This window comes from Sphingopyxis flava (assembly GCF_900168005.1).
GTDB classification, from domain to species: Bacteria; Pseudomonadota; Alphaproteobacteria; order Sphingomonadales; family Sphingomonadaceae; genus Sphingopyxis; species Sphingopyxis flava.
In genome coordinates this window covers 1-55,154 of sequence record NZ_FUYP01000011.1, presented here as the reverse complement: position 1 = coordinate 55,154, position 55,154 = coordinate 1, and the positions used below count along the sequence as shown (strand labels likewise).

The window sequence follows — 55,154 nt, the reverse complement described above, 5'->3', positions numbered from 1 at the left end:
CGACATCACTTGGCACAAGTGTGGAGTTCGGCCCGCCACGCCTGCCGAGATCCGTGACCAGACCGTGCTCGCTCCGATGGAAGCGACCGTCTCGACGCAAGCCTCGACGCTGGCGACGCACACGACGCAGCTCGCGAGCCTCGACACCACCGTCTCAGCGCAGGGCGCGACGATCAGCACCCAGCAGACCGCGCTCAACGGTCTCGCGACCCGCTACAGCGTCACGCTCAGCGTGAACAACCACATCACTGGTTTCAGCCAGAACAATGATGGGACTAGCGGCGATTTCATCGTGCAGGCCGACAAGTTCCTGGTCGCGATGCCGGGTGTCACCCCGCGCGTGGTCTTCGGCGTCAGCGCTGCCGGTGCACTCGTTAACGGCGACCTCTATGTCAATAACGGCAAGATCATCGCCGACACCGGCACCTACATGAAGGTGATCGGCAAGGGCTTCGGCACGAGCAACCAGTTCATCGAATGGTTCGGCCCCAAGATGGCACTCAACCTCTGCTCCGAGGCGAACGCCATCACCTATACCAAGACTAACGGCGATTCCTACTTCGGTGGCACACTACATGCCGGCACGCTCAAGAACGACGGTAGCACTTCGGGCCTCGGGACTACCGAAGTCGCAACCTGCGGCCCCTTCGGCACCAACGGCAATCCCATCGTGGTGGCTGTGAGCTGGACCTACCAAAAGACCGAGGTGAAGAATTATACGGCCGATATCTCTGGCCGTAATGCTTTCGATGCTGACGCCGCCTCCTACAACGCATCAGATACGGGCGGAAATAACTGGTCTGGAACCAAGGCGCTAACCGTCGCGAGCAGCACAGTCACTCTCGCCCGTAAGATCGGAGGTGGGTCATTCTCCGATGTCCAAAGCGCCTCAACGACGAGCGGGATCGGCACATTTACAGGCGTTCGCCCTGTGGTTGGATCTTCAGTGGGAACGGCCACGCTCGTCAGGTCCTACACCATCAACTTTACCTACACCGACAATGCCGGAGGCACGGGAGATCGCACCTTCACTGCCACCTTGGCCCGAGGCTTCACCGATACCTTGGGGTCGTCAACCCAGCGTGTCTCAATTGTCACCACAGAGGAGTAATATTGTGTCCGACTATCCCCCACTCACCCCTGAGGAAGAGGAAACGCTCACCGCCCTGCAATATCAGCAGGCGATGGCCGAATGGAGCGCAGCTGAGACCGCGCGTCTGGCCGAACTCGCCCTTTTCGAACCGCTGAACGACTGCGGCGACCTGCCCACCGTGCTCGCGGCGCTCACGGCCATTGAGGAGAGCGACGTTTCAGAGGACGTCAAGGCTCGCATCGATCGCATCAAGATCGTGCTCAATGTCGACCTGCAGTCGCTGATCAATCGACGCGATATGCTCTCGGTGCCCAACCCTGAGCCGGTCAATCCGCTCGCGGAAGAAGAAGCGTGAGGAGCCTCGCGCTCCTCGCCGCCGTGCTCCTTGCCGGATGCGGCCCTGCAGATGGCTACCAGTTCGAGCGGAAAGAATTCGAGCGCGCCGCGCCGAACATCACGGTCGTGACGCACCCATCGCTCAAGGCCCTGCGCGATGCCGCGCCTGCGTCTGCGAAGGAAGGCGCGGCAGAACTGCAAGCCTGGTCTGCGATTACGTCACGCGGATGCGAAATGCACATTGTCGATCCGACGCAGAGCTACCAGCCCGAGTGGATCGGACACGAAGCGGCCCATTGCGTCTACGGACGCTGGCACAAATAAGAAACCGGCCAGACCCCGAGGGATCTGGCCGGTTGTTTAGGCCGCCAACTTCTTCGTTGTGCGGTATGTCTCGATGAGCTCTCCGGTTCGCCCGGGCACCTTTGGTCGGTTGTCGAGGAGTGTCCCGGCGTGCCAAGCGTCGAGGACGATCGCGCAACAGGCCATGACATGTCCGAGATGGTGGACCGGCTCCTCCGCCTCAACCGTGTCGGCCGAATAGTCCTCCCCGTCGAGATACGACGCAAGATGACGCATGGCTGCGGCCACATAGACGCGGGTGCTAACCGGGTCGTCGCGCCAGTTGTACGGGCCGTATTTCCTCGCGCCGTTCATCATGGCAGTTGCCAAGTGCAGCAGGGCGGAGGGGGGCACAACGCTCAGGTCGGGCTTCTGCGCGCCCATTGCGGTCTTCGGGTTTCCGTCCACGCTCAAACTCCAAGTCGAAAATAATGGGGGCGAGGCTGCGGACGCTTCCGCGGGATCGCGTAGAGAATTTCCCAGAGACCGTCGCGGCCAGTGGCCAATTCGACCGTACCTTCCTCGTACAGTCGCCGAGCTTGGCGCAGTTCGGGGGAGGCGTTATTCCAGCCGCTGCCCGCTTTTCTCCGTGCCACAGTGAAGCGGACGAGCTCGGGGCGACCGAAGCCCCCGAACCGCTCCTGCCGCGAGTGCAGGAGCTCCACGCTATCGTTGATCAGTTCCCACACTTCGCTCAGCTCAAAGCCGAGCGCCTGGGCCGTTTTGAAGGGACTCCGACTGCGCCGGTAGTGCTCCAGAATCGCTGTTTTGTCTTTGGTTGTTAAACTCACTGTAATCTCCGGGTTTGATACCCGAGGATTTAGTAAAGCGTTGAGATTCTGGCACTCGTAGACCAAGAAGTCGCTATGCGAGTGGGTGGATTACCACCCGATCTGCATGCTCGAACTGCTTGTGCGTGATGATCAAGATCTGCTGCAGCTGATCCGTCAGCGACGCGAGCGCCTCGGCAGTCGCCTCGGCCCGCTCGGCGTCCATGTCGCTGTCGATCTCATCGCCAATGAAGACAGGGAATACCCGGCTGACCAACACCCGGCCAAGTCCGATCCGCACGGCCAGGTTAGCTACTGTGGCTCCTGCGCCCGAGAGCGTAGAAATATCCTGACCGTCGACGGTGATGTTCATATCCTCATCGACTTCGACCGTCGTCAGAACGCCATTGGTCATCTGGTGGATCAGGCTCGTCGCAACCCGAGAGAGCGACGGTGCGAGATGGGCCTTCACCATAAGGCGTGCTTCGGCCAGTGCCTCGGCGCCGGCAGTGTAATCCTTGGCCTTCTGCTTCGCGTCGTCGATCCGCTCCTGCGCCTTGCGCCATGCCTCGTGCTGGATCTCGTAATCGGCGAGGAGCTTCTCGTAGACGCGCGCCTCGACGAGCGCCTGTGACAATTCCTCGGACGATCCTGCGGGGGGCGTGAGGTTTTGTAACATTTCCCGCGCCTCGGCAGTAGCTTCCCAACGCTCGCGCGTGGCGACCTGCGCCCGGTAGTCGGCCACTGCAGCACGCGCGGCTGCCAACTCCTCGCTGACGTCCTCGGGCTCGACATAGTCGGCGACCAGCGCCTCGAGCTCGCGGCGGCGCTCAGCCTGCGAGTGGGCAAGCTGCTGCTGTTTGATCTCCTCGGCCGTCAGCACGACAGCTGGCTCCGCTACCTCGTCGAGCGGCTCTTCCCACAGGGCGTTGGCCCGCTTCTCGGCCTTGAGCTGCTCGAGCGAGAGGGCGGGCTCCACGACGTCGTCGGGGCGACCCGGCACAAATTGGTGTTCACATTTGGGGCAGGTAACCTCATCGCCCGGCTTCATCAGCAGGTGCCACGCGTGCTGCATGTCGTCGATCTGCTCCGGTGTCACCGTCGGCTTCGGGCCGCGGCGCTCCAGCTCTGTCCGAAATATGCTGTATTTTTCGGACAACTCGATCTGCTCGAGGGTGTAGGCGGGGAGGGGAATGCGCTCAAGTTCTGCCACTCGGGAGGCGTGCGCCTGTTTGTCCGAGCGCGCGGCTTCGGCCCGTGCCTCTAGCTCCGCCACGTCTACGGCGGGGGCGACGGGAACGGGCGGTTCCTCGCCAGCCTGGGCGACGATCGCCTCGAGCCGCGCCTTCTCCTTTTCGTAGGCCTGGACCGCACTCAGGGCGGCCTCGATCTCGGCGACGGGGCGATACCCCTCGGGCTTCTTCGGCTCTTCGGGCTTAACCAGCCCCTCGGCGAGCGCCTCTGCGAGCTTGCGGTGACCCTTCGCCTCGTCCTTGCAGTCCTTCTCGGCCTTCTCCTGCGCGGTGAGGCCGAGGATGCGGTCGATCAGGCGCTTGCGCTCAGGCGCCTTCATCTGGCTCAGCCGCTCGCTGTCCTTCTGGCGCGCCGCGCACACGACGTCGAACACGTCGAGGCCGAAGCCGAGGATCTCGAGCAGCTTCTGGTTCACTGCCTCGGTGTTGACGGCGAGCACCTCTCCATCCGGCCCCCATAGGGATTCCTTACGAGGCGTCCGTTCAACGCGGTATTCCTTGCCGGCGATCTCGAAGACGCCTTCGGCGGTCAGCTTCTTGTAGTCGGATGCCGGACCGCGGAGCGCGCGCTTTCCGAACAGCAGATAGCGGATGACCTCGATCGAGCCGAACGTCTTGCCGGACCCGTTCGGGCCAATGAAGGCGGTTGAGCCCGGTTGAAGGTTTAGGTCGCCGGACAGCGAAATTCCGTTGGTAGGAAAGGTAACCGAATAGCTGAGTTTTTTGATCATGTGGGCTCCGTCATGCTTCGTGCATCGAGGATCAATTCAAGATTGGAAACTCGCACAGCGAGAAGGTTGAAAAGCAATGGCCCGGGTCGTGGGACTACTGCTTTTGACTTTGATGATGTTCTACGTGCGGGAGGCACTCATTCCCTTCCTCCTGCTCGCGTACTTGGCCGGAGCAGCAAGGTGATCTCAGAATACGCTTCCGCAGCTACTAAATCTGCACTTCCTGTGGGGGTAAGTGGCGCCGCCGCGTTGGGGTTTTCTCTTCAGGACTGGGTGTTCATCGTCACCATTATCTACACCGTTCTTCAAATCGGTGTGCTGATCTACAAGTTTTTCAAGAAGAAGAGCGATGACTGATCCCGCGGAGGAAACTGCCCGCAAGGGTGTCCTCGCAGGGCTCGGCACTCTCGGCGTCATTATCACAGGCATCCTTGCCGCTGTCGGTCTGAACGAAGGGGGATATGTTCACCACAGTTCTGATCCGGGCGGCGCTACCAATCACGGCATCACCGAGAAGGTCGCGCGCGAGGACGGTTATACCGGCCACATGAAAGACTTCCCCAAGGAGTGGGCCAACGACATCATCTTCAAGGGCTACATCAAGGAGCCCGGCTTCCTGCCGATCATCGAGATCAGCCCCGCCGTCGGCGAGGAGATCGTCGACAGCGCAGTGAACTTTGGCCCCCATCGGCCGTCCTGCTGGTTCCAGCAGAGCCTCAATGAACTCGGCGCCTCACCGCGGCTCAAGGTCGACTGCAAGATCGGACCGAAGTCGGTCGCGGCCTTTGCCCGGTTTAAGAACCCTCGTCTTTGTGTGCTCATGCTTGACAAAATGGACGCAAAGCAAACCGCCGAGTACCAGCGGCTCGTGCGGGTGAACCCGAAGCTCAAGGTATTCTATCGCGGCTGGATCAACAAGCGCGTCGGCAACGTGGATCGGAAGAAATGTTCAGCGTACTGACCAGCAAGATTTTCGGGGCGACGACACTCGCCCTGCTCATGCTTCTCACCCTGCAGACCTGTCGGGCGGATCGGCTCGCCGACGAGCTCGAGGATCAAAAGGTCCTGACCAAGAGCTGGAAGGACGCTCAGAAAACGACGAAGCAGTCGCTCGACGACGTGATCGCCGCCCTTGCTGAGAAGAATGCGGAGAGCCGCGAACGCGCAAAGAAGCTCGACGCTGCCAAGCTCAAGGCAGAGGCCGATGCCAAGCGAAACGCCGAGGCGTATCGCAGCACCCAGCAGAAGATCGACGCTCTGCTCCGCACGCGGGGCACGAGCACCTGCGTAACCCCGGGAGACGTCCGTGAAGCTCTGGCCGGCATTTAGTCTGCTCCTCCTCGCAGGATGCGCCCACACCCCCGGTGGCGTCGAGGTGAAGACCGTCGAGGTCGTCAAGGAAGTGATGGTGCCGTGCCCGGCTCAGGCACCCGCGCGGCCGACGCCGCTCGGGGCTCTGCCGGATCTGGCGGAGGATGCTCTGCGCATCGTCAGCGCCAAGCTGCTCGAGTATGCGGGGAAGGGTGGCTATGCCGACAAGGCCGAGGACGCCATCAAGCTGTGCGCGTCTGCGGAGGCGGCAACCCTTTCGAAATAAGGGTCGACCACTCGTTGGCGATCGACACGCGGCGGCTCCAGTGCTGCGAGCGGTTGTAGGCCGCTTCCACCTCGTTCTCACGAACGTGCGCCAGCATCAGGTCGATGACCTCGCGGTCGCGAGGGCGCCGCTCGTTCATGATCGTGGAGAAGGACGAACGCCAGCCGTGCGGGACGTGGCGGCCCTTATATCCGAGGCGCTGGTAGAGAACGCCGAGCGCGTTGTCGGAGAGCGGCTTGTCAAAAGCACGTTGGCCAGGAAAAACCAGCTTCAGATGACCGGTGAGCGGCCGCACCGCTTCGAGCACCTCGCGCATTTGTCGCGTGATGGGAATGGAGAAGTCCCGCTCGCTGTCGTGCTTGTGCTCTTTCAGCAGCTTCATGCGGGCCGCGGGGATGGTCCAGACATCGCCATGATCCTCCGACCACTCCATGCCCCGGACCATACCGGGGCGTGCTGCGGAGAGCGCCAGCAGTCGGGAGGCGAGGATGGTGACCGGATAGGAGCCGCTGTTCTCAATCGCGAGCATCAGCTCTTTGATCTCGTCGAGGTCGACGAGCGCGGGACGGCGCCCCTTTGGCTTCGGCGGTGCCAAGGCGCCGGACACGATGGCAGCTGGATCGTTCTTCGCCCGGCCGCTGGAGATGCCGTAGACGAAGATGGCCGATATGCGCTGGCGGACGCGGGCGCCGCCCTCGAGCGCGCCTCGCTTCTCCATACGGCGGACGACGTCCAGCACGGTGGGCGGGTCGATGTCGTCGACGGACATGTTGCCGATGAGGGGGAATACTTCGTGCTCGAGGCTCTGCAGCACCTTCTTGGCGTGGCGATCCGCCCACCGAGGTTTCTGCAGGGCATGCCACTCGCGGGCGAGTGTCTCGAAGGTCAGCCCGGTAGGCTGGCGGCGCTGGGGGTCCTCACCGGCGCGGAGCTTCTTGCGGGCGTCAGCCAGCGTCTCCCGGGCGTCCGCGAGGGACACCTCGGGGTAGGGGCCGAGCGACAGCAGCCGCTCCTTGCCGTCGAACCGATACTTGATGCGCCAGAGCTTGCTGCCGTTGGCGCGCACGAGGACGTACAGGCCGTGCGCGTCGGCGAGCTTGTAGTCCTTGTCGCGAATCGTCGCTTTTCTGATTTTTGCGTCTGTGAGCACGATACCCCCACCAGTGTCCCCAATGTGTCCCCAGAAGCGGGGCATTAGGTGGCCTCAGGTGGCACAACCTGACATTACCAATCAACGGATTTCTGCGGGCTTGGCGGGGCCTGTCACATGCTGTCACAGGAAAATGGCTCCCCGGGCAGGATTCGAACCTGCGACCAATCGATTAACAGTCGATTGCTCTACCGCTGAGCTACCGAGGAGCAGCCCGCCTAGGCGGGCAAGGCGGCCCCTTTGCCTTCAACTGCAGAAATTATCAAGGGCGATTTCGGAATATTTCATCCAAAGCGCCGTTGACGCTCAAGCGATGAACTGTTCCATCGCGATGCGCTCGTCGAGGCCCTGGTCGGGGTCGAACATTAGTGTCAGCGGCCGACTGCGGTCGGTGGTGACGAGAACGGTCTTTACGTCGCGGATTTCGCGCTGGTCGGCGACGGCGCTGACCGGGCGCTTCGCAGCTTCGCGGACGTTGAAACGGATACTCGTCGATTCCGGCACCAGGGCGCCGCGCCAGCGCCGCGGGCGGAAAGGACTGATCGGGGTCAGCGCCAGCATCTCCGATTCGAGCGGAAGAATGGGGCCGTTGGCGGAAAGGTTATAGGCGGTCGAGCCCGCGGGAGTCGCGACAAGGACGCCGTCGCACGCGAGCTCCTCGAGCATCGTCTTCTCGTTGATCATCACTTCGAGCTTTGCTGCCTGGCGCGTCTCACGCAGCAGCGAAATCTCGTTGATCGCGGGAAGGATGTGGCGCTCGCCGCTGATCGTGGTGATGTCACCGGAAAGAGGGTGAATGAGGAACGGACGGGCTCCCGCGATGCGTTCGAGCAGCCCCTCGACACGAAACTCGTTCATCAAGAAGCCGATCGTGCCGCGGTTCATCCCGAAGACCGGCAGGCTTCGGCGCTGGTCGAGCAATTGATGCAGCATGTGGAGCAGAAAGCCGTCGCCGCCGAGCGCGATCAGCAGGTCCGCCTCGGCGATGTCGACGAAATCATACAGCGGCCGCAGTTCGGCCTCGGCCTCTTCACCCGCGGGCGTGTTCGATGCGACGAGCGCGATCTTGCGATGCATGTTGGTCCGGTCCCCCTTGGACGGCGTGTCAACCGCCTGTTGCACTCATGTGACGCGCGACCGCCGGTTTGGACTTTCGTTCAATATGAAAGTCATGCGCGCGGGGTTTGCCAGCCAAGGCCAAATCAATCAAGCCGTCGACCGCGCCGACGCCGCCCTCGCGCAGCGCTGCGCGCAGATCGATGTGATCCTCCTGGCCAAGACACATGTAGATCCGCCCCTCGACCGTCAGCCGGATGCGATTGCATGTCGTGCAGAAATTGTCGCTAAGCGGCGTGATGAGGCCAAGCGTCACCGGGCTGTCCTCGACACCGAAATAGCGCGCGGGCCCGCCTGTTCGCTTGTCGAGCGGATAAAGAGCGCGCTCCGCGCGCAGCGGCGTGATGAAGCGGTGGAGCGGAATATAATGATCGCTTCGGTCGCCCTCGACCTCGCCGAGCGGCATGGTTTCAATAAGCGTCAGATCACAGCCTGCCCCCGCGCAATAATCGAGCATGGGCAAAAGCTGGTCTTCGTTGAGTCCGGCAAGCGCCACCATGTTGATCTTGACCGAAAGACCCGCCGCGCGCGCGGCATCGATTCCGCGCAGCGCGACCCCCACATCGCCGACGCGCGTGATGTGCCGGAAGGCCTCAGGGTCGAGCGTGTCGAGGCTGACGTTGACGCGCCGTACCCCCGCATCGGCAAGCATCGGCGCATAGTCGGCAAGCCGCATGCCATTGGTGGTGAGCGTGAGTTCGTCGAGCCCCCGACCGATCAGCGCGCCGAGCCGGCCCGCAAGCATGTCGATGCCGCGGCGCACCAGGGGTTCGCCGCCCGTGAGCCGGATGCGCCGAATGCCGCGCGCCACGAACCGCTCGGCGAGCGCGCCCATCTCCTCGATGCTGAGAACAGCAGAGCGCGGAAGAAAGCTCATATGCTCAGCCATGCAATAGCGGCAGCGCAGGTCGCAGCGGTCGGTCACCGACAGGCGCAAATAGCTGATCCGGCGGCCGTGGCCGTCAGTAAGCAAAGCATCTGGAGGCGATTGAACAGCCATCGCGCCGATTGTGATGCAAAAGGCAAGGGCTTGGCAAGCAAAGCCTGATATGGGAGCGCGATGAATCGCTCGATCGACCCCAATAGCGCCAGCATTCGCCATCTTGCTGCGCTGCATGCACGCTACGATGCCGATGCCGGTGTGATCCTGGTCCAGGTCGATCAGCTCGCGCGAATCAACCACAGCGCAGGCACGGAGACGGGCAATGCGCTGCTCGAAGAGGTCGGCAGGCGCCTCGAAAATTTTGCAGGCGACGAATTTGGCCCCGGGGCGGTGGTCGGGCGTTTGACCGGGCCGCGCTTCGTGATTGTCCCCGCGCTCCCCTTGTCGCTCGCAGCGCTCCACGCCCAGGAGCGCGCGCTGCACGTCGCGCTCGCTGAACCGCTCGTCGGCGATCCCAGCGGCCGCGTCGCGATCCGCATCGCCGCCGCGCTGATAACCCGCGACGAGCCGATCGCCGATCAGCTTCGCATCGCGAGCGACCAGCTTGCGCGCCCGGCCTCGGCGCGCGACGGCGCAATGGTCAAGGCGGCGCTCGCGCATGGAGAGGTCGCGATATTCTATCAGCCGCAATATGACGTCGCGAGCGGCGCGATGGTGGGGGTGGAGGCTCTGCTGCGCTGGCGGCATCCCGAACTTGGGCTGCTCGGCGCGGGGCCGCTTGTTACCGCCGCGCGCGCTGCGCGAATGGAGCGCGAGCTCACCGAACATGCCCACCGCCTTGCGCTCACCGAGATCGCCGGCTGGCCGAAAGCGCTCGCGGGCCTACGCATATCGCTGAATATCACCGCGGCCGATCTTGGCGATCCTGACTTTGCCGACCGCTTCGCCGCGATGGCGAGGCAGGCAAAGGTCGATCCCGACCGGTTGACGCTCGAGCTGACCGAACAGGCGATGCTGAGCGATCCTGCGAGCGCGGCGGCACAGCTTTCGCAGATCCGCGCGCTCGGCTCGGCGATCGCGATCGACGATTTCGGGACGGGCTATTCGAGCTTGTCGCTGCTCGCCAGGCTGCCGATCGACTATCTGAAAATCGACAGCGGCTTCACCCGCTCGATCGATGGCAGCGACCGCGATCGGATCGTCGTACGCGCGATCGTCGATCTTGCGCGCGCGCTGGGGTTGCTCGTGGTGGCCGAAGGCGTCGAGAATGAGGGGCAGCTCGCGCGACTCGGCGAGATCGGGGTCGCGATGTGGCAAGGCTTCCTGAAGTCGGGGCCTGTACCGGGTGAAGAGCTTGTCGACCTTTTAGGCGCTTGAGCGCCCTTCAATCCGGCTCGCCGGAAGACCGGCTATCATTGTCCATGCCGCCGAAGGAGCGCGGATCGGTGCACTCCGCGCGCGGAAAGACGCTTGTCTTATGACATTGCGGTCCGTTTGGGCCATGCTGGATTGCCCGGGCCGGGGTGGCCACCCCGGCCCGGGCGGAAGGGGACGGATCGTGAAAACGCCGGTCGTTGTGGGACCGGGTTAGAGTAGGATCGCCCCTTTCTTTTCCATCAGGCCCGAACGGATACCGGGGTTTTGGACCCGGATGACAAGCATGGGATAGCGGAAAAGATGAGCGACAATCTACCACAGACGATCGGCATCGACATCTCCAAAGCGAGCCTCGACTGCCATGTCCACCCTGCCGGCGCCGAGCGCCAGTTCTCCAACACCGCCAAGGGCCACAAGGCGCTGATCGCCTGGCTGCGACAATGGCCGGTCGAGCGGATCGCCTATGAGGCAACCGCAACCTACCATCGAGCGCTGGAGGCGGCTCTGGCCGACTGGCCCTGCGTTAAGCTCAATCCAGAGCGCGCCCGGCGCTTCGCCCAGGCGACTGGCACTCTGGCCAAGACCGATCGCATCGATGCCATGTTGCTGGCCCGTATGGCGGCCACCTTGCAGCCGCCGGTCAGACCCGCTCGAAGCGCACAGCAGGCGCAGATGGCGGAGCTCATCAATGCCCGAGACGGCCTCGTGCGCGATCGCACCGCGCTCAAGAATCGCGAGAAGAACCTCACCATCGCCTTCCTCAAGCGCCAGTGCCGGCAGCGGCTCGAGCAGATCGATCGGCATATCGAGGCGCTCGATACCGAGATCGCCAACCTGATCGCCGCCGATGCTGCGCTCGCCCGCCGGCATGAGATCCTCACCAGCATCGCCGGCGTCGGAACGCTGACCGCCAACCAGCTCATCGCCACCATGCCCGAACTCGGCAGCCTCGAGAACAAGCAGGCCGCATCCCTCGCCGGTCTCGCCCCCGTCGCTCGACAGTCCGGACAATGGAAAGGCAAGAGCTTCATCCGTGGCGGACGCGCCAACGTGCGGCAGGCTCTCTATATGCCGGCCCTCGTCGCCGCCCGGTACAATCCCGATCTCAAGGCAAAATATCAGCAGCTCGTTACTGCCGGGAAGCCCGCCAAGATCGCCATCACCGCCGTCATGCGAAAGCTCGTCGTCACCGCGAACGCCCTGCTCAAAGCCGATCGATGCTGGACGCAATCTCCAGCTTGATCATCACGGATACTCAAAGCGTCTATGACGCCTGCCGCGCAAGCTTCGCGAGCCCCTTCGACAATTGCAGCGCGCCGTTGAGGCGTGCGCCCACGCTTGCCCATTCGCCGCTCACCGACAAATTATTGTCGGGCCGAAGCCGCGCGCGGCCCTTCAGCCGTTCGACATAGGCGATGAGCCCGGGTACATTTGCAAAGGCGTCGCCGTGGAAGCTTACGAGCGCACCCTTGGTGCCGACGTCGAGCTTGGCAATGCCAGCGGCTTTCGCATTCGCCTTGATCTCCATCAGCTGAATGAGGTTTGCGGTCTCGGGCGGGAGCGGGCCGAAGCGGTCGATCATTTCGGCGGCAAACCCGTCGAGCCCCGCGCGATCCTCGGCCTCGTTGAGGCGGCGATAGAGCGCCATGCGAAGCGGCAGGTCGGGGACATAATCTTCCGGAATGAGGATCGGCGCGTCGACGGTAATGACGGGCGAGAGGGCCTCGCGCGGCGGCGCAGCGCCCATGCCCTCGGCCTTGGCGACGAGAATCGCCTCTTCGAGCATCGACTGATAGAGTTCAAAGCCAACCTCGCGGATATGCCCCGACTGCTCGTCGCCCACGAGATTGCCAGCCCCGCGGATGTCGAGATCGTGGCTTGCAAGCTGGAAACCCGCACCCAGCGTGTCGAGGTCGCCGAGGAGTTTCAGACGCTTTTCTGCGGTATCGGTGATCGCGCCGACCTCGGGCGTGGTCAGATAGGCGTATGCGCGCGTCTTCGAACGCCCGACACGGCCGCGCAGCTGGTAGAGCTGCGCAAGCCCGAACCGGTCGGCACGGTGCACGATCAGCGTGTTCGCACTCGGGATGTCGAGTCCGCTCTCGACGATCGTCGTCGATACGAGCACATCATATTTGCGGTCGTAAAAAGCGCTCATCCGCTCCTCGACCTCGCCCGGCGCCATCTGACCGTGGGCCACCACATATTTGATCTCGGGCACGCGGGTGCGCAGGAATTCCTCGATGTCGGGCAAGTCCTTGATGCGCGGGGTCACAAAGAAGCTTTGCCCGCCGCGGTCATGTTCGCGCAGCAATGCCTCGCGAATGACCACGGGATCCCAGGGCGCGACGTAGGTGCGTACGGCCAGGCGGTCGACCGGCGGCGTCTGGATGACGCTGAGTTCGCGCAGGCCCGACATCGCCATCTGCAAGGTGCGCGGAATGGGGGTTGCGGTAAGCGTGAGAACATGGACGTCGGCCTTGAGCTGCTTCAGCCTTTCCTTGTGGACGACGCCGAACCGCTGCTCCTCGTCGACGATGACGAGCCCGAGATTCTTGAACGCGACCGATTTTGCGATGACCGCATGGGTGCCGACGACGATGTCGACCTGGCCGCTCGCAAGCGCCTCGCGCGTCTTTTGCGCCTCGCTCGCCGGGACGAGCCGCGACAGGCGCCCGATATTGACCGGGAAGCCTTTGAAGCGCTCGACGAAATTGCTGTAATGCTGGCGCGCGAGCAGCGTGGTGGGGACAACGACCGCCACCTGGACCCCCGCCATGGCCGCGACGAAGGCGGCGCGCAGCGCCACCTCGGTCTTGCCGAAGCCGACATCGCCGCAAACGAGGCGGTCCATCGGACGTCCAGAGGCGAGGTCGGCAAGAACGTCGCCGATCGCGCGGTCCTGATCGTCGGTTTCCTGATAGGGAAAGCGGTCGGCAAACGCAGGATAGGCGCTGTCCTGCGCGAGAACGTCGCCGGGACGAAGCGCGCGCTGGGCAGCGGTCGCGAGCAGTTCGCCCGCGATTTCGCGGATGCGCTCCTTCATCCGCGCCTTGCGGCGCTGCCAGGCCTCCCCGCCGAGCCTGTCGAGCGCGACGCCCTCGCTCTCGCCCCCATAGCGCGAGAGGACATCGAGATTTTCGACAGGAACGTAGAGCTTGTCGCCGCCCGCGTAGCTTAGCGCGACGCAATCGTGCGGGCTGTTGCCGACCGGAATCGAGGTCAGCCCCTCGTACCGGCCGATCCCGTGATCGAGGTGAACGACGAGGTCGCCGACGCTTAAGGTTGCAAGCTCAGCGAGAAAGGCGTCGGCACTCTTGCGGCGCTTCTGGCGGCGGACGAGGCGCTCGCCCAGGATATCCTGCTCGGTAAGCAGGCTGACCCCGGCCGCCGCGAAGCCATGGTCGAGCGGCAGGACGACCATCGCGGTCGCGCCGCCGCTGTCCGACGAGGCGACGCCGAGCGCCTCCTGCCAGCTGCCCGCTGCAGCGAGCGAGGTGACCCCATGGTCGCGCAGCAGGCCCGAGAGCCGGTCGCGCGCGCCGCCCGAGTAGCTCGCGATGATCGTCTTGCGTCCCTTGCGGCGCTCGTCCGACAGATGGTCGGCGACCTTGTCATAGACGTTGAGGTCAGCGGTGCGCTCGGGTGTGAAATCGCGCGCGGCAAAGCTCTCAAGATCGATCACCGACGCCGCGGGGGGCACGTCGAACGGCGAGACAATATGGACGGGGCGGGCGCTCTCGACCGCGGCCCATTCGTCGCTGGTCAGATAGAGGGTCTCCGGCGCCAGGGGGCGATAGCTGCCCGCCTGCTCGCGCTCGGCGGCGACGCGGTTCGCATGATAGTCGGTGATCGCATCGAAGCGCGTCTCGGCGGTCGCATCGGTGCGGTGCCCGCGCAGCACGGGCACCGCGGGATCGAGATGGTCGAACAATGTCGCGAGCCGCTCCTCGAACAGCGGCAGCCAATGGTCCATGCCCGCCTGGCGCCGCCCTTCGCTGACCGCCTGGTAGAGCGGATCGCCGGTGGCCTGCGCGCCGAAGATTTCGCGGTACCGCGAGCGGAAGCGTTTGATCGTTGCCTCATCGAGCAGCGTTTCGGCGGCAGGAAGCAATTGGAGCGCCTTGGCGGGGCCAAGGCTGCGCTGGTCGGCGGGGTCGAAGCGCCGGATGCTCTCGATCTCGTCGCCGAAGAAATCGACGCGAAGACCATTTTCCTCCCCCGCGGGGAAGAGGTCGAGGAGGCTGCCGCGCACCGCGAACTCGCCCTGGTCGGCGACGGTGTCGACGCGGTTGAAGCCGTTCGCGACGAGCAGTTCGGCAAGCGCATCGCGGTCGATCCGCTGCCCGGGCTCGAGGCGCGTCGCGAGCTGGCGAATCCTGAAAGGGGTGAGCGTGCGCTGGGTGATGGCGGCGACCGTGGTAAGAACAAGTTCGCCGCGCCTCGGCGGGGCTTGCAGCGCCGAAAGTGTCGCGAGCCGGTCGGCGCTGACGCGCATCGAGGGCCCCGCCCGGTCGTAGGGCAAGCAATCCCATGCCGGAAATCGGTGGATGACTAGGTCGGGGGCAAAGAAAGGGGCGGCGTCCGCCACCGCCTGCATCGCGGCATCGTCGGTCGCCACATATAGCAGCCGCTTGTCGCTGGCGCGCGCGAGATCGGCGAGCAGGAGGGGCAGGAAGCCGTCCGCCGCGCGGGCGAGCGTGAGCGGCGCCGAGGCCGACGCGATGGCGGCGAATATATCGGCGGCGGGGTGCGTCATGGCAGCGGGATATAGTCCAGTCGGCGCATCGCGGCGATCAGCGGCGGATTGTCGAGGTGCGCCGGGGGGTGGCCGGTGCCGAGCGCCCAGGCCATGATGTCGACGTCATCTTCTTCGCAAACGGCCTCGAACCAGGCGAGTTCGTCCTCGCCCCATTGGGAGGCATAGCGGTCGAAGAAGCCGCCGATCATATAGTCAGCCTCGCGCGTGCCGCGGTGCCAGGCACGAAATTTCAGGCGTTTCAGGCGGTCTTGCATGGCGGTTCTTCTTGAGCGGACGTGAACAACGCCCCGTCTCGTTCGGCGCGAGCGAGATCGGGGCACCTATCGGCCCTGCGCTGCACCGGTGGGCGCCTCGACTGCACAGAATGCGGAAGCAGAGGAGGGGCTGGGCAAGACCAAGGGTTAAAGGTTAGACACGCCCTAGCCATGCGTCCCGAAATCCTCAACCCGCTCTTTGCCGCGCTGACCGACCTGAAGGGCGTCGGGCCGCAGCTCGCCAAACCGCTGACCCGGCTCGGGCTCGAGCGCGTCATCGATGTGCTGTTCCATCTGCCGACCGGCCTGATCTCGCGTGTGCCCGTCGAAAGGCTCCGCGACGCGCAGGCGGGACAGACGATCATCGTCGAGGTGACGGCAAAGGATTATCGTCCCGGTCGCTCGCCGCGCGCGCCCTTCGGCGTCGAGGCGTTCGACAGCGCGGGCGACCATGTTCGGCTCGTTTATTTCGGACGCACCTCGGGCCTTGCGCGCAAGCTCTTTCCCCTGGGCGAGAAGCGGCGGGTCTCGGGGCGGCTCGATCTTTACGGCGACATGCGGCAGATCGTGCATCCGGATCAGGTCGCCGAGCCCGGCGACGAAAGTGCGATCTCGGTTCACGAGCCCGTCTATCGGCTGACAGAAGGGCTGAGCAATGCGCGGCTGTCGCAGCTTGCCGCCGTCGCGATCGAGAGGAGGCCCGACCTTGCCGAATGGATCGACGCGCCGCTGCTCGCCGCGCGGGGCTGGCCAGGGTGGCGCGAGGCTGTCGCGCGGGCGCACGCAAGCCCGCGCGACGAGGCTGCGCGCGACCGGCTCGCTTATGACGAGATCTTTGCAAACCAGGTTGCGCTGATGCTGATCCGGGAGGGGCTGCGCAATCGCAAGGGCCGCGCCATTGTCGGCGACGGACGCCTGGCAAGCAGACTGCGGCTGCCCTTCGGGTTGACCGGCGCGCAGGAGCGCGTCGGGCGCGAAATCGCGGGCGATATGGCGCAGGATCGGCCGATGCTGCGGATGCTGCAGGGCGACGTCGGCTCGGGAAAGACGCTTGTCGCGCTCCGCGCGATGCTGGCGGCGGTCGAGGCAAAGACGCAGGCGGCGCTTCTTGCCCCCACCGAAATCCTGGCGCGCCAGCATTTTGCCACCTTGCAGCGCATGCTCTCCGGCCTGCCCGTCAATGTCGCGATCCTGACGGGACGCGACAAGGGAAAAGCGCGCGAATCGACCCTGATGGGGCTCGCCGACGGCAGCATCGACATTCTCGTCGGCACGCACGCGATCTTCCAGGAGGCGGTCGCCTACAAGGATCTGGCGCTTGTCGTGGTCGACGAGCAGCACCGCTTCGGGGTCGCGCAGCGGCTGATGCTGACCGCCAAGGGGCAGCGGCCGCCCCATTTGCTTGTCATGACGGCGACCCCGATTCCGCGCACGTTGCTCCTTGCCAACCATGGCGAGATGGACGTGTCGCAGATCGACGAGATGCCGCCAGGGCGCACCCCGGTCGATACGCGCGTCGTCTCGGCCGACCGGCTCGAGGAGGTGGTGAGCGGGCTCGAACGCCATCTGGCGGGCGGCTCGCAGGCCTATTGGGTGTGTCCGCTCGTTGCCGAAAGCGAGACGAGCGAACTCGCGGCCGCCGAGGCGCGTGCAGCGCTGCTGCGCGAGCGCTTCGGTGAGACCCGCGTCGGGCTCGTTCACGGCCGGATGAAAGGTCCTGACAAGGATGCGGTGATGGCGCGCTTTCAAGCGGGCGAGATCGGCGTCCTCGTTGCAACGACGGTGATCGAGGTGGGGGTCGATGTGCCGTCGGCGAGCCTGATGATCGTCGAGCATGCCGAGAATTTCGGCCTCGCGCAGCTTCACCAGCTTCGCGGGCGCGTCGGGCGCGGCGCGGCGAAGTCGGTCTGCCTGCTGCTTCGCTCGCAGAACCTCTCCGAAACCGCGCGCGAACGGCTCGCGCTGATGCGCGGCACGAGCGACGGCTTTGTGATCGCGGAGAAGGATCTTGAACTGAGAGGCGGGGGCGAACTGCTCGGTCTCAAGCAATCCGGCGAGGCCGATTACCGGCTCGCGGCGGCGGAGCAGCTTGTGCGCCTGCTTCCGCTTGCCCACGATGATGCTCGCCTCTTCGTCGAGCGCGACGGCGGCATGGATGGCCCGCGCGGCGAGGCGGTGCGAACGTGCCTTTATCTCTTTGAGCGCGATGCGGCGGTGCCGCTCCTGCGAAGCGGCTAGTTGAGATCCGCGCGCGCGCCCATCGCGCGCAGCATCGGGAGATAATCCTCAACCGCGATCATCTTGTCGAACTGGACTCCGGTCTTGCCCCCGAGCGACCAGATCACCTTGGCTGCGGTGCGCCCGATGATCGGCATACGAAAAACCACCATATCGCCGGGCTCGAGGCTGCGCTCGAAGCGCATCAGGAGCCCGTCGGCGCTGATGTTCACGCAGGTGCACATTTCCTGCCGGCCGTCAGGCATGACGAAGGGCAGGCGGCAATAGACGTCGCTGCGCGGCGAGAGCCGCTGGTCGAGCCCGACATAATGGGCCTTGTTGGTGTCGATCTTGCGCATAGCATACCCTTGCTGGTCTTCGCGCCAAGATCGACTCCAATCCGCTAAGAATCGGTAAATATCACCCCTCGGATCATCGCGTCACAAGGCCGTGCTTCTTGGCGCCGAGGCTGACCGGGACGGGCTCGTCCGCAGGCTGGATGAGGTGGTGGGGATCGCGGATCACCGCGCCGCCGGCTTTTACCGCGCCCTCCTCAAGCTTGCGCCGCGCCTCCTTGTTCGAGGCGGCAAAGCCAAGTTCGCGCAGCGCATCGAGGATGCGCAGTCCCTCGGCAGGCGCGGTGACCTGCGGCAAATCCCCGCCGATGCGCCCCTTTTCAAAGGTTTGCGCCGCGGTCTCGGCGGCCGCCTGCGCGGCCTCGGCGCCGCGGCACAGTGCGGTCGCGGCATTGGCGAGGATCTTTTTCGCCTCGTTGATTTCCGCGCCTTCGAGCGTCTCGAGCCTCGCAATCTCGTCGAGCGGGAGGTCGGTAAAGAGCTTGAGGAAACGTCCGACGTCGCGGTCGTCGCAGTTGCGCCAATATTGCCAATAGTCAAAATGGGACAATTGATCGGCATTTAACCAGACGGCGCCGGCCGCCGTCTTGCCCATTTTGGCGCCCGCGGCCGTGGTCAAAAGCGGGGTGGTGAGGCCATAAAGCTCCGCGCCATCCATTCGGCGGCCAAGTTCGACGCCGTTGACGATATTGCCCCACTGGTCCGATCCGCCCATCTGCAGGCGCACGCCCATTTCCTTCGCCAGATGGCGGAAATCATAGCCTTGGAGGATCATGTAGTTGAATTCGAGAAAGGTCATCGGCTGCTCGCGATCGAGCCGCAGCCTGACCGAGTCGAAGGTGAGCATGCGGTTGATCGTGAAATGGGTTCCAACCTCCTGCAGCAGCTCGATGTAGCCGAGCTTGCCGAGCCAGTCGTGGTTGTTGACCATCACTGCATCGGTGGGCCCATCGCCAAAGGTCAAAAAGGGTTCAAAGATCGTGCGGATCGAGGCAATATTGTCCTCGATCGTCTGATCCGACAGCATTTTGCGGCTTTCGTCGCGTCCCGTAGGGTCGCCAATGCGTGTCGTTCCGCCGCCCATCAGTACCACCGGCTTGTGACCCGTCTGCTGAAGGCGGCGCAGCATCATGATCTGAACGAGACTTCCGACGTGGAGGCTGGGCGCGGTGGCGTCAAAGCCGATATAGGCGGGGACGACCTGCTTTTGGGCAAGCGCATCGAGCCCTTCCGCATCGGTCATCTGGTGGATATAGCCTCGCTCATCGAGCAGGCGCAGCAGGTCGGATTTGTAAGTCGTCATAGCGCGCGGGCGCTTAGCATGGGGTTTGCGATTTGGATAGCATGCGCGCGGAACTGCAATGCCACCCGGAAACCCCGGCAATCGCGGTGGGGACGGTGCGAGCCGAGATCGGCCTTTCTTTCGACGAGGGCTTCGTGCTCTGCTTCATCGTCGAAGGCGAGATCGACCGCATCGTGCTCCCCGCGGGCGAGGGACAGCTCGTGATTGCCGATGGTCCGACCGATGGCCTGTGGCAAGGCACCTGTTTCGAGGCTTTCCTCACGGAGGATGATACCCCAGACTATACCGAGTTCAACTATTCGCCCGATGGCCGCTGGGCCTGCTACCAGTTCGACGATTATCGATCGCTGCTCGGCCCGGACGATCTTGCGCCCTGGGACATGGCGGCCGAGCGCGCGCCTGCCTCGTACCGGCTGCGCATTGAACCTGGCATCTTTCCCGATCGCGGCAGCAGGCTTGCGCTTTCTGCCGTGATCGAGGAGATCGATGGCACCAAGAGCTATTGGGCGCTCGCACACCCGCCGGGGAAACCCGATTTCCATCATCCCGATTGCTTTACGCTGACGCTTGGGGCACCCGACCAGGCATGACGATCCTGTTCGGCATCGACCGCCTGCTCGCCGATCGAGCCCTTCGCAAGCCGCTGGAGGGGCGCCGGGTTGCGCTGCTCGCGCATCCCGCCTCGCTCACCGCAGACTTGACGCATAGTCTTGATGCGCTCGTGGCCGCGGGCGTCAATGTAACCGCGGTGTTCGGCCCGCAGCACGGCGTGCGGGGCGACCTTCAGGACAATATGATGGAGTCGCCCGACTTTACCGATCCGGTGTACGGGGTTCCATGTTTTAGCCTATATGGAGAAGTGAGACGGCCGTCGGATCAGGCGATGCAGAGCTTCGATGTGATGCTTGTCGATCTTCAGGATCTAGGCTGCCGCATCTACACCTTCATCACGACCCTGCTCTATGTGCTCGAGGCCGCAGCCGAGCATGGCAAGGCGGTGTGGGTGCTCGACCGGCCCAATCCCGCCGGGCGCCCGGTCGAAGGCACGCTGCTGCGTCCCGGTTGGGAAAGCTTCGTGGGCGCGGGGCCGATGGCGATGCGTCACGGGCTCACGATGGGCGAAATGGGGCATTGGTTCATCCGTCATTTCGGGCTCGAGGTCGATTATCGCGTGATCGAAATGGAAGGCTGGGCCCCCGACGCCGCGCCCGGTTTCGGCTGGCCGCAGGAGCGTGCGTGGATCAATCCGAGCCCCAACGCGCCCAACGTCAACATGGCGCGCGCCTATGCGGGAACGGTGATGGTCGAGGGGGCGACGCTGAGCGAAGGGCGGGGGACGACGCGGCCGCTTGAGCTCTTCGGGGCGCCCGATATCGATGCGCGCGCGCTGATCGTCGAAATGCAGCGGCTCGCGCCCGCCTGGCTCTCCGGCTGCAAGCTGCGCGACATCTGGTTCCAGCCGACGTTCCACAAGCATGTCGGCGTGCTCAACAGCGGCGTCCACATTCATGCCGAGGGACCCTGGTATGACCATGCGGCGTTTCGGCCGTGGCGCGTGCAGGCGCTCGCCTTCAAGGCGATCCGCAGGCTCTACCCCGAATACCCGATCTGGCGCGGCACCGATTTCCTGTATGAATATACCGAAGGCGTGCTCGCGATCGACGTGATCAACGGCTCGCCGCTGCTGCGCGAATGGGTCGACGATGCTGGCGCCGAGGCGGGCGATCTCGACGCCCTAGCCCTACCGGACGAGGCGGCCTGGCGCGCGGCGACCGAAGATCTGCTGCTTTATCGCGGCGAGTGAGGACAGGAATATGACCATGCATCGGCGGCGGTTCATGGGCGTGGCAGCCATCGGAGGACTTGCAGCGAGCCTTCCTGCGACCTGCTGGGCGGCGGACGATTTTGCAGGCCTTTCAAGCATGGCAAAGGATACGCAGCCGATCGGCGCCGACGAACTTCAGGCGCGGCTCGCCAAGGCTGCAGGGCTGTTGCGCGCCCACGACATGGACGCGCTGCTCATCGAGCCCGGCGCGAGCCTTATCTATTTTACCGGCATTCACTGGTGGCGCAGCGAGCGGCTCACCGCGGCCGTGCTGACGCGCGAGGGGGAAGTTGCGATCGTCACGCCCTTCTTCGAGGAGCCTTCGGTTCGCGAGAGCCTCAGCGTCGAAGCCGAGCTGCTCACCTGGGACGAGGATGAAAATCCGCTTGGGGCGGTTTCGGCATGGCTTTCCAGGCGCGGGTTCGCCAAGGGCCGGATCGGCGTTGAAGAAACGGTGCGCTATTTTGCGGTCGATGGGCTTCAAAAGGCGATGCCCGGTGCCACGCTGGTCAATGGCGCTCCGGTCGTGCGCGGATGCCGGATGATCAAGTCGGCGACCGAGATCGCGCTGATGCAGCTTGCAACCGATATCACCATCAAGGCCTATCGCTATACTGCGCCGCGCGTCGAGGCAGGGATGACCCCCGCCGACATCGGCGCGATCATGAACGGCGCCACGAGGGCGCTTGGCGGCTCACCCGAATTCGCGCTCGTTCTGCTCGGCGAGGCGAGCGCCTATCCGCACGGAAGCGGCCAGCCGCAGCGGGTGCGGGAGGGCGAGGTGGTGCTGATGGACTGCGGCTGCAACGTCCACGGCTATCAGTCCGATGTGTCGCGAAGCTGGGTCCATGGGACCGCGACGGCGCGCCAGCGCCAGGTCTGGGAGCAAATGCGCAAGGGCCAGCTCGTCGCTTTCAAGGCCGCGAAGATCGGCGTTCCAGCCGGGTCGGTCGATGACGCGGTTCGCACCTATTATGAAGGCCTGGGCTACGGCCCCGGCTACAAGCTTCCCGGCACCTCGCACCGCACCGGGCACGGCATCGGGCTCGATGGCCACGAACCCGTCAACCTGGTGCGCGGCGAGACGACGAAGCTTGCACCTGGCATGTGCTTCTCGAACGAGCCTGGCATCTATATTCCTGGCGAATTCGGCATTCGCCTCGAGGATTGTTTTTACATGACTGCGAGCGGACCCAAATGGTTCAGCGAGCCGCCGGTGTCGATCGACAATCCGATTGGTTAGGATCCTCCCGCGCGCCCGGTTCCGCTTCCTTGGTGCGCGTCCGGGTGACGGGATCCTTTGGCGGGAACGGCCTCGGCGGGCGGGGAGCCAGGCAGGGTCCGCGGCCGCTGGACGATGCTCACCAGAACGAACGAGATGATCATCAACAAATACCAGCTGCCGAGCTTCGCGATCCCGACCATCTGCCAGCCACTCTCTTGATTGGGATAGGTCCAGGCACGGGCAAAGGTACCGATATTCTCGGCGAACCAGATAAAGAGTGCGACGAGCGCCCAGCCGACGAGAAGCGGCATCCGGCGGTGGATATGGAGCGGACGGAACCAGACCTGGCAGCGCCGGAAAAGCAGCGCAGTCGCGGCAAACAGGAGCCAGCGGATGTCGGGCAGCCAGTGGTGCGCAAAGAAATTTACGTAAATCGCCGCGGCGAGGGCGTAGCTCGTCCAGGCGGGCGGATAGCGCGTGTAGCGAAAATCGAAGATCCGCCAGACACGCGCGATATAACTGCCGACCGCGGCGTACATGAAGCCTGAGAAGAGCGGCACGGCGCCGATGTGCAGGAGGCTCGCTTCGGGATATTGCCACGACCCGGCGGCGGTCTTGAAGAGCTCCATCACCGTCCCGACGATGTGGAAAATGAGGATGACGATGGCCTCCTTTAGCGTCTCGAGCCGGAAGGCGAGCATCGAGAGCTGGATCAGGATCGCGCCGATCGTAATCGCATCGTAGCGGTGAAGCGGCGCATTATCGGGCCAGAGAAAATGGGTCGCGAGCAGAAGCGTCAGCATCAGCGCGCCGAAGAGGCAGGCCCAGCCCTGCTTGAAGCCGAAGACGAGAAATTCGAGAAACCAGCCGCGCGGCCCGGGCTCGACGGCCATCGCCTCGAGCCGGGCGCGGACGCGGTAGAAGCGCGAATGGGCGCGGCGCGGCTCAGACATGGACGGCGACCAGCGCGATCAATGAGGCGGCGGGGAGGAGGAGGAGTTGCGCGAGGATTGTGCCGGCGAGCCGGCTCAGCGAAATGAAGGTGATCGCGCGGCGAAAATCACCCTCATCGACTTTCCCCTCGACCGCATCGTCGGCCATCACCGACAGCCCGTCAATGCTTTCGCGTCAGCTCGCGCATTGCATCGTCGAGCCCCGCAAGAGTGAGGGGAAACATGCGGTCGTTCATCAGCTGTTTGATCATCTTGACCGACTGGGTGTAGCCCCAATGCGCCTCGGGCACCGGGTTGAGCCAGACGGCGGCGGGATAGACATTGGTCATGCGCTGCAGCCACACCGCGCCCGCTTCTTCGTTGAAATGCTCGACGCTGCCGCCGGGATGGCTGATCTCATAGGCGCTCATCGACGCATCGCCGACGAATACCAGTTTGTAGTCATGGCCATATTTGTGGAGGATGTCCCACATCGGCGTGCGCTCGGACCAGCGGCGCTTATTGTCCTTCCACACGCCCTCATAGGGGCAATTGTGGAAATAGAAGAATTCGAGATTCTTGAATTCGCTGGTCGCGGCGCTGAACAATTCCTCGCACAGCTTGATGAAGGGGTCCATCGAGCCGCCGACGTCGAGGAAGAGAAGGAGCTTCACCGCGTTGCGCCGTTCAGGACGCATGCGGATATCGAGCCAGCCCTGCCTCGCGGTACCGTCGATCGTGCCCGGAATGTCGAGCTCGTCGGCGGCGCCCTCGCGCGCGAACTTGCGCAGACGGCGCAGCGCGATCTTGATGTTGCGGGTGCCGAGCTCCTTGGTGTTGTCGAGATTCTGGAACTCGCGCTTTTCCCAGACCTTGAGCGCTCTTTTGTGCTTGCTCTCGCCGCCGATCCGCACGCCTTCAGGGTTGTAGCCCGCGTTGCCGAAGGGGGAGGTGCCCCCGGTGCCGATCCACTTGTTGCCGCCCTGGTGGCGCTTTTGCTGTTCCTCGAGCCGCTTCTTGAGCGTCTCCATGATCTCGTCCCACGAGCCGAGCGACTTGATCGCGTCCATTTCTTCCGGGGTGAGATATTTCTCGGCGACGGCTTTGAGCCACTCCTCGGGCACGTCGACCGGGTTCTGGCCATAGTCGGTGAGAAGGCCCTTGAAGACCTTGTTGAACACCTGGTCGAAGCGGTCGAGCAGCCCCTCGTCCTTCACGTAGATGGCGCGCGAGAGATAATAAAATTGCTCGGGGCTGCGGTCGATCACCTCGCGGTCGAGCGCCTCCAGCAGCATCAGATGCTCCTTGAGGCTGGCCGGAATGCCTGCAGCCCGCAGCTCGTCGAGAAAGCCGAAAAACATGGATGACGGCGTAACCCGTCCCGCGGGCCGGCGCAACTGCTTTACGTAAACGGAAACTGTGCTTGAGAAGGGGAGGTGTATAGTATAGGGGGGTAGGGTATGAGTCACCTTGCCACCCGCCCCGAACTCCTCGCCCGCGTGCGCCGCATTGCAGGCCAGGTCGCCGCCATCGAAAAAGCGCTCGCAGCGGATGAAAGCTGCGCAACCGTGCTTCACCGCGTCGCCGCGGTGAGGGGGGCCGTCAATGGACTGCTTGACGAAGTGATCGCCGAGCATCTGACCGAACATGTTGCGCTTCCCGGCCTAAGCGACGCCGAGCGCGCCGCGGGCGCCGACGAACTTCTGGCGGTCATCCGACGCTACGCGAAATAGGGGCGGGCCATGTCTGAGAGCGAATCCGCCGCGGTCCAGCCGCTTCACGATTTTCTGGGCGCGTCGCATGACGACAATGCCAGGCGCACGCTTTGGGTCGTCGCGCTCACCGCCGTGATGATGGTGGCAGAAATTGCCGCGGGCTATTGGACGGGGTCGATGGCGCTTCTCGCCGACGGCTTCCACATGGCGACCCACGCCGGCGCCCTCGGGCTTGCGGCGCTTGCCTATCGTTATGCGAAGAAGCACCGCCACGACCCGCGGTTCAGCTTCGGAACCGGCAAGGTCGGCGACCTCACGGGCTTCGCGTCCGCGCTGATCCTCGGCATCTTCTCGATCGGGATCGCTGCCGAATCGGTCGTTCGCCTCTTCGATCCGGTGCGCGTCGATTTCACGAGCGCAGCGCTGGTCGCGGTGCTGGGACTTGCCGTCAATATTGTGAGCGCTCTCATGCTGATGGGCGGGCACCATCGCGGGCATGATCATGATCATGGGGCCGGGGGGCATCACCATGGACATGACAACAATCTGCGCTCGGCCTATTTCCACGTCCTCGCCGACGCACTGACGTCGGTGCTCGCGATCGCCGCCTTGCTCGCGGGGCGCTACCTCGGGCTATGGTGGATGGACCCTGCGATGGGCATCGCAGGCGCGCTCGTCATCGCGCGCTGGTCATGGAGCCTGATGCGCGACACCTCCGCCATTCTCCTCGATGAAACCGATGCGGAGCTCGCCGAGGCGCTGCGCGAGCGGATCGGCGCGATCGGCGACCTGCGCCTCATCGACCTTCACGTCTGGCGGGTGGGTCCGCAGGCGCGCGCGGCGATCGTCGAGGTTGAGGGAGAGCGCGCGCCTTCGCAGCTGCGCAGCTGCCTTGCGGACCTTCACCTCGCGCATCTCACGATCGCGGTTCGCTGACCGCGCCCAATTTTTCCGCCCCCGCATTGCTGGCGATCCGGTACAATACGCCTTGCCTTAACCCGCTATAAGCCTGCATCTTTCATAAGGGGAGGCAGGGGGTGAGGCGATGACGGCACCGTTCAATTTCGGGCAGCTCAAATTCTTGAAGGCGCTGACCGAGGCGCTCTTCCATGAAGCCGAAATGGTGATTTCACCCGATCAGGTGGTCGCCAATATCTGCGACCTGTTCGCGAAGGTCGGCGGGACGAAACTCGACGAAATCCGCCTGTCGCTCACCGCGACCGAGATCGTGCTCGGGCCGCTTTTTGCCGCATCGCGCGTCGAAACGCGCGCAAAGCGCATTCGGGACCGGCTGCAGAACAGCCAGTTTGATCTTTTCCAGGACATGGCGCGGCTGCGCGGTATCATCTACGCCTGCTATTATGGTCATTGGCAGCCGGGGGTCGAGGCAGGGGACCAGGATGCCAATGCCGCGAACCCGGTCCACGCCCAGATCGGCTTTACCCTCCCGAAGTTTCGCCAGCGGGGCGCAGGCGAGATGCCGATCACGCGCATCGACGGGCGCGAGATCGATCCCGCGCATGTGCTGGGCGCCGCCGATCTCGCGTCCGAATATGACGTGATCGTCGTGGGATCGGGGGCGGGGGGCGCGGTTGCGGCCTATAATGTCGCAGCGCAGGGCTACAAGGTGCTGATCGTCGAGGCCGGCCCCTTCTATCCCTCGCACCATATCACCCATCACGAACTCGACATGGTGGCAGAGCTCTTCAAGCATGGCGCGCTCCAAACCTCGACCAACCGCGACTTCGTCGTGTTCCAGGGGCGCTGTGTCGGCGGATCGTCGACGATCAACAATGGCATCTGCCTGCGTGTGAACGAAGCTGGGCGCACCCACCCCGACGCACCCGATGTCCTCGCGCAGTGGGCAAGCCTCGGCGCCCCGATCGATGCCGCGGCCTTTCACGCAAGCTATGACGCGGTGCAGGAAAAGCTCGGCATCGCCGCGATCGAGCCGCGCAGCGGGCGCCACAATGGCCCGCATCTGCTGAATGGCTGGGCGGCCTATGCGGCGGCCTCGCAGGACCCCAAGGAGCAGCGTGCGGTCGCGGACTGGTTCGCGAAGAATTTCGGCCCGCCCGGCACCGCGACCGCATGCGCCTATTGCGGCTATTGCAATTCGGGATGCGCCTATGGACGGCGGATGGGGATGGCGCAGACCTATCTTCCCGAGGCATGCCGCGATTTCGGCGCGCGCATCCTTCCTGGGACCAAGGCCGACCGGATCATCTGGCAGATGGCCATCGATGGGCGGCGCGAGGCGGAAGCCGTCCGGCTGGTGCTTCCCGACGGGTCGAGGGCGCTGGTGCGGGCCCGGGTTGGCGTGATCGTTGCCGCCGGCACCATCGCCTCGTCGAAGCTTCTCGATCGCAGCGATATTGCGGGCACGGGCCGCAACATATCGCTCAATGTCGCCTCGCCGGTCGTCGCACTGATGCCCGAAGGCGTCGGCGGCGACGCCTGGGACGAGGACCAGATGTCGAGCTATGTCGACTGCGGCGATTATCTGCTCGAGAGTCATTTTCAGCCGCCGATGTCGATGGCATCGCTCATGCCGGGATGGTTTGCCGATCATAGCGCGCGGATGAAGAATTATGGCCGCGTACACTCGGCCGGCATATTATTCCCTGCCGACCGGCGCGGCCGGGTCAAGGACGGCAAGCTCAAATTCCAGCTCGACCGCGATGCGGATCTGCCTGTGCTGCGGCGCGCGATGGCGACGCTCGCCAAGGTTCATTTCGCCGCAGGTGCGCTCGAATGCTACCCGGCGCTCACGGTCGGGCAGGCGGTCACGCCCGACATGGACATCGATGCCTTCTTCGAAAGCGTCATTCGCGAATCCGACGACGTCACTCTCTCAAGCAGCCACCCGCATGGCGGCAATGCGATCCACGCGGATCCCCGACACGGCATCGTCGATCCTGAGTGCCGCGTCCACGGAACGGCGAACGTGCTCGTGAGCGACGCAAGCGTCTTTCCCAGCTGCATTCGCGTCAACGCGCAGTGGACGACGATGGCGATGGCGCATTACGCAACGGGGAGGGGCGATCCTTTCCGCTGACGGCGGCTTTTGTTCAGCCCTGCGCGCCGCTATGGGCGGCGCCATGACCTTCACCGTTGCCGCCCTTTACCGTTTCGCCCCCTTTGACGATCCCGCCTGCCTGCGCCAGCCCCTCGTCGATCTTTGCGCTAAGCAGGCAATCAAGGGGACGCTGCTCCTTGCAGGCGAGGGGATCAACGGGACCATCGCCGGGAGCGCGGAGGGGATCAAGGCCGTGATTGCCCATATCCGCGCGCTGCCGGGCTGCGCCGAACTCGACGTCAAATATTCCGCAGCCGCCGCCATGCCGTTCAAGCGGATGAAGGTACGGCTCAAGAAGGAAATCGTGACCATGAAGGTCGCGGGGATCGATCCGGTGCGCGATGCCGCGCCCTATGTCGCGCCCGCCGACTGGAACGCCGTCGTCGATGATCCGGAGACGGTGCTCATCGACACGCGAAACGATTTCGAGGTCGGCTATGGCAGTTTCGAAGGCGCGCTTAACCCCCATACCACGAGCTTTGGCGATTTTCCCGGCTGGTGGCGGGCCAACGCCGAGAGCCTTGCGGGAAAGCGCATTGCCATGTTCTGCACCGGGGGCATCCGCTGCGAGAAATCGACGGCCTTCTTAAGGAGCGAGGGCGTCGAGGATGTCGTGCACCTCAAGGGCGGCATCCTCGCCTATCTCGAGCAGGTGCCGGCAGAGGCGAGCCGCTGGCGCGGGAGCTGCTTCGTCTTCGACGAGCGCGTCAGCGTCGGGCACGGGCTTGTCGAGATGGGAGAGAAAGGCGAGCGAGACCTTCCTCGATGAAAGATCAGCGGGGGCGGGCAGCCCCATATTCGACCCAGCCAAAGGGGCGAGGGGTCTTGGGCATGTAGAGTGCGCCGCGCGTCTCGACCGCGAAGCCCGCGCCGGCATAAGCATCCGATATGGGGCGGGTGAGGTGGCAATTGCCGCCAATCCGCTTCCATAGGGGCTCGATCCAACGCTGCCATTTCGCGACGCCTTCGTCGGGCGCGCCGCCATGTTCGAGAAAAAGCGCGGTCCCGCCAGGTTTCAGCACGCGGCGGATTTCGGCGAGCACCGCTGCCTGGTCGGTGACCGAGCAGAGCGTAAAGGTGGTGAGGACTGTGTCGAAACGGTCACTCTCGAACGGCATCGCTTCGCCGATACCACCCCTGATATCTGCCTCGATGCCGCGCGCCCTTGCAGCCGCCCGGCTCATCACCAGAAGTTCGGGCGAGGGATCAAGGCCGCTGAGGCCCGTAATCCGCGCAGGATCGTAGAATTCCATGTTGATGCCGCCGCCGCAGCCAAGCTCGAGCACATCCCCCGCCGCGTGGGGCACGACCTCGCTGCGCAGCTTCATGATCTGCCCCTGCGAACAGGCGCATTGGATGAGGCGCGGGACTGCGTGACGCTCCCACCAGCTGCTCATGGCTTCCCTCCTGCCATGCTCTTCGCGAGCCGCCCGGCGACGATCGCAAGAACATTGTCCTGGATGTCGCCCAAAATGCGCTCGCCCCACCAGCCGGCATAGGCATTGAACGGGGTGGCGAGGTGATAGCGCGTCCACAGGCGGACCTTGGTCCGGCCATCAGCCATGGCTATCAGCCGGTAGCCGCCTGTGTCGATCCAAAGATGGCGTCCATGGGGTTCGATATGCCGGTCGGTCCGCTCGTGGATCGAGGGGTCGGGAAAGGCGAAGCGCCATTGCAGCGCCGCGCCTGGCTCCCAGTCCGTGATGATTTCCTGAAAGCGGATATCCTCCTGCCATAGCGCATCGCGTATCGCGCCGGGGCCTTCGCCTTGCAAATGCGCGGCGACCGGGCGTGGCAGGCGCAAAATGTCCTGGCTCATGTTCCACCGCCCTTCGTCAGCGGTGATAGCCGGAATGGCGAGAAGCTGCGCCCATACCGCGTCGGCCGGTGCATCGACGACGATCTCGCGCACGACGACGCGCGTCTCGCCCGGCGGTTTGAGCTGCTGATCGGCCAGAAGCGCGAGGAAAGGCAGAAGCAAGAGCCCGTGGGCGCGAAAAGTAGCCGGATCGACCCGCGCACGATCGCGCCGATAGAGATAGACGGGCCAAATGCCGATATAGCCGAACAGCATCCAGAAAGGGAGCGCCATCAGGAGACAGACCACGCCTTCGCGCAGAAATGCCGCCCCGATTACCGCCGCGGCGAGCGCCATCCAGACAGGGACGAGGAGGAAGGTCCGGCGCGGCCAATTGCGGCCCATGCTGCCGACCCAGGCAATGAAGGCCGTGAGCGCTGCGGGCAACACGACGAGCAGCGCATAGCCGATCGCTCCGCCCGCTCCCGCCTCCGCCAGCATATAGACCGCAAGGGCTGCGGCGAGCGCGGTGATAATCGCAGCGACGAATTTCCAGTTGCGCGGGCGCGTACGCGCTCTTTTTTCGGACGCATCCCTCGCTGTCACCGCCTCTCCCCCTTGGCGCGCAGGGTGACCCTTGCTAGCGCGATTGGCAACACCCATCTCTTCCCTCCGGCACAGGGCCGAAAAGGATCGTCATGCCCAACACGCACCACACCAAGATGCTCATTCTCGGTTCCGGCCCCGCCGGTCTCTCGGCCGCCATCTACGCCGCGCGTGCGGGGATGCAGCCGATCGTTGTCCAGGGGCTTCAGCCGGGCGGGCAGCTTACCATCACGACCGATGTCGAAAATTACCCCGGCTTCGCCGAGGTCATCCAGGGCCCGTGGCTGATGGAACAGATGACCGCGCAGGCGGTGCATGTCGGCACGAGCATGATCTGGGACACGATTGTCGACGTCGACCTTGGCGAACGTCCCTTCCGGCTCACCGGTGATGGCGGCGATGTCTATCTCGCTGAAACGCTGGTGATCGCGACCGGCGCGCAGGCGAAGTGGCTCGGCGTCCCCGGCGAGCAGGAACTGGGCGGCAAGGGCGTGTCGGCCTGCGCGACGTGCGACGGTTTCTTTTATCGCGGCAAGAAAGTGGTGGTGATCGGCGGCGGGAATACCGCGGTCGAAGAAGCGCTCTATCTCACCAATCACAGCGATGACGTAACGCTGATTCACCGCCGCGATTCGCTGCGCGCCGAAAAGATCCTCCAGGACCGCCTCTTCGCCAACCCGAAGATCAAGCTTCTCTGGAACAAGAAGGTCGAGCGTTTCGTCGCAGGCGAGGGCACCGCGGGACTGGTCGGGGTCGACCTTATCGACACGGTGACGGGCGAGGCGAGTCACGAGCCGACCGACGGCGGCTTCGTCGCGATCGGTCACAGCCCCTCGACCGAACTTTTCAAGGGCAAGCTGCCGCTCGATGCCGACGGCTATCTCGAGGTCACGCCGGGTACTTCGCTGACGGCGATCCCGGGGGTTTTCGCCGCCGGCGACGTCACCGACAAAGTCTATCGCCAGGCGGTCACCGCGGCGGGCATGGGCTGCATGGCGGCGCTCGACGCCGAGCGCTTCCTCGCCGAGGCCGAATATCACGCAATGGTGGACGCTTAAGAGCGCGCGCCGCCGGGGTGCACCCATTAGCCGAGGCGGGCCAATATCCGTGCCGCGAGCCAGTCGGCGTCTGCCCCGGCGAAGCTGTGCGACGCGCTCTCGAGCCGCTCGACGGCTACCGCGCCGGGGCGGCAATTCTCTAGGAATGCCTGCGCTGTCCGGTCGCCCGCCGCGAGCAGGATAGTGGCAGGGCAGGGCAGCGACGCGAGCGCTGCGTCGAGGCGGGCTGCGAGGCTGTCCGGCGCTGCCGGCGCTTTGCGCCGCCCGAGCGAGGCGAGGCCGCGCCATAGCTTTGCAAGATCGATCTCGCCCTTGAGCAATCGCAGGAGGCTCCCTGGATCCTTCAGCCGCGAAAGATAGCGCGCTCGGATCGCCGCGGCGGGGGGAAGCGCGGGCTCGTCCCCCGCTTGCTCGTCGCCGCCAGCCTCATAGGTCCAGGGATTGGCGAGGAGCAGCGCGTCAAGCCCCGCAGGCCGATGGAGGAGCAGCGCGCTCGCTGCATCGCAATTTCCGAAGGCGGCGATACGGGCGACATGCGGAGCGGCGCCGCGGAAGGCCGCGATCGCAGCCGCGATGTCTGGCCCGCTCGCCTCAAAGCCGCCATTTTCGCCTTCGCTGTCGCCAACCCCGCGGCGGTCGAAGCGGAAAACCGGATGACCCGCCGCGGCAATCCGCATCGCAAGCATCGCCATGCCGCGGTGCGCGCCGCTTCGAATTTCATTGCCGCCCGACACGATCAGGAGCCCGGTCGTTCCAGGCGCATCATCGAGCGTCGCAGCAAGCGCTGCGCCCTCGCAGTCAAAGCTCAGATGATGCCGCATGAGCGGCTCCATGCGATGATGTCGGCGGCGATCGCCTGCGCCATATCCGGGTCTTCGCCGGGTTCGGCGCGCAGCCACAGCGGGGTGCCGGCAATGCCGTCAGCGCCGAGCGCGACGCTGCGCAGCGGCTCGGCGGCTTGCACCTCCGCGGCGCCAAGCCCCGCGATCATCGCCGGCGACAGCAGGTTACCTGCAAGGAGGAGCGGGGCTTTAGCGCCTTCGGCTTCGAGGCTCGCAAGGCTCGAGGCGATCCCTGCCTCGCGATCGGCCGACACCCGGGCGCGAAGCAGGGTGCGAAGAAGCGAGGCGCCGCTTGCAGGCGCGAGGCGCCACCAGGCTGCGGCCGGGGCGGCATGGTCGATCAGCGCTCCGCCGCGCAGCGAGGCGATGATCAGCGGGCCGCTGACCTTGCTTGCGGTCTCTGCAAGCGCGGCGCGCCAGCGCGCGAGATCGACCTCGACGAGCGGAACAAGGCTTTCATTCTGTCCTGGAAGATCGGGCAGCAGCGCGGCGAGGCCTTCGGCCGCGAGGGCGCGCATCGCAAGGACAAGCGTGCGCCGGGTGCGGTTCGCCTCTTCAAAGAGCGGCGGGACGAAAAGGACGCTGGCGCGCGCGCTGCCGGCGGGGACTATGCGCAAGTGATGCTCGCTCATGCGCCCGACGCGACTCGCCTCATCCAGCGACCTTGCGCACCGAAAAGGCGAGCAGGTTGCCGTAGGTTTCGAAAATCTCGCCGTCGACCTCATCGTCGTCGATCAGGATGCCGAGCCGGTCCTCCATCTCGGTGAGCACGGTCGCAACAGCCATCGAATCGAATTCGGGAAGCTCGCCAAAAAGACCGCTGTCAGCGGTGAGCGCAGCGGCGCGGGCTTCGCCGAGGCCCAGAACATCGCCAAGCAGCGCGCGCAAGGTGGCATCGACGGCGGTGGCGGGGGTATCGGTCACGAGCATATCCTTCACGCGCGCCCGAGCGCCGAGCGCGCAAAAGCCTTGAGTGCGGGCCCCCATGCCGCGATGCGCGACGGATTGAAAGCCTCGATATGCCACAAAGGCTCGTGCCGGTTCATCCAGTCGCGCTTGTAGCCGTCATTGCCGGTGCCGAAATCGATGCGCACGACGCAGTCGACCTCGATGACGTGGCGAAACAGCGCCGCCGAAAGGAGAGTGCCCGGCGAGGCCTTGAGGCTGTCCTCGACATGCGCGAGCTTGTGGATGAAGGCGGTGCCATCCTCGACCGTCCAGAACTGCGCTGCGACGGGCGCGCCAGCGATCCGCGCGAGCCCCATGCGAAAGGTGCCGCGCGCGCTCTCGGCTTCGGCAAAGGCCCGAAGCAGCGCCGGGTCGCCTTCTTCGGGCTTCCAGCTTGCGGCATAAATCTCTTCATAGGCAGCCCAGGCTGCGCCATCGAAGGCGGTGAAGATCTCGATATCCACCACGTTCTTCTTTGCCTTACGCTTGACCGTGCTGCGAAGCGCGCCGGGGCGGCTTTCCCACCACCCGTCATGGTCGAGGCCTCCAAGATCGAGCCAGTGGCGGTCGCCCTTGGGGACGCTGCGCACCCACCAACCGGCATCGCGCATGGCCGCGGCGATGCCATTTTTTTCGGCGTCGGGAACCGGATAAAGGGCAAGGCGGCCCGCGCGTTTGCGCAGCCGCGCGAAGAGGTTGCGGAGCGCATCGGCGCGTTTGTCGCCGCCGGTGTAGAGCGGGCGGACCGAAAAACTGTACCAGTTGCCAAGGCCTGCAAGCGCGCCGGCTTTTTCGAGCCGGAGCGGTAGCCATGCCCTCGTTTCCCCCGCGCTCCCCCAGGCGTTGAGACGCCCGCCGGGGGCATATCCGTGCGCCGTCAGCAGATCGAACCAGGCTGCCTGGTCGAAAGGCGAAACAAAGCCAGCACCGCGCGCGGCAGGGGGCAACGCCATATCATTAGGTTGATGTTCACCGTTCCCTTGCATGACGCAGCGCTCTATCACCACTCTCCTAACAGCCGATGACCAAAGCCCTCAGCCCGCCGTCGCACCCGATCGACCATCTCGCCCGCCGCGGTGCGCCCGACGCGCCCGCGCTCCTGATTGGCGATCGTGTCACCAGTTTTGCGGACCTCGACGCCGGGGTGGGGCGGCTTGCATCCTGGCTTTCGGAACAGGCGGGCGGACCAGGGGAGCGCGTCGCGAGCTGGAGCGCCAAGACGCGGAGTGCGTGCCTGATGCCGCTCGCTGCGGCGCGCGCCGGGCTCATCCATGTGCCGGTCAACCCCTTGCTCAAACCGCCGCAGGTTCAGCATATCCTCGCCGACAGCGGCGCCAAATTGCTTGTCACCAACGGTTCGCGCGGCGAAGCGCTCGGCGCGGGACGACCCGAAGCCTGCGCGCTCGAGGATCTGAAGATCGCCGAGGAGGTCATCGATTCGCCCGGTGAAGGTCTCCCGCCCTCGCTCGCCGAGCCCCAGGATCTGGCGGCCATTCTCTATACCAGCGGCTCGACGGGGCGCCCCAAGGGCGTGATGCTCAGCCACGCCAATCTGTGGCTCGGCGCCGAAAGCGTCGCCTCCTATCTGAAGATCACGCCTTCCGACCGCATCCTCGCCGTGCTCCCCCTGAGCTTCGACTATGGACAAAATCAGCTTCTTTCGAGCTGGTATGCCGGCGCGGCGGTCGCCCCGCTCGACTATCTGACGCCGCGCGACGTCGTCAAAGCCGTTGCCCGGCATGAGATCACGACGCTTGCAGGCGTACCGCCGCTCTGGGTGCAACTGGTGGAGAGCGACTGGCCTCACGATACCGCAGCGCTGCTGCAGCGCCTCACCAACAGCGGCGGGGCGCTCACGCCCTCGCTGATCGACGCGATGCGCGCGACGTTTCCCAAGGCCGACATCTACCCGATGTACGGCCTCACCGAGGCCTTTCGTTCAACCTATCTCGACCCTTCGCTCGTCGCCAGCCATCCCACCTCGATGGGCCGCGCGATACCCCATGCTGAAATCCTGGTCTGCCGCCCCGACGGGAGCATCGCCGCCGATGATGAGCCTGGCGAACTCGTGCATTGCGGACCCTTGGTGGCGAAAGGCTATTGGCAGGATGAGGAACGGAGCGCCGAGCGCTTTCGTGCAGCACCCCCATCATCCATCTACGGCGGCACAGCCGTCTGGTCGGGCGATACGGTAAAGCGCGATGCCGAGGGGCTGCTCACCTTCATCGGGCGCGAAGATGCGATGATCAAGACCGCGGGCAACCGCGTCAGTCCCACCGAGGTCGAGGACGCCGCGGTCGCCTCGGGTCTCGTCTATGAGGCTGTGGCGTTTGGCATTCCGGATGCGCGGCTTGGCGCAGCGATCATATTGATCGTGCGGGGGGCGAGCGGCGCTGAGGACGCGGGCGCGCTCGCGGCCTATCTGCGGCAGAATTTGCCGAACTTCATGCAGCCGCAGACGATCGAATGGCGCGCGGCCTTGCCGCGCAATCCCAACGGCAAGCTCGACCGCGTCGCGATTGCGGCCGAGTGGATCGAAAAGGTGACGGCATGAAGCCGCATGGCCCCATTCCTCCCGGCTATTCGGCGGACGCCGACGGCATGCTGCTCGTCGGCGGCGAGCGCGCCGATGCGCTCGCGGCGCGCGCCGGGGATACGCCGCTCTTCGTCTACGCCAGCGCGCTTTTGAAGGCTCGCGTCGCGGAGTGGCGCGCGGCCATGCCGACCGAGGTGCAGCTTCATTATGCGATGAAGGCGAACCCCTTTGCGCCGCTCCTCGCTTTCATGGCGGGCATCGTCGACGGCTTCGATGTCGCATCGGGGGGCGAGCTTGCCGCAGCTCTCGCGAGCGGCATGGCGGCCGAGCACATCAGCTTTGCCGGCCCCGGCAAGCGTGACCGCGAGCTCGAAGCGGCCATCAAGGCAGGGGTGACCATCAACCTTGAATCGGCAGGCGAGGCGGAACGCGCGCTCCATATCGCGGCGCGGCTCGGCGCCCGTCCGCGGCTTGCGGTGCGGGTTAATCCCGATTTCGACCTTAAGGGCTCGGGAATGAAAATGGGAGGCGGCGCCAAGCCCTTCGGAGTCGATGCCGAGGGCGTGCCCGCGCTCGTCCGGCGCCTCGTCGACGCGGGCGCCGACTGGCAAGGCTTTCATATCTTTGCCGGATCGCAGGCACTCGCCGCCGCCGCGATCGCCGAGACGCAGGCGCAGACCGTTGCGCTTGCAGCGCGCCTCGCCAGCGACATTGGGGCAGCGCCCCCGCTCGTCAACCTCGGCGGCGGGATGGGCGTGCCCTATTTCCCCGGCGACAGCGCGGTCGATACCGCGGCCGTTGGAGCAGCGCTCGCCGAAACGCTGGCGGCGCGCGATCCGGTGCTGGGCGCGAGCCGCTTTGCGATGGAGCTCGGGCGCTGGCTCGTTGCCGAAGCGGGCGTTTACTTAACGCGCATCGTCGACCGGAAGGTCAGTCATGGCGAGACATTTCTCGTCACCGATGGCGGGCTCCATCACCAGCTTGCTGCGAGCGGCAATTTCGGGACGGTCATTCGCCGCAACTACCCGATCGCGATCGCGAGCCATTTCGGCGCCGAAGCGGTCGAGACGGTTTCGGTTGTCGGCTGTCTTTGCACCCCGCTCGACCGTCTTGGCGACCAGGTCGCGCTGCCTCGCGCCGAAGCGGGCGATCTGGTCGCGATTTTCCAGGCGGGCGCCTATGGCGCCTCGGCAAGCCCCGCCGCGTTTCTGGGGCAGGGACCCGCGCGCGAAATCCTCGTCTGAGCGTAGCCCTATCTGTCCCGAAACGGAACGAAAGCCGGCGAGCGCCTGCGCGAAATTATCCCAATACTAACGGTATTTTCACCCTTTTCGGTGATGGCGGAGGCTGACGAAATGGCTGTCGCCGCGCCCTTTTTGTGCGCGGCCGCCTCCCCGGCCGGTCGAAAGGTGATTTGAAGATGACATCCTCCCCTTGGCTTCACGCCGCGCGCGCCTCGCTGATCTTCGGCATTGCCGCCACGGCCCTTGCAGGCTGCGCAGGCGGCGTCGGTGACGCGCCCCAGCTTCCCAGCGCCAATTTCGTCGCCAATCAGGAAGGGCCGGGCGAGGCCTATATCATCGGCCCGCTCGACGAACTCCAGATCTTCGTGTGGCGCAATCCCGAACTCGGCGGGAAGGTGCAGGTGAGGCCTGACGGGCGCATCACCACCCCGCTGATCACCGACATGCCCGCGGTCGGCAAGACCGCCACGATGCTCCAGCAGGACATCAAGCTCCAGCTCAGCCAATATATCACCGATCCTATCGTCAGCGTCATCGTGACCAGCTTCAACAGCACTTTCTCGCAGCAGGTGCGCATCGTCGGCGCGACCGAGAAGCCGGCGTCGATCCCTTTTCGCGCCAATATGACCGTGCTCGACGCGATGATCGCGGTCGGCGGACTTGGCGAATATGCGGCGGGCAACAAGGCGCGCCTCGTCCGCTTCGACAAGGGCAGCGGCAAGCAGCAGGAATATGCGCTGCGCCTCAATGACCTCATCAAGCGGGGCGACATCAAGGCGAACGTCCGTCTGCAGCCGGGCGACGTGATCATCATCCCTGAAAGCATGTTCTGACGCGAGGCCGTCAGCGTCAGCGCCTATTTCTCCAAGGATCGACCCCGACCGATGAACAGCCTCTACGATGAATTCCGGGTTGCGCTGCACAGCGTATGGACGCGTCGCTGGCTGGTGCTGGCGGTCGCGTGGGGCATTTGCATTCTCGGCTGGCTTGCGGTCGCGTCGATCCCCAATCGCTATGATTCGCGCGCGCGGCTGCTCGTCGACGTCAACCAGATCCTTCCCGATGAGGCGCAGGGCGGGCCCTTGGGCGGGCGCCGGCATCTCGACGAGATTCGCGGTACCCTGACCAGCGCGCGCAATCTGGAAAAGGTCGCCGTCACGACCGGCCTGCTTCCCGCAGGCGCGAGCGAACGCGAAAAGGCCGGCGCGGTCGCGATGCTGCAAAAGAACATCAAGGTCATTCCGCAGCAGGACAATATCTTCGAAATCACCTCGAGCATCGCGATCGGCAGCCTGTCGGACGCCGACAATGCGAAACTCGCCTCGGGCGTGCTCGACAGCCTCATCACCGTGTTTCGGGACGACCAGCTTCGCGGCGGCCGGGTGAATGCGCGCGAGGGACTGAAATTTCTCGATTCGCAGATCGCCGATCGCGAGAAAGCCCTGCGCGAGGTCGAAGCGCGCCGCGCAGCGTTCGAGGCCCAGAATATAGGCCTGATCCCAGGCGGATCGGGTTCGCCCGCGCAGCGGGTCGACGCAGCCCGGGCCGAGCTTGGTCAGATCGAATCGCAGCTGGTCGCAGCGCAGGCGGCGCTCGCGGCGACGAACGGCCAGCTCGCCTCGACGCCGGCGACAATCAACGTTCCGGGCATGTCGGCGACCGGCGCGGGTGTCGCCCGGCAGCAGCTCGCCGGCGCGCAGAACGAACTTTCCGCAATGCGCGCGCGCGGGCTGACCGACGCACATCCCGACATCATCGCGATCAAAAGCCAGATCGCCTCCTTGAAGGCCCAGGCCGACCGTGAGGGCAGCGGCGGGGGCGGGGGCAACGCCCAAAACCCAGCCTATGCCTCGCTCGCCGCGATGCGTGCTGAGCGCCAGGCGACGGTGAGCGCCCTCAGCGCGCGCAAGGCGCAGCTCACGAGCGATATCGCCAAGATCACCTCGCAGCAGATCCAGAACCCCGGCATCGCGGCCGAATATGACCGGATCAACGGCGAATATACGGCGCTCAAGGCGCAATATGACAAGCTTCTCGGGCAGCGCGAGCAGGTGCGCCTGCGCGGGGAGGTGCAGACAGAGGCCAATGCGATCAAGGTCGAGCTCCTCGATCCGCCTTCGAAGCCCACCAGCCCTGCCGCGCCCAATCGGCCGTTGTTCCTGACCCTTGTGCTGCTCGCCGGGATCGGCGGGGGCGTCGGGGCCGCCTTTGGCCTTTCCCAGGTGCGCGCAAGCTATCCGACCGCTGCCCGCCTCGAGCGCGCGAGCGGCCTCCCCGTCATCGGCTCGATCACCGAGGTGGTCACACCCGAGCGCCAGGTCGAGCGGAAGAAAAGGCTCGTCTGGCTTGCGAGCGGCGGCGGCGCTCTTGTCGGGCTTTATGCCCTGCTGCTCATCGCCGAATTCGTCCAGCGCGGCATGGTGGCCTGAGGGAACCGGATATGAACGAACATCGCCCCGTCAAGCGCCAGCCCTCGCTGCTCGAACGTGCCGCCGACCTCTTCGGCATCGATCCCGCCGCAGGCGCGCCGACGATCGACGTGAGCGGCCTGCCGCCCGAGCCTCCTAAAAAGTCAAAGGCGCAAAACGAGACCGGGACGCCTCCCGCCGAAGCGGGCATCGGCGCTGCGCCAGCATCGGCCGCCGAAGCCGAGCCCGCCATCGAGGCCGCGCCTTCGCTCAAGGCCTCGCCCCGCAAGGAGGTGGCGCGCGCTGCGCCTGCCGTTGTGCCGGCGCGGCACGGGAACATCGACCGCGACCGCCTCGCGTCACGCGGAATGATTGTGCCCGAAGCGCCGGTGACGGGCATTTCGGAAGAATATCGCATCGTGAAGCGCGAGATCATTCGCAACTTCACCGGCGCGCCGGGCCGCCCGGTGCTGCCGCGCGGCCACCGCGTTCTCATCGCTTCGGCCAATCCGGGCGAGGGCAAGACCTTTACCGCGGTCAATCTTGCGCTCAGCCTCGCGGTCGAGGCCGATCATGAGGTGCTGCTCATCGACGCCGATATCGCAAAGCCAAGCGTCCTTGAGACGCTGGGGCTCGACGAAGGGCCAGGGCTGATGGACGCGCTCGCCGATCCGCTTCTGCCGCTTGGCGACTGCCTCATCCAGACCGACATTGCCGGTCTGAAAGTGATGCCGGCTGGCACCCAGCACATGCATGACACCGAATTGCTCGCCTCGGCGCGCACCGAGGCGCTTCTGGCCCAGCTCGAGGCCGGGGCACCCGGCCGAATTCTCATTCTCGATTCGCCGCCGGTGCTCGCGGCCTCGCCGGCCGCGGTGCTCGCGGGCCATGTCGGCCAGCTGATCATGGTCGTGCGCGCCGATGAAACCCTGGAATCCTCGCTGCGCGATGCGATCGGGCTGATGGGGGCCTGCCCGCATATCCAGCTTCTTCTCAACGGGGTCAAATTTTCCCCGGGCGGCCGCCGGTTCGGCACCTATTACGGACAAGGAGGCGCGTCCTGATGCGCACCGACCCTCATCTCGTGCGGCGCGCCGCGACGCTTGCAGCCTTGATGCTCGCGGGAAGTGCGGGCACGGCGCATGCCCAATTTTCATCCGAGGCGGGAGGCAGCGATAGCGTGCCGGGCGCATCGGCTGCACCCTCGGCCGAGGGGCGCGAGCCGGCGCGCGGCGAGCAGCGCAAGCGGCGCGCGGTCGATGTCAGCCCCTATCTGGAAGTCGGGCAGGTGCTCTCCGCCGAGCTCAAGGGCGGCGGCGACGTTCTCACCTACACAACGATCGCGGCGGGCGTGGACGCTGCAATCGTCACGCGCCGCGCGGAAGCGGCGGCGACGCTGCGCTACGAGCATCGCTTCGGCGAATCGGGCGGGCTTGGTGACGCGGATATTCTGAGCGGTCTTGCGCGGGGGCGCCTCGAGGTCGCGCGCGGTCTCAACCTTGAAGGCGGGGCGCTCGCGACGCGCACACGCGCCGACGGCGGCGGCATAGGCGGCCTTATCACCGGCGGCGACAATATCGCCGATGTCTATTCGCTCTATGCCGGTCCGACGCTCGTAAAGCGCGCCGGCAGCCTCGACGTCGGCGCGGGCTACCGCTTTGGCTATACCAAGGTCGACCTCGATGGCGCGGGCAGTCTTCCCGGAGGCAATTTCGACAGTTCGACCAACCATGTGGCCTGGGCGAGCGTCGGGCAGCGGCCGGGCGAGCTGCCCTTCGGCTGGCAGCTGTCGGGCGGTTATGAGCGCGAGGATGCAAGCCAGCTCGATCAGCGTTTCGAGGGCAAATATGCGCGCGCCGACGTGACGGTGCCGATCGGCCCGACCCTCGCCCTTCTCGGCGGCGCCGGATATGAGGATATCGAGATCGGCCAGCGCGATCCGGTGCTGGACGAAAATGGCCTGCCGGTGCGCGATGCAAGCGGCCGCTTCGTGACCGACAAATCGCAGCCGCGCCAGCTGTCGTTCGACACCGACGGGCTCATCTGGGATGCGGGCGTGATGTGGCGGCCGAGCCGCCGCACCTCGCTCACCGCGCGCGTGGGGCGCCGCTACGGCGACACGATCTACACCGGCAGCTTCTCCTATCGTCCCGACCACGCGACCACGATCCACGTCGGTGTCTATGACGGGCTTTCGAGCTTTGGCCGCGGCCTTTCGGGCGGGCTTGCATCGCTTCCCACCCAATTTGATCCGACCCGCAACCCCGTCGACGGCAGCTTAAACCCCTGCGTCTTCGGCGAGGAAGGCGCAGGCTGTCTCAACCCGCAGTTCGGCAGCACGACCAGCCTTCAGTTCCGCAATCGCGGTGTTCAGGCGCTCTACTCGTCGCGCTTCGGGCGCTGGAGCTATGGTGTTGGTATCGGATATGACCAGCGCCGCCTGCTTGTGCCCGCAAATTCGGTTCTCGCCCCGCTCGACGGCGTCAAGGAGGAAAATTATTATCTCTTCCTCTCCGCGGGGCGCGAGCTCGACACCCAGTCCGATCTCAGCCTCTCGGGCTATCTGAGCTACTTCGACCATGGCGCGGCGGGGGTCGGCGACATGCAGTCGGCCGGTATTTCTGCCGCCTATTCGCGCCGTGTCTGGCGTGAACTCACCGGTACCGCTGCCGCGTCGCTCCAGGCATTCGAACAGGATGGTTTCGCCAGCGAGCTGATCGCCTCGGCGCTCATTGGCCTTCGCTACAATTTCTGATCCGGACCCCAAGGAAAACTGCGATGTACGATCAATATTACGGCTTTACCGGACGCCCCTTCCAGCTGACGCCTGACCCCTTTTTCTATTTTGAAAGCGGCACGCACAGAAAGGCGATGTCCTATTTGGGCTATGGCCTTGCCCAGGGCGAAGGCTTCATCGTCATCACCGGCGACGTCGGTGCGGGCAAGACGACGCTGGTCGGCCATCTGATGAACACCATCGATCCCAATCGCCTGACGGCGGTGAAGCTCGTGTCGACCCAGGTCGAGGGCGATGATCTCCTCCGCCTCGTTGCCGAGCAGTTCGGGCTCGAATGGGAAGGCGAGAGCAAAGCCGAGCTCTTGCGCTCGATGGAACAATATCTTCGCGAGCAGGCCCGCGCAGGCCGGCGCACGCTGCTCATCGTCGACGAGGGGCAGAATCTCGCCATCTCCGCGCTCGAAGAGCTTCGCATGCTCTCGAACTTCCAGCTTGGCGGCCATTCGCTCCTGCAAATCTTCCTCCTCGGTCAGCCCGAATTCCGCCAGACCCTGTTTCACTCGCCGACGCTCGAACAGCTGCGCCAGCGCGTGATCGCGACGCATCACCTCGACCCGATGGAGCCCGAGGAGGTCGAGCCCTATATCCTTCACCGTCTCGGTAAGGTGGGCTGGACCGGCAACCCGAGCTTCAGCCCGGACGCGTTCGAGGCGATTTTCGACTTTAGCGAGGGCGTTCCGCGCAAGCTCAACGTGCTGGTGAGCCGCCTCCTGCTCTACGGCGCGGTCGAGCAATTGAGCCGGATCACCGCAGCCCATGTCCGCGACGTGGTGAGCGAGATCGAGGCCGACCGCGGGATCGACCAGGCGGCGCTGGCGCCCGTCCCGGTGGCCCCCCCCGCCGCCCGCTCCGATGCCGTCCCCACGTGGCCCGCACCCGCAGCAGCGCCGGCCGCGGCAGCCCCGGCCGCGGCGCCCTTCGCGCCGCCCCAGGAGGCGCCGATTGCTCTGAGCGTGCCGGAAAGCTCCGAAGCCCTCGCCGCGCCGCTTCCCGGCGATGCCGGTTTTGCCGAGGCGCGCTCGCTTGTCGCTGAACAGCTCGGACTTGCACCCGGCGATATGCCCCCATCGGCTTCGCTCGGCAAAGTCGCTAGCCCTGGCCCTTCGAGCGCTTCGTCCGACACCTCTGTGGCCTCCGACGCGCAGCTCGTGGCGCTCGAACGCCAGATCGCGGGGCTCGAAGCACGGCTTGCCGATCAGGACGCTGCGCTCCGCCGCGTGCTTGACCTCCTGATCGACTGGGTCGAGCGCGATCCGGAAAATGCGCCCGATCCGGCGGCGGGCCAGATGCCGCAGACCTGGGCGGCGGCCTGAGCGCGCGAGCCGGCCGCCGGGAGATAGGCAAAGGTGAGGGATGATGCAGAACGGCTTGTCGGTCGATGTCGAGGACTGGTTCCACGTCGGCGCCTTTGAGCGCACGATCGACCGCGCCGACTGGCCGCATCTGGAATGCCGGGTCGAGGCCAATTGCGAGGCTGTGCTCGAGATTTTCGCCGAGGCCGGCGTCACCGGTACCTTCTTCACGCTCGGCTGGGTTGCTGAACGCTATCCCGCGCTCGTCCGGCGCATCGTCGCAGCGGGGCACGAACTTGCAAGCCACGGTTACGACCACAAGCGCGTCTTTGCGATGAGCGCCGACGAATTCGCCGCCGACCTTAAGAAGACGCGCGCGATCCTCGAAGATGTCGGCGGGACCGCGGTCTCGGGCTACCGGGCCCCGAGCTTTTCGATCGATGCGCGCACGCCGTGGGCGCACCCGATTCTTGCCGACGAGGGCTATGCCTATTCGTCGAGCGTCGCCCCGGTCGTCCACGATCATTACGGCTGGCCGCAGAGCCCGCGTCATGCATGGCGGCCGGTCGCGGGCAGCGATCTGGTCGAATGGCCGGTCACGACCGCGCGCGCGCTCGGCCGGACGCTGGCGGCGGGCGGCGGCGGCTTCATGCGGCTTCTTCCTTATGGTTTCACTCGCTGGGCAATCGCCCGGATGAACGCCGAGGGGCATCCCGCGATCCTCTATTTCCACCCCTGGGAGATCGATCCCGGCCAGCCGCGCGTCGCGAACGCTCCGATCAAATCGAGGATACGCCATTATAGCGGCCTCTCGGTCATGGCGGGCAAGCTTCGAAAGCTGTGCGCCGACTTTGAATGGACGCGCGCCGATGCCCTTGTTCCTGCGCAGCGGGACCGCGCTGCGCCCTGGCGCGCTGCGGCGTGAACGCGCCCGCGCATATGGTGGCCAGCTTTGTATCGGCTGCGCCGCTTGGCGATGCGGCCGCGTGGGACGCCTATGTCGCCCAGCATTGCGGCGCGAGCCCCTTTCACAGCCGCTTGTGGTGCGAGGCGATCTCGCACGCGACCGGGCATCGCTGTCATCTCGTCACGTCGCGCGATGCGGCCGGAGCGCTCACGGGCCTCCTGCCGCTCCACCATGTCCGCTCGCGAATTTTCGGAGAAGCGCTCGTCGCGAGCGGCTTTGCCGTCGGCGGCGGCATCCTTGCCGACGACCCGGCAGTGGCCCGGATGCTCGCAGAAGGCGCCGCGGACATTGCCAAATCGCTGGGCGTTCCCTCGGTCGAGCTGCGCGGGGCGCCTTTGCCCGGCGGCGCGGACTGGTACCGCGAAGAGGGCGTCTACGCGGGCTTTGCCCGCGATCTTGCGGGAGATGACGAGGCCGAACTGCTTGCGATCCCTCGCAAGCAGCGCGCCGAGGTGCGCAAGGCCCTCGCTGGCAATCTTCGCGTCACGAGCGGCCGCGATGGCGCCGAGCGGCGCGATCATTACCGCGTTTACGCCGAGAGCGTGCGCAATCTTGGCACGCCGGTTTTTCCGCGCGCCTTGTTCGATGACGTCCTCGACGCCTTTGGGGATGATGCGGAAATCCTGACCGTGCGCGATGGGGATCGTCCGGTGGCCAGCGTTCTCAGTCTCTACTGGCGCGGCGCGGTGATGCCCTATTGGGGGGGCGGCACCTTCGAGGCGCGGCGGCTGCGCGCGAACGAGCTCATGTATTTCGCGCTGATGCGCCGCGCGCGCGAGCGGGGATGCACACGCTTCGATTTCGGGCGCTCGAAGCTTGGGACCGGACCCTTTGCCTACAAGAAGAACTGGGGGTTCGAGCCTGAGCCGCTCGTCTATGCGCGCTGGCTCGCGCCCGGCGAGCGGCCCCGCGATACCAATCCCAACAGCGCCAGATACCGGCTGCAGGTCGACCTATGGAAGAAACTGCCGCTTTGGGCGGCGAACCGCCTCGGGCCGCTGATCGCGCGCGGGCTCGGCTGATGGCTGAAATATTATTCCTTGTGCACCGCGCGCCGTGGCCGCCCGACCGCGGCGACAGGATCCGCAGCTGGCACATGTTCGAGGCGCTCACCCGGCTCGCCCCGGTCCATGTTGCAGCGCTTGCCGACAATGCCGCCGAGGCCGCGCTTGCGCGCGCGAGGATGGCGCCGCGCTGCAAAAGCCTCGCGATCGAGGTGCGCAAGGCGTCGCGTCCGCTCGCGCTTGCCGGGGCGTTGCTGCGGGGCGAGCCCGTGTCGAACCGGCTTTTTCGAAGCGAGGCGGTCGCAGCCTATGTCGATGAGCTGCTTCGGGCGCGCGCGATCACCCACATCGTCGCCTTTTCCGGGCAGATGGCGCAATATCTGCCCGCGCGTTTCGATGGCCCGGTGATCATGGATTTTGTCGACGTCGATTCGGCAAAATTTGCAACCTATGCCGAGCAGGACCGGGTCGGGCCCATGCGCTGGGTTCATGCGCGCGAGGCGAAACGGCTCGGCCGCTTCGAGGCCGAGATCGCGCGCACGGTCGATGCGAGCCTCTTCGTCAGCGAGGCCGAGGCTGCGCTGTTTCGCGAGCGCACCGGGCTTGGCGCCGAGCGCGTCCGCGCGGTCGGGAACGGGATCGATACCGAGCGCTTCGACCCTGCACAGCGGCTTGCAAAAGTGGGGGAGGGGGAGGGGCCGCTTGCGGTCTTTACCGGCCAGATGGATTATCGCCCGAATATCGACGCGGTGCGCTGGTTTGCGAAAGATATCCTGCCAAGGGTCCGCGAGCGGCACCCCGAGGCGCGCTTTGCGATTGTCGGGCGCGCGCCCACCGCCGAGGTGCGCGCGCTCGAGGAATGCCCCGGGGTTCGCGTCACCGGTCAGGTCCCTGACGTGCGGCCGTGGCTCGCCGCCGCCGATGCGGTGGTCGCGCCGCTGCTCCTCGCACGCGGCGTCCAGAACAAGCTGCTCGAGGCGATGGCGATGGCGCGCCCTGTGGTGGCAAGCCGTGCCGCGGCGACCGGGATCGAGGTCGAAGCCGGCGCGCACCTTCTAGTGGCGGACGGCGCCGAAGCGATGGCCGCAGCGGTCCGGGCGCTTTTCGATGATCCCGTGAGAGCCGCGCGCATGGGCGCGGCGGCGCGCGAGCGGATGATCGCCCGTTATGGCTGGGAGGCGCGGCTCGAGCCGCTCGGGCGGCTGCTGGGGCTCGCGGCATGATCGCGCGCTCTCTTGCGCGTCCCGGCGGCTGGTCGCTCTGGCAGCGCCATCTTGCAGCGCTCGGCGCGCTTTCGTTGGCGCTTCTTATCCTCTTTCGCGAGGATGCCGCCGACATGGCGGCCATCTGGTGGACAAGCTCGACCTTTACCCATTGCCTGCTCCTCGTCCCGATCATTGGCTGGCTCGTCGCGCAGCGCGCGGCGCTTCTCACACCGCTGACCCCCGTCTATTGGTGGCCCGCGCTCGCATGGATTGGAGGCGCCAGCGTCCTGTGGCTGCTCGGCGAGGCGGCGACGCTTGCTCTCTTCCGCCAGCTCGCCCTCGTCCTGATGCTCCAGGGGGCTGTCGCGGTGACGCTTGGCCCGAGACTGGTGCGCGCTCTCCTGTTTCCGCTCGCCTATGCGCTGCTCCTCGTCCCCTTCGGCGAGGAACTTGTGCCGCTGCTCCAGACGCTGACCGCGAAAATCTCTCTTGCGCTTCTTCATCTTGCGGGACGCACCGCGGAGATGGAAGGGGTGTTCATCACGACGCGCGCGGGGCTCTTCGAGGTTGCCGAAGCCTGTTCGGGCGTCAATTTCCTGATCGCGATGCTCGCCTATTCGCTGTTTGCCGCGCATCTTTGCTTTTTGCGCTGGACGCGCCGGATCGTCTTTGTCGCAGCAGCGCTGGCGGCGACGATCCTCGCCAATGCGCTGCGGGCCTTTGGCACGATGATCGCCGCCGAGATCTGGGGCATCGAGGCCGCGGGCGGCATCGACCATGTCTTTTATGGCTGGATTTTCTTCGGCCTCGTCATCTTTGCGGTAATGTTCGCCGCGCGGCGCTGGTTCGACCGGCCCGCCAATGACGCAGCGGTCGATATCGCGGGGCTCGAGGGACGGCCGCGCCTTGCAGGCTCTGCGAAAGCGGTGCTGCCTCTTGCGCTTGCGATCCCTCTGTTCTTCGCTGCATGGGGCACGCTTTCCGCCGCGCGCGCGGCGCCGCTTCCACCTGAAATGACGCTCATCGCGCCCCCCGGCTGGAGCGCCTCTTCCTTCAAGCGCCTCGCCTGGACGCCGCGCTTCGACGGGGCGGACCGGCAGCTTTTGCGCGATTTCGCTGATGCCGAAGGCCGCCGCGTTACCGTCGCGATCGGGGGTTATGAGCGTCAGGCCGAAGGGCGCGAGGTCGTGGCTTACGGCCAGGGGGCAATCGATCCTGCGGGCCCGTGGGCGTGGAGCGCATCGCTCCCGCCCATCGATGGGGCAAAGACCGAGCGGCTGCTGCATCGGGGACCGGTGCTGCGCGATGCTGCGACCTGGTATATCGTCGGCGGCCGCGCGACGGGAAGCGCGCGCCGCGCGAAACTCGCCGCGCTCAAAGCGCGCCTGTTCGGCGGCGATCCGCGCGCGCTCTCGCTCATCGTCTCGAGCGAAAAGGGCGAGGGCGGCGCGCGCGCGATTGCCGATTTCGTCGCGGCCTCGGGCGGTGCGCAACGGATGGCTGACCGCGCGCTGAAAAGCCGTTAGAGCATCGCGCGCATGTGCGGGATAGCGGGCCTCTATCATCTTGAGACGGCAAAGCCGGTCGATCCTGCGCGGCTGCGCGCGATGCTCGAGCCGATGGAGCATCGCGGGCCCGACGGATCGGGCGTGTGGACGGCGCCGGGCGTGGGCCTTGCGCATCTTCGCCTTTCGATCATCGACATCGCGGGCAGCCCGCAGCCGATGGCGAGCGACGATGAGAATGTGACGCTCACCTATAATGGCGAGATCTATAATTTCCGTGAGCTGCGTGCCGAACTTGAGGATCATGGGCACCGCTTTCGCACCAGCGGCGACACCGAGGTGATCATCGCCGCGTGGCGGCAGTGGGGCGCGGATTGCCTGTCGCGTCTGAACGGTATGTTTGCCTTCGCGCTCCATGATCGCGCTCGCGGCTCCTTGTTTCTCGCGCGCGACCGGCTCGGGGTGAAGCCGCTTCACTACGCCCGGCTATCGGACGGCTCGATTGCCTTTGCGTCCGAGCTCAAGGGATTGCTGCGTCACCCGCTCTTGCGGCAGGAGGCCAATCTGTCCGCGGTCGAGGATTTCTTGGCGCTCGGCTACGTCCCCGACGACAATTGCATCGTCGCAGGGGTACGCAAGCTCCCCGCGGGTCATTTCCTTCTGCTCGAGCGGGGCAAGGAGCTTCCCGCACCTTCCTCCTGGTGGGCGCCCGACTTTTCGCGGCGCATTCGCGCGAGCGAGGACGAAGCGGCGGAGCAGCTTCTCTACCTGATGCGTGCCGCGGTGAGAGATCGCATGGTCGCCGACGTGCCGCTTGGTGCCTTTCTCTCCGGCGGGGTCGATTCAAGCGCGGTCGTCGCGCTGATGGCAGAAGCGAGCGCCAAAGCGGTCAAGACCTGCACGATCGGCTTCGACGAGGCCGCGCTCGACGAAACGGCCTATGCGCGCCAGATCGCCGCGCGCTTCGCGACCGAGCATCGGACGCGCGAGGTTGCCGCCGCCGACTTCGCGCTCGTCGACCGGATTGCCGACATGTTTGACGAGCCCTTCGCCGATGCAAGCGCGCTGCCCACATACCGGGTTTGCGAGCTTGCGCGCGAGGAGGTGACCGTGGCGCTTTCGGGCGACGGCGCCGACGAGGCTTTCGCCGGCTATCGGCGGCTCGTCTTCCAGCACCAGGAGGAACGGCTGCGCGGAATGATCCCGGCCTTCCTGCGCCGGGGTGTGCTCGGGCCGCTTGCTCGCGCGTGGCCGCAGATGGACTGGGCGCCGCGTCCGCTGCGCGCCCGCGCGACGCTTGCGAGCCTCTCAAAAAGCGGAGCCGAAGGCTATGCCGAGGCGGTTGGCGTCACCGGCCTCGCGCAGCGCGCGCGGCTCTTCAACGATGCGGCGCGCCGGGCGCTCGGCGATCATGTCGGCGAGGCGCGCTATTGGCGGGCCATGGCCGAGGCACCGGCACGTGAGCCGCTCGACCGGGCGCAATATGCCGACCTCAAGATCTGGCTTCCCGGCGACATTTTGACCAAGACCGACCGGATGAGCATGGCGGTCAGCCTCGAAGCGCGCGAGCCCTTGCTTGACTATCGCCTTGTGGAATTTGCCGCGAGCCTGCCCGCCGCGATGCGCGTCAAGGGCGCAACCGGTAAGGCGGTGCTCAAACGCGCGATGGAGCCCTATCTGCCCCGTGACATCCTCTATCGCCCCAAAATGGGGTTCGTGACGCCCGTTTCGCACTGGTTCCGCGGGGTGCTTGCGGGCGAGGCGCGCGCGCTCGCCACTTCATCGACTCTCGCGCGCTCGGGCTGGTTCGACATGGCCGAAATCGAACGCGTCGTCGCGGCGCACCAGTCGGGGCGGCGCGATCACGGACGGCTGATCTGGCAATATTTCATGCTGGAAAAGTCGCTGGCCAAACTGTTCGGGATCTGATCGCTGCCGCCCCGCCCGCGCGTGGGGCGCCGCTCTCGATAGCCACCGCATCTTAACCCTTGGCCGCTAGGCTCGCCACCGATGACGGTCCATCCCGCCTTTCCTGTCGATGGTACGCCGGTGCCTGCCGGCGCTGCGCCGCTTACGGTGCGCGTTGCCGACCCGCTCGCGCTCTCGAGCGATCTTGCTGCCGCGTGGGACGCGCTTGCGGCGGAGGCGAGCGAGCCCAATCCCTTCGCCGAGCGCTGGTGCCTCCAATCGGCTCTCCATCTGCTCGACCCCGACCGGCAAGCGCGGCTCGTGTTCGTCCGCGATGGTGACGCGGGGCGCGTGATCGGGGTCATGCCTCTTGCCGCTGCGACCCGCTACGGGCGCCTTCCGCTGCGCCATGTCATAGGGTGGGCGCATCCCAATCATTTTCACGGCGCGCCGCTTGTGCGCGCGGGATGCGAGACGCTCTTCTGGTCGATCCTGCTCGGATGGTGCGACGCGGCCCCCTGGGCGCATACGCTCCTCCATCTGCCGCGTCTGACCGAGGAGGGGCCGCTCCACCGCGCGCTCGTCGAGGCGGCGCGCGCGCGCGGCGGCGAGGCCGTGACGGTACACCGCGAGGCGCGCGCGCTGCTCGAAAGCGATTTGTCGCCCGAGGCCTATTGGGAGGCAGCGGTCCGCGCAAAGAAGCGCAAGGAGTTGCGGCGACAGGCAAGCCGGCTCGCTGAAGAGGGCGCGCTTGCCTTTCGCCGCTGGCAGACAAAGGAGGCGCTCGATCCGTGGCTCGATGCTTTCCTCGCTCTCGAGGCGTGCGGCTGGAAAGGACGCGCGGGGTCTGCGCTCGCCAGCCACGCCGATACCGAAGCCTGGTTCCGCGCGATGCTGACGGGCGCGGCGGCTGCCGGCAGGCTTGATCTGCGCGCCCTTGACCTTGATGGCTGTCCGATCGCAATGCTGGTGAGCTTTCTCTCGCCGCCCGGCGGCTTTTCCTTCAAGACCGCGTTCGACGAAGATTATGCCCGCTTTTCCCCGGGCGTGCTGCTTCAGCAGGACAATCTTGACCTCCTGAAAGATCCCAGGCTTGCCTGGGTCGACAGCTGCGCCGCGCCGGGTCATCCCATGATCGACAGCGTCTGGCGCGAGCGGCGCCGTCTCGTCTGGGTCAATGTCCCGCTCGGGGGCCGCGCTGACCGGATGCGCTTCGCTGCGCTTCGCCAAGTTGAAATCTTGTGGCGGCGCTGGAAGCGCTCCGCCGAAATCCAGGACCAGTCATGACCGCGCATCAAGCCATCTCTCGCCCCGTGTTTCCGGCCGAATCGCTGAACGCGATGGAGCAGCTTTACCCCCGCGAGGCGGGCCTCCTTCGCCACCGCCTCCCCGATCATCCCTTGCTCTCGCTTGTGGCGCTCGCCGATCTCGGCGAGCGGCTGCCCGCGGCGCAGGTCGAATATAATCCCGGAGACCTGCCGGTCGGTATCCAACCCGAAGACGTGCCCTCGAATGGTCTTTCGATCGGCGAGACAATCCGCACGATCGACACGAACCGGAGCTGGGCGGTGCTCAAGAACATCGAAAGCGAGCCCGCCTATCGCGATCTGCTGCTTGGCCTGCTTGCCGAACTCAAGTCTGTCGTCGAGCCGCGCACGGGTGCGATGCTGACGCCGCAGGGCTTTATCTTCATTTCGTCGCCAGGCTCGATCACCCCCTATCATTTCGACCCTGAGCATAACATTTTGCTCCAGCTCAAGGGGCGCAAGGTGATGAACGTCTGGCCTGCAGGGGACGAGCGCTTTGCGCACCGCATCGAGCACGAACGCTATCATACGGGCGGTCATCGCAACCTGCCCTGGGAGGATGGTTTCGAAGGCGGACAGCAGCGCGTGCCGCTTGGCCCTGGCGATGCGGTGCTGATGCCGGTGATGGCGCCGCATTTCGTCGCCAATGGCGACGCACCCTCGATCTCGCTCTCGATCACGTGGCGCAGCGAATGGAGCTACCGCGAATCCGAGGCGCATGCGGCCAACGCTGCGCTGCGGCGCATGGGACTCGACCCCGCCATGCCGCCGCGCTGGCCGGCCCATGCCCGCGCGAAAACGATCGGCTGGCGGATCGCGCGCAAGCTCCGCCTCGTTCATTGATCCCTCCATTCTCGGGCGCGATCACTTCGGACCGGGTCCGGGCGCGGCGTCCAGCGCTTCTGGCGGAAAGGAGGATCGGGTCCGCAGGACGAAAGAGAGAATGGAGCCGCGTTTGACAGATTGCTTTCCATTCCGCCGATTTGGCGTTATGGGCGCGCATCCTGATATTTCGAGCCCATAGAGGATTGATGGCGAAAGAAGAGCTTCTGGAAATGCGCGGCCAGGTGGTCGAATTGCTTCCCAACGCGATGTTCCGCGTCAAACTGGAAAACGACCACGAGATTCTCGGCCATACGGCCGGCAAGATGCGCAAGAACCGCATCCGCGTGCTGGTGGGCGACGAGGTGCTCGTCGAGCTCACCCCCTATGACCTGACCAAGGGTCGGATCACCTATCGCTTCAAGTGAGCGGCGCGGCGTTACCTTCCGCCCCCATGCGAAATCTGGTTTTGGCCTCGACTTCCCCGCGCCGGCGCGAATTGCTGGCGCGGATCGGTGTGACGCCCACCCGCATCGTCGCCCCCGACATCGATGAGACGCCGCTGAAGGGCGAGCTTCCGCGCGCCTATGTCGCCCGCCTTGCTGAGAGCAAGGCGCTCGCAGTGGAGCGCGCGGCCGGCGAGGTCGTCCTCGCGGGCGATACGACCGTCGCCGCCGGGCGCCGCATCCTCGAAAAGCCCGCCGACGAGGCCGATTTAAGGCGCATGCTCGGCTTGCTTTCGGGCCGCCGGCACCATGTCTGGTCGGGTGTCTGCGTGGTCGATGCGGAAGGAAAGCCGCGCGTGCGCATTGTCGATACGGTCGTTGCCTTCAAGGTGCTGAGACCTGAGGAGATCGACTGGTATGTCGCGAGCGGCGAGGGGATGGGGAAGGCGGGCGGCTATGCTATCCAGGGCCGCGCCGAGACGTTCGTCCGTTTCCTCTCGGGGAGCCATTCGAATGTGGTGGGCCTGCCGCTCTTTGAGACGCGCGCGCTCTTGAGCGCCGCTGGCGTGCCGCTTGGCTGAGTGGGTCTACGAGGCCGGAATCGGTGAAGCGCGCGCCGCGCTCATCGAGGACGGCCGGATCATCGAGGCGCGGCTCGAACGCGAGAGCGAAGGCCCGCGCGTCGGTGCCGTGCTCGGTGCGCGCCTCGTTGAGCCCGGCCGGGTGGCTCTCGATGCGCCTGGCGAACCGGCAGCGACGATTACAGGCCTGCCGCCGGGCACTTCGATCGGTGCGCGCCTCACCGTCGAGATTACGCGCATGGCCCTGCGCGAGCGCGGGCGTGACAAGCCCGCGCGGGCCCGCCCCGCCGAGGTGGGAATTCCACTTTCAGATGGTCCCGACCTGCGTGCGCGCATCGAGGCGGCCGGCCTGCCTGTCACCGAGGCGCATGCACGGGGAGCGGACCTGCTGGAGGATGCCGGCTGGTCAGAGCTGATCGATCATGTGCGCACGGGACACTGGCCGTTTGCAAGCGGCGCGCTGTGGGTCGACGCAGCGCCCGCGATGCTGCTCATTGACATCGACGGCGAGGGCGATGGTTTGGCGCTCGCCAAGGCGGGAGCGGCGGCGGCGGCACATGTTATCCGTTGCTGCGATATTGGCGGGTCGATCGGTATCGACTTTCCCTCGCTTCCCGGACGCGCCGAGCGCCAGGCGATCGATGCGCTGATCGACGCGCTGCTGCCGCAGCCCTTCGAGCGCACGGCGACCAACGGCTTCGGCTTTCTTCAGATCATCCGCCGGCGCGAGCGGCCGTCGCTCGTCGAGCAGGTGCGGTTCGACGCGGCCGCGACCGACGCGGCGGCGCTGCTCCGCCAGGCCGAACGCGCCGTTGGCCACGGATCTTTGCAACTCACCGCGCGTCCCGCCGTTGCCGATCATATCAAGACGCATCCTGGCTGGATCGCCGAACTTGAGCGGCGCACGGGCCGACCGGTCGCGATCGCAGTCGACGCCGCCATGAAAGGAGCCGGTCATGCCCAATGAGGCCTCCGCAAAGCCGCGCCGATGCCCGCTCTGCGGCAAGCCGCGGGTTGAGGAATATAAGCCATTTTGCAGTCGCGGATGCCGCGACCGCGACCTCAACCGCTGGTTCGATGAGGGCTACCGCGTGCCGGTTGACCAGCCGCCAGACGGCACTGCGGACGATGATCGCTTCGACGAAGGCTGATGCGTCAAAATAGGGCGATAAAGCTACTGGACAGGATGAAATGCCCTGCCTATAGCCGCCGCTCGCCAGCAGGCCGACCGGCCTTGCGGAGCCCGTGCCCGGGTAGCTCAGTTGGTAGAGCATGCGACTGAAAATCGCAGTGTCGGTGGTTCGATTCCGCCCCCGGGCACCACGGCCATATTCAGGCCATTCCAGAAAAGTTCAATAAATCAGGCTCTTCCCCGTGAACGGGGGATGAGGGTGGATCAGACCCGATTGATGACGCCATTCCAACCGCAAAGAGCGAGCACGCGCAAGCGGTAGTTGTGAAAGTTTCGGGGCTCTTCCCCGTGAACGGGGGATGAGGGTGGATCAGACCCGATTGATGACGCCATTCCAACCGCAAAGAGCGAGCACGCGCAAGCGGTAGTTGT

Annotated in this window: 55 protein-coding genes and 2 tRNA genes (1 of these 57 running past the window's edge); 37 read left to right on the top strand and 20 right to left on the bottom strand. The window is 65.5% G+C overall.

Going from position 1 to position 55,154, the window contains the following annotated elements; all coding sequences use genetic code 11:
* The 3 genes in view from B5X69_RS10555 to B5X69_RS10545 are tightly spaced (at most 4 nt apart) and all read left to right on the top strand, a layout consistent with a single transcriptional unit that may run on beyond the window.
* A protein-coding gene (locus B5X69_RS10555) for a phage tail protein (RefSeq protein ID WP_079638662.1) crosses the window boundary here: on the top strand, positions 1-1,111 show its end. The gene continues 7,163 nt to the left of window position 1, outside the view; the window shows 1,111 of its 8,274 coding nt (coding positions 7,164-8,274); its start codon lies off the left edge, out of view; it ends in the stop codon at positions 1,109-1,111.
* A gap of 4 nt (positions 1,112-1,115) precedes the next feature.
* A complete protein-coding gene (locus tag B5X69_RS10550; protein WP_079638661.1) occupies positions 1,116-1,448 on the top strand; it encodes a hypothetical protein in 333 nt (110 codons plus the stop codon).
* On the top strand, positions 1,445-1,753 hold the full coding sequence (locus B5X69_RS10545; RefSeq protein WP_079638660.1) for a hypothetical protein: 309 nt from the start codon (positions 1,445-1,447) through the stop codon (positions 1,751-1,753). Before B5X69_RS10550 ends, B5X69_RS10545 begins: the two co-directional genes overlap by 4 nt.
* A gap of 36 nt (positions 1,754-1,789) precedes the next feature.
* Here B5X69_RS10545 and B5X69_RS10540 read toward each other — a convergent pair whose 3' ends face one another.
* The 3 genes from B5X69_RS10540 to B5X69_RS10530 form a co-directional block, all read right to left on the bottom strand.
* Entirely contained in the window at positions 1,790-2,179 is a 390-nt protein-coding gene (locus B5X69_RS10540) for a dATP/dGTP diphosphohydrolase domain-containing protein (protein WP_139375742.1), read from the bottom strand.
* A 2-nt stretch (positions 2,180-2,181) separates the two neighbouring features.
* On the bottom strand, positions 2,182-2,562 hold the full coding sequence (locus B5X69_RS20970) for a hypothetical protein (RefSeq protein WP_139375741.1): 381 nt from the start codon (positions 2,560-2,562) through the stop codon (positions 2,182-2,184).
* Positions 2,563-2,635: 73 nt separating this feature from the next.
* Positions 2,636-4,525 carry a hypothetical protein gene (locus B5X69_RS10530; protein ID WP_079638657.1) on the bottom strand — a complete coding sequence of 630 codons (1,890 nt, stop codon included), beginning with the start codon at positions 4,523-4,525 and terminating at the stop codon, positions 2,636-2,638.
* 180 nt (positions 4,526-4,705) lie between these two features.
* Here B5X69_RS10530 and B5X69_RS21685 point away from each other — a divergent pair, with 180 nt between their 5' ends.
* The 4 genes from B5X69_RS21685 to B5X69_RS10510 are packed head-to-tail and all read left to right on the top strand — an operon-like array spanning position 4,706 to position 6,122.
* Entirely contained in the window at positions 4,706-4,882 is a 177-nt protein-coding gene (locus tag B5X69_RS21685) for a phage holin family protein (RefSeq protein WP_217699109.1), read from the top strand.
* Positions 4,875-5,486, top strand: a complete 612-nt coding sequence (locus tag B5X69_RS10520; protein ID WP_079638655.1) for a glycoside hydrolase family 108 protein — start codon at positions 4,875-4,877, stop codon at positions 5,484-5,486. The genes B5X69_RS21685 and B5X69_RS10520 overlap by 8 nt, the downstream gene beginning before the upstream one ends.
* Positions 5,471-5,854, top strand: coding sequence for a hypothetical protein (locus B5X69_RS10515; protein ID WP_079638654.1), 384 nt, complete (start codon positions 5,471-5,473; stop codon positions 5,852-5,854). Before B5X69_RS10520 ends, B5X69_RS10515 begins: the two co-directional genes overlap by 16 nt.
* Positions 5,832-6,122 carry a hypothetical protein gene (locus B5X69_RS10510; RefSeq protein ID WP_139375740.1) on the top strand — a complete coding sequence of 97 codons (291 nt, stop codon included), beginning with the start codon at positions 5,832-5,834 and terminating at the stop codon, positions 6,120-6,122. The genes B5X69_RS10515 and B5X69_RS10510 overlap by 23 nt, the downstream gene beginning before the upstream one ends.
* On the opposite strand, the gene B5X69_RS10505 is transcribed toward B5X69_RS10510, so the two are convergent.
* The 4 genes from B5X69_RS10505 to moaA form a co-directional block, all read right to left on the bottom strand.
* A complete protein-coding gene (locus B5X69_RS10505; protein ID WP_079638652.1) occupies positions 6,079-7,272 on the bottom strand; it encodes a tyrosine-type recombinase/integrase in 1,194 nt (397 codons plus the stop codon). The genes B5X69_RS10510 and B5X69_RS10505 overlap by 44 nt on opposite strands.
* A gap of 134 nt (positions 7,273-7,406) precedes the next feature.
* Positions 7,407-7,481, bottom strand: a tRNA-Asn gene (locus B5X69_RS10500).
* A gap of 97 nt (positions 7,482-7,578) precedes the next feature.
* Positions 7,579-8,349 carry an NAD kinase gene (locus tag B5X69_RS10495; protein ID WP_079638771.1) on the bottom strand — a complete coding sequence of 257 codons (771 nt, stop codon included), beginning with the start codon at positions 8,347-8,349 and terminating at the stop codon, positions 7,579-7,581.
* Positions 8,350-8,377: 28 nt separating this feature from the next.
* Complete coding sequence (gene moaA / locus B5X69_RS10490) at positions 8,378-9,388, bottom strand: GTP 3',8-cyclase MoaA (RefSeq protein WP_079638651.1); 1,011 nt, start codon at positions 9,386-9,388, stop codon at positions 8,378-8,380.
* 60 nt (positions 9,389-9,448) lie between these two features.
* Between moaA and B5X69_RS10485 the strand changes: the two genes are divergently transcribed.
* Positions 9,449-10,648, top strand: coding sequence for a GGDEF domain-containing phosphodiesterase (locus B5X69_RS10485; protein WP_079638650.1), 1,200 nt, complete (start codon positions 9,449-9,451; stop codon positions 10,646-10,648).
* Positions 10,649-10,948: 300 nt separating this feature from the next.
* Entirely contained in the window at positions 10,949-11,890 is a 942-nt protein-coding gene (locus B5X69_RS10480) for an IS110 family RNA-guided transposase (RefSeq protein ID WP_079638770.1), read from the top strand.
* A gap of 22 nt (positions 11,891-11,912) precedes the next feature.
* Here B5X69_RS10480 and mfd read toward each other — a convergent pair whose 3' ends face one another.
* A complete protein-coding gene (mfd, locus tag B5X69_RS10475; RefSeq protein WP_079638649.1) occupies positions 11,913-15,407 on the bottom strand; it encodes a transcription-repair coupling factor in 3,495 nt (1,164 codons plus the stop codon).
* Entirely contained in the window at positions 15,404-15,664 is a 261-nt protein-coding gene (locus tag B5X69_RS10470) for a succinate dehydrogenase assembly factor 2 (RefSeq protein WP_079638648.1), read from the bottom strand. The genes mfd and B5X69_RS10470 overlap by 4 nt, the downstream gene beginning before the upstream one ends.
* A 171-nt stretch (positions 15,665-15,835) precedes the next feature.
* Between B5X69_RS10470 and recG the strand changes: the two genes are divergently transcribed.
* Entirely contained in the window at positions 15,836-17,902 is a 2,067-nt protein-coding gene (recG, locus tag B5X69_RS10465) for an ATP-dependent DNA helicase RecG (protein WP_079638647.1), read from the top strand.
* Here recG and B5X69_RS10460 read toward each other — a convergent pair.
* Together B5X69_RS10460 and tyrS are read right to left on the bottom strand one after the other, a co-directional pair.
* Positions 17,899-18,240: a PilZ domain-containing protein gene (locus B5X69_RS10460; RefSeq protein WP_079638646.1), complete on the bottom strand. Its 342-nt coding sequence runs from the start codon at positions 18,238-18,240 to the stop codon at positions 17,899-17,901. The genes recG and B5X69_RS10460 overlap by 4 nt on opposite strands.
* A 73-nt stretch (positions 18,241-18,313) precedes the next feature.
* The gene (gene tyrS, locus B5X69_RS10455) at positions 18,314-19,540 is read right to left on the bottom strand and encodes a tyrosine--tRNA ligase (RefSeq protein WP_079638645.1); all 1,227 of its coding nucleotides are present in this window, start codon (positions 19,538-19,540) and stop codon (positions 18,314-18,316) included.
* Positions 19,541-19,581: 41 nt separating this feature from the next.
* Between tyrS and B5X69_RS10450 the strand changes: the two genes are divergently transcribed.
* Genes B5X69_RS10450 through B5X69_RS10440 form a run of 3 tightly spaced genes read left to right on the top strand, consistent with a single transcriptional unit; the run spans position 19,582 to position 22,608 of the window.
* Positions 19,582-20,130 carry a DOMON-like domain-containing protein gene (locus B5X69_RS10450; protein ID WP_079638644.1) on the top strand — a complete coding sequence of 183 codons (549 nt, stop codon included), beginning with the start codon at positions 19,582-19,584 and terminating at the stop codon, positions 20,128-20,130.
* Between the two features lie 2 nt (positions 20,131-20,132).
* Positions 20,133-21,344 (top strand): exo-beta-N-acetylmuramidase NamZ family protein, encoded by a 1,212-nt coding sequence (locus B5X69_RS10445; protein WP_079638769.1) that lies wholly within the window; start codon positions 20,133-20,135, stop codon positions 21,342-21,344.
* Between the two features lie 10 nt (positions 21,345-21,354).
* Positions 21,355-22,608, top strand: coding sequence for a M24 family metallopeptidase (locus B5X69_RS10440; RefSeq protein ID WP_245798700.1), 1,254 nt, complete (start codon positions 21,355-21,357; stop codon positions 22,606-22,608).
* On the opposite strand, the gene B5X69_RS10435 is transcribed toward B5X69_RS10440, so the two are convergent.
* From B5X69_RS10435 to B5X69_RS10425, 3 genes are read right to left on the bottom strand one after another with little or no spacing between them, the layout of a single operon-like run.
* Positions 22,605-23,543, bottom strand: coding sequence for a DUF817 domain-containing protein (locus B5X69_RS10435; protein ID WP_079638643.1), 939 nt, complete (start codon positions 23,541-23,543; stop codon positions 22,605-22,607). The genes B5X69_RS10440 and B5X69_RS10435 overlap by 4 nt on opposite strands.
* Entirely contained in the window at positions 23,536-23,691 is a 156-nt protein-coding gene (locus tag B5X69_RS10430; RefSeq protein ID WP_245798699.1) for a lipid II flippase family protein, read from the bottom strand. Before B5X69_RS10430 ends, B5X69_RS10435 begins: the two co-directional genes overlap by 8 nt.
* A gap of 13 nt (positions 23,692-23,704) precedes the next feature.
* Positions 23,705-24,883, bottom strand: a complete 1,179-nt coding sequence (locus B5X69_RS10425; RefSeq protein ID WP_079638642.1) for a vWA domain-containing protein — start codon at positions 24,881-24,883, stop codon at positions 23,705-23,707.
* A gap of 99 nt (positions 24,884-24,982) precedes the next feature.
* Between B5X69_RS10425 and B5X69_RS10420 the strand changes: the two genes are divergently transcribed.
* From B5X69_RS10420 to trhO, 4 genes are all read left to right on the top strand, one after another.
* Positions 24,983-25,255, top strand: coding sequence for a metal/formaldehyde-sensitive transcriptional repressor (locus tag B5X69_RS10420; RefSeq protein ID WP_079638641.1), 273 nt, complete (start codon positions 24,983-24,985; stop codon positions 25,253-25,255).
* Between the two features lie 9 nt (positions 25,256-25,264).
* A complete protein-coding gene (gene dmeF, locus B5X69_RS10415; protein WP_079638640.1) occupies positions 25,265-26,173 on the top strand; it encodes a CDF family Co(II)/Ni(II) efflux transporter DmeF in 909 nt (302 codons plus the stop codon).
* A 109-nt stretch (positions 26,174-26,282) separates the two neighbouring features.
* Entirely contained in the window at positions 26,283-28,295 is a 2,013-nt protein-coding gene (locus tag B5X69_RS10410; RefSeq protein WP_079638639.1) for a GMC family oxidoreductase N-terminal domain-containing protein, read from the top strand.
* A gap of 43 nt (positions 28,296-28,338) precedes the next feature.
* Positions 28,339-29,085 carry an oxygen-dependent tRNA uridine(34) hydroxylase TrhO gene (trhO, locus tag B5X69_RS10405; RefSeq protein ID WP_079638767.1) on the top strand — a complete coding sequence of 249 codons (747 nt, stop codon included), beginning with the start codon at positions 28,339-28,341 and terminating at the stop codon, positions 29,083-29,085.
* Positions 29,086-29,089: 4 nt separating this feature from the next.
* Here trhO and B5X69_RS10400 read toward each other — a convergent pair whose 3' ends face one another.
* Together B5X69_RS10400 and B5X69_RS10395 are read right to left on the bottom strand one after the other, a co-directional pair.
* On the bottom strand, positions 29,090-29,713 hold the full coding sequence (locus B5X69_RS10400) for a class I SAM-dependent methyltransferase (protein ID WP_079638638.1): 624 nt from the start codon (positions 29,711-29,713) through the stop codon (positions 29,090-29,092).
* Positions 29,710-30,720: an SRPBCC family protein gene (locus B5X69_RS10395; protein WP_139375739.1), complete on the bottom strand. Its 1,011-nt coding sequence runs from the start codon at positions 30,718-30,720 to the stop codon at positions 29,710-29,712. The genes B5X69_RS10400 and B5X69_RS10395 overlap by 4 nt, the downstream gene beginning before the upstream one ends.
* Before the next feature lie 92 nt (positions 30,721-30,812).
* On the opposite strand from B5X69_RS10395, the gene trxB reads away from it, so the two are divergent.
* Entirely contained in the window at positions 30,813-31,778 is a 966-nt protein-coding gene (trxB, locus tag B5X69_RS10390; protein WP_079638636.1) for a thioredoxin-disulfide reductase, read from the top strand.
* Positions 31,779-31,804: 26 nt separating this feature from the next.
* Here the strand turns inward: trxB and B5X69_RS10385 are convergent, their stop codons facing one another.
* Genes B5X69_RS10385 through B5X69_RS10370 form a run of 4 tightly spaced genes read right to left on the bottom strand, consistent with a single transcriptional unit; the run spans position 31,805 to position 34,521 of the window.
* The gene (locus B5X69_RS10385) at positions 31,805-32,599 is read right to left on the bottom strand and encodes a hydrolase 1, exosortase A system-associated (protein ID WP_079638766.1); all 795 of its coding nucleotides are present in this window, start codon (positions 32,597-32,599) and stop codon (positions 31,805-31,807) included.
* The gene (locus B5X69_RS10380; RefSeq protein WP_079638635.1) at positions 32,584-33,252 is read right to left on the bottom strand and encodes an alpha/beta hydrolase family protein; all 669 of its coding nucleotides are present in this window, start codon (positions 33,250-33,252) and stop codon (positions 32,584-32,586) included. Before B5X69_RS10380 ends, B5X69_RS10385 begins: the two co-directional genes overlap by 16 nt.
* Before the next feature lie 19 nt (positions 33,253-33,271).
* Positions 33,272-33,550: an acyl carrier protein gene (locus B5X69_RS10375; protein ID WP_079638765.1), complete on the bottom strand. Its 279-nt coding sequence runs from the start codon at positions 33,548-33,550 to the stop codon at positions 33,272-33,274.
* A 5-nt stretch (positions 33,551-33,555) separates the two neighbouring features.
* Positions 33,556-34,521 (bottom strand): GNAT family N-acetyltransferase, encoded by a 966-nt coding sequence (locus tag B5X69_RS10370; RefSeq protein WP_245798698.1) that lies wholly within the window; start codon positions 34,519-34,521, stop codon positions 33,556-33,558.
* 68 nt (positions 34,522-34,589) lie between these two features.
* On the opposite strand from B5X69_RS10370, the gene B5X69_RS10365 reads away from it, so the two are divergent.
* The 19 genes from B5X69_RS10365 to B5X69_RS10275 all read left to right on the top strand — a co-directional run bounded on the left by B5X69_RS10365 (position 34,590) and on the right by B5X69_RS10275 (position 54,913).
* On the top strand, positions 34,590-36,122 hold the full coding sequence (locus B5X69_RS10365) for an acyl-CoA ligase (AMP-forming), exosortase A system-associated (RefSeq protein WP_079638633.1): 1,533 nt from the start codon (positions 34,590-34,592) through the stop codon (positions 36,120-36,122).
* A complete protein-coding gene (locus B5X69_RS10360) occupies positions 36,119-37,348 on the top strand; it encodes a pyridoxal-dependent decarboxylase, exosortase A system-associated (protein ID WP_079638632.1) in 1,230 nt (409 codons plus the stop codon). The genes B5X69_RS10365 and B5X69_RS10360 overlap by 4 nt, the downstream gene beginning before the upstream one ends.
* Positions 37,349-37,524: 176 nt before the next feature.
* Positions 37,525-38,181 carry an XrtA/PEP-CTERM system exopolysaccharide export protein gene (locus tag B5X69_RS10355; RefSeq protein ID WP_079638631.1) on the top strand — a complete coding sequence of 219 codons (657 nt, stop codon included), beginning with the start codon at positions 37,525-37,527 and terminating at the stop codon, positions 38,179-38,181.
* A gap of 51 nt (positions 38,182-38,232) precedes the next feature.
* A complete protein-coding gene (locus tag B5X69_RS10350) occupies positions 38,233-39,777 on the top strand; it encodes an XrtA system polysaccharide chain length determinant (RefSeq protein ID WP_079638630.1) in 1,545 nt (514 codons plus the stop codon).
* An 11-nt stretch (positions 39,778-39,788) separates the two neighbouring features.
* Positions 39,789-40,820, top strand: coding sequence for a P-loop NTPase (locus tag B5X69_RS10345; protein ID WP_079638629.1), 1,032 nt, complete (start codon positions 39,789-39,791; stop codon positions 40,818-40,820).
* On the top strand, positions 40,820-42,511 hold the full coding sequence (locus B5X69_RS10340; RefSeq protein ID WP_079638628.1) for a hypothetical protein: 1,692 nt from the start codon (positions 40,820-40,822) through the stop codon (positions 42,509-42,511). The genes B5X69_RS10345 and B5X69_RS10340 overlap by 1 nt, the downstream gene beginning before the upstream one ends.
* A gap of 23 nt (positions 42,512-42,534) precedes the next feature.
* Positions 42,535-43,866, top strand: coding sequence for an XrtA/PEP-CTERM system-associated ATPase (locus B5X69_RS10335; RefSeq protein ID WP_079638627.1), 1,332 nt, complete (start codon positions 42,535-42,537; stop codon positions 43,864-43,866).
* 43 nt (positions 43,867-43,909) lie between these two features.
* Positions 43,910-44,770, top strand: coding sequence for an XrtA system polysaccharide deacetylase (locus tag B5X69_RS10330; protein WP_079638763.1), 861 nt, complete (start codon positions 43,910-43,912; stop codon positions 44,768-44,770).
* A 14-nt stretch (positions 44,771-44,784) separates the two neighbouring features.
* Positions 44,785-45,834: a FemAB family XrtA/PEP-CTERM system-associated protein gene (locus B5X69_RS10325; protein ID WP_079638764.1), complete on the top strand. Its 1,050-nt coding sequence runs from the start codon at positions 44,785-44,787 to the stop codon at positions 45,832-45,834.
* The gene (locus B5X69_RS10320; protein ID WP_079638762.1) at positions 45,834-47,039 is read left to right on the top strand and encodes a TIGR03087 family PEP-CTERM/XrtA system glycosyltransferase; all 1,206 of its coding nucleotides are present in this window, start codon (positions 45,834-45,836) and stop codon (positions 47,037-47,039) included. The genes B5X69_RS10325 and B5X69_RS10320 overlap by 1 nt, the downstream gene beginning before the upstream one ends.
* Positions 47,036-48,547 carry an exosortase A gene (gene xrtA, locus B5X69_RS10315; protein WP_079638626.1) on the top strand — a complete coding sequence of 504 codons (1,512 nt, stop codon included), beginning with the start codon at positions 47,036-47,038 and terminating at the stop codon, positions 48,545-48,547. Before B5X69_RS10320 ends, xrtA begins: the two co-directional genes overlap by 4 nt.
* A 12-nt stretch (positions 48,548-48,559) precedes the next feature.
* The gene (locus B5X69_RS10310) at positions 48,560-50,455 is read left to right on the top strand and encodes an XrtA/PEP-CTERM system amidotransferase (protein ID WP_079638625.1); all 1,896 of its coding nucleotides are present in this window, start codon (positions 48,560-48,562) and stop codon (positions 50,453-50,455) included.
* 81 nt (positions 50,456-50,536) lie between these two features.
* On the top strand, positions 50,537-51,721 hold the full coding sequence (locus B5X69_RS10305; RefSeq protein WP_079638624.1) for a GNAT family N-acetyltransferase: 1,185 nt from the start codon (positions 50,537-50,539) through the stop codon (positions 51,719-51,721).
* Positions 51,718-52,584, top strand: coding sequence for a cupin domain-containing protein (locus B5X69_RS10300; RefSeq protein ID WP_079638623.1), 867 nt, complete (start codon positions 51,718-51,720; stop codon positions 52,582-52,584). Before B5X69_RS10305 ends, B5X69_RS10300 begins: the two co-directional genes overlap by 4 nt.
* A gap of 188 nt (positions 52,585-52,772) precedes the next feature.
* A complete protein-coding gene (gene infA, locus B5X69_RS10295) occupies positions 52,773-52,991 on the top strand; it encodes a translation initiation factor IF-1 (protein WP_010162480.1) in 219 nt (72 codons plus the stop codon).
* A 26-nt stretch (positions 52,992-53,017) separates the two neighbouring features.
* Entirely contained in the window at positions 53,018-53,590 is a 573-nt protein-coding gene (locus B5X69_RS10290) for a Maf family protein (RefSeq protein ID WP_079638622.1), read from the top strand.
* The gene (locus B5X69_RS10285; protein WP_079638621.1) at positions 53,583-54,557 is read left to right on the top strand and encodes a ribonuclease E/G family protein; all 975 of its coding nucleotides are present in this window, start codon (positions 53,583-53,585) and stop codon (positions 54,555-54,557) included. Before B5X69_RS10290 ends, B5X69_RS10285 begins: the two co-directional genes overlap by 8 nt.
* Positions 54,547-54,741, top strand: a complete 195-nt coding sequence (locus tag B5X69_RS10280) for a DNA gyrase inhibitor YacG (protein ID WP_079638620.1) — start codon at positions 54,547-54,549, stop codon at positions 54,739-54,741. Before B5X69_RS10285 ends, B5X69_RS10280 begins: the two co-directional genes overlap by 11 nt.
* Before the next feature lie 96 nt (positions 54,742-54,837).
* Positions 54,838-54,913 (top strand) — tRNA-Phe (locus B5X69_RS10275).
* The last annotated feature ends 241 nt before the right edge of the window (positions 54,914-55,154 follow it).

What these genes read in the sequence shown, in the direction of transcription:
- B5X69_RS10530 (WP_079638657.1), bottom strand. Translation starts at nt 4,525, where the DNA reads ATGATCAAAAAACTCAGCTATTCGGTTACCTTTCCTACCAACGGAATT.
- B5X69_RS10520 (WP_079638655.1), top strand. Translation starts at nt 4,875, where the DNA reads ATGACTGATCCCGCGGAGGAAACTGCCCGCAAGGGTGTCCTCGCAGGG.
- B5X69_RS10515 (WP_079638654.1), top strand. Translation starts at nt 5,471, where the DNA reads ATGTTCAGCGTACTGACCAGCAAGATTTTCGGGGCGACGACACTCGCC.
- B5X69_RS10495 (WP_079638771.1), bottom strand. Translation starts at nt 8,349, where the DNA reads ATGCATCGCAAGATCGCGCTCGTCGCATCGAACACGCCCGCGGGTGAA.
- moaA (WP_079638651.1), bottom strand. Translation starts at nt 9,388, where the DNA reads ATGGCTGTTCAATCGCCTCCAGATGCTTTGCTTACTGACGGCCACGGC.
- B5X69_RS10485 (WP_079638650.1), top strand. Translation starts at nt 9,449, where the DNA reads ATGAATCGCTCGATCGACCCCAATAGCGCCAGCATTCGCCATCTTGCT.
- B5X69_RS10480 (WP_079638770.1), top strand. Translation starts at nt 10,949, where the DNA reads ATGAGCGACAATCTACCACAGACGATCGGCATCGACATCTCCAAAGCG.
- mfd (WP_079638649.1), bottom strand. Translation starts at nt 15,407, where the DNA reads ATGACGCACCCCGCCGCCGATATATTCGCCGCCATCGCGTCGGCCTCG.
- B5X69_RS10470 (WP_079638648.1), bottom strand. Translation starts at nt 15,664, where the DNA reads ATGCAAGACCGCCTGAAACGCCTGAAATTTCGTGCCTGGCACCGCGGC.
- recG (WP_079638647.1), top strand. Translation starts at nt 15,836, where the DNA reads ATGCGTCCCGAAATCCTCAACCCGCTCTTTGCCGCGCTGACCGACCTG.
- B5X69_RS10460 (WP_079638646.1), bottom strand. Translation starts at nt 18,240, where the DNA reads ATGCGCAAGATCGACACCAACAAGGCCCATTATGTCGGGCTCGACCAG.
- tyrS (WP_079638645.1), bottom strand. Translation starts at nt 19,540, where the DNA reads ATGACGACTTACAAATCCGACCTGCTGCGCCTGCTCGATGAGCGAGGC.
- B5X69_RS10450 (WP_079638644.1), top strand. Translation starts at nt 19,582, where the DNA reads ATGCGCGCGGAACTGCAATGCCACCCGGAAACCCCGGCAATCGCGGTG.
- B5X69_RS10440 (WP_245798700.1), top strand. Translation starts at nt 21,355, where the DNA reads ATGACCATGCATCGGCGGCGGTTCATGGGCGTGGCAGCCATCGGAGGA.
- B5X69_RS10435 (WP_079638643.1), bottom strand. Translation starts at nt 23,543, where the DNA reads ATGTCTGAGCCGCGCCGCGCCCATTCGCGCTTCTACCGCGTCCGCGCC.
- B5X69_RS10430 (WP_245798699.1), bottom strand. Translation starts at nt 23,691, where the DNA reads ATGGCCGACGATGCGGTCGAGGGGAAAGTCGATGAGGGTGATTTTCGC.
- B5X69_RS10425 (WP_079638642.1), bottom strand. Translation starts at nt 24,883, where the DNA reads ATGTTTTTCGGCTTTCTCGACGAGCTGCGGGCTGCAGGCATTCCGGCC.
- B5X69_RS10420 (WP_079638641.1), top strand. Translation starts at nt 24,983, where the DNA reads ATGAGTCACCTTGCCACCCGCCCCGAACTCCTCGCCCGCGTGCGCCGC.
- dmeF (WP_079638640.1), top strand. Translation starts at nt 25,265, where the DNA reads ATGTCTGAGAGCGAATCCGCCGCGGTCCAGCCGCTTCACGATTTTCTG.
- B5X69_RS10410 (WP_079638639.1), top strand. Translation starts at nt 26,283, where the DNA reads ATGACGGCACCGTTCAATTTCGGGCAGCTCAAATTCTTGAAGGCGCTG.
- trhO (WP_079638767.1), top strand. Translation starts at nt 28,339, where the DNA reads ATGACCTTCACCGTTGCCGCCCTTTACCGTTTCGCCCCCTTTGACGAT.
- B5X69_RS10400 (WP_079638638.1), bottom strand. Translation starts at nt 29,713, where the DNA reads ATGAGCAGCTGGTGGGAGCGTCACGCAGTCCCGCGCCTCATCCAATGC.
- trxB (WP_079638636.1), top strand. Translation starts at nt 30,813, where the DNA reads ATGCCCAACACGCACCACACCAAGATGCTCATTCTCGGTTCCGGCCCC.
- B5X69_RS10385 (WP_079638766.1), bottom strand. Translation starts at nt 32,599, where the DNA reads ATGCGGCATCATCTGAGCTTTGACTGCGAGGGCGCAGCGCTTGCTGCG.
- B5X69_RS10380 (WP_079638635.1), bottom strand. Translation starts at nt 33,252, where the DNA reads ATGAGCGAGCATCACTTGCGCATAGTCCCCGCCGGCAGCGCGCGCGCC.
- B5X69_RS10375 (WP_079638765.1), bottom strand. Translation starts at nt 33,550, where the DNA reads ATGCTCGTGACCGATACCCCCGCCACCGCCGTCGATGCCACCTTGCGC.
- B5X69_RS10370 (WP_245798698.1), bottom strand. Translation starts at nt 34,521, where the DNA reads ATGGCGTTGCCCCCTGCCGCGCGCGGTGCTGGCTTTGTTTCGCCTTTC.
- B5X69_RS10365 (WP_079638633.1), top strand. Translation starts at nt 34,590, where the DNA reads ATGACCAAAGCCCTCAGCCCGCCGTCGCACCCGATCGACCATCTCGCC.
- B5X69_RS10360 (WP_079638632.1), top strand. Translation starts at nt 36,119, where the DNA reads ATGAAGCCGCATGGCCCCATTCCTCCCGGCTATTCGGCGGACGCCGAC.
- B5X69_RS10355 (WP_079638631.1), top strand. Translation starts at nt 37,525, where the DNA reads ATGACATCCTCCCCTTGGCTTCACGCCGCGCGCGCCTCGCTGATCTTC.
- B5X69_RS10350 (WP_079638630.1), top strand. Translation starts at nt 38,233, where the DNA reads ATGAACAGCCTCTACGATGAATTCCGGGTTGCGCTGCACAGCGTATGG.
- B5X69_RS10345 (WP_079638629.1), top strand. Translation starts at nt 39,789, where the DNA reads ATGAACGAACATCGCCCCGTCAAGCGCCAGCCCTCGCTGCTCGAACGT.
- B5X69_RS10340 (WP_079638628.1), top strand. Translation starts at nt 40,820, where the DNA reads ATGCGCACCGACCCTCATCTCGTGCGGCGCGCCGCGACGCTTGCAGCC.
- B5X69_RS10335 (WP_079638627.1), top strand. Translation starts at nt 42,535, where the DNA reads ATGTACGATCAATATTACGGCTTTACCGGACGCCCCTTCCAGCTGACG.
- B5X69_RS10330 (WP_079638763.1), top strand. Translation starts at nt 43,910, where the DNA reads ATGCAGAACGGCTTGTCGGTCGATGTCGAGGACTGGTTCCACGTCGGC.
- B5X69_RS10325 (WP_079638764.1), top strand. Translation starts at nt 44,785, where the DNA reads ATGGTGGCCAGCTTTGTATCGGCTGCGCCGCTTGGCGATGCGGCCGCG.
- B5X69_RS10320 (WP_079638762.1), top strand. Translation starts at nt 45,834, where the DNA reads ATGGCTGAAATATTATTCCTTGTGCACCGCGCGCCGTGGCCGCCCGAC.
- xrtA (WP_079638626.1), top strand. Translation starts at nt 47,036, where the DNA reads ATGATCGCGCGCTCTCTTGCGCGTCCCGGCGGCTGGTCGCTCTGGCAG.
- B5X69_RS10310 (WP_079638625.1), top strand. Translation starts at nt 48,560, where the DNA reads ATGTGCGGGATAGCGGGCCTCTATCATCTTGAGACGGCAAAGCCGGTC.
- B5X69_RS10305 (WP_079638624.1), top strand. Translation starts at nt 50,537, where the DNA reads ATGACGGTCCATCCCGCCTTTCCTGTCGATGGTACGCCGGTGCCTGCC.
- B5X69_RS10300 (WP_079638623.1), top strand. Translation starts at nt 51,718, where the DNA reads ATGACCGCGCATCAAGCCATCTCTCGCCCCGTGTTTCCGGCCGAATCG.
- infA (WP_010162480.1), top strand. Translation starts at nt 52,773, where the DNA reads ATGGCGAAAGAAGAGCTTCTGGAAATGCGCGGCCAGGTGGTCGAATTG.
- B5X69_RS10290 (WP_079638622.1), top strand. Translation starts at nt 53,018, where the DNA reads ATGCGAAATCTGGTTTTGGCCTCGACTTCCCCGCGCCGGCGCGAATTG.
- B5X69_RS10280 (WP_079638620.1), top strand. Translation starts at nt 54,547, where the DNA reads ATGCCCAATGAGGCCTCCGCAAAGCCGCGCCGATGCCCGCTCTGCGGC.